The sequence below is a fragment of the Shewanella basaltis genome (assembly GCF_023283885.1).
Lineage (GTDB): Bacteria > Pseudomonadota > Gammaproteobacteria > Enterobacterales > Shewanellaceae > Shewanella > Shewanella basaltis.
Genome location: NZ_JAKILA010000006.1, coordinates 1 through 57,671, shown reverse-complemented (window position 1 = coordinate 57,671; position 57,671 = coordinate 1). Strand labels below are relative to the sequence as shown.

Sequence of the window (57,671 nt, the reverse complement as noted above, 5' to 3'; positions counted from 1 at the left end):
TGAGCTTATCTGAAGCCACAACCATCGCGCGTGAAAAATGTTTTACAGAGCCCGATCCTCGTGATGATCTAAGTGGTATGGATGTCGCGCGTAAAGTATTGATTTTAGCTCGTGAAGTGGGCTTACCTTTAGAGCTAAGCGACATTCATGTGGAATCTGTTTTACCCGCCACATTTGATGATTCTGGTGATGTAAACCAGTTTATGGCTAACTTACCTTCGTTAGATGCTGAAATATCTGCACGTGTAAATGCGGCTAAGGCTCAAGGTAAAGTACTTCGTTATGTCGGTCAAATTGATGATGGCCAATGCCATGTACGAATTATTGAGGTCGATGCAACCGATCCGCTATACAGTGTCAAAGGGGGCGAGAATGCGTTGGCGTTTTATAGTCGCTATTATCAACCCATCCCCTTTGTATTAAGAGGTTACGGTGCTGGTACTGCAGTTACTGCTGCAGGGGCGTTTGCTGATGTGTTGCGAACTTTAAATTGGACTCGTGAGGTTGGGCTATGAGTCAAACGATGAATGTAAGCCAAGAATTACTGACTGTATATGCTCCTGCATCAATGGGAAATGTTGGGGTAGGCTTTGATTTATTAGGGGCAGCATTAGCCCCTATTGATGGCTCACTGCTTGGTGATAGAGTCATGATCAGTAAGGCGAAGTCTGGTATTAATTTTAGCCAAATAGGTCAATGGGCTCATAAATTACCGTCGCAAGGCAAAGACAATATTGTGTACCAATGTGCTGAGTTTTTTTTACAAAAACTACAACGCGAAGATGGCGTCACTATCTGCTTAGAAAAAAACCTTCCAGTTGGCAGTGGGCTGGGGTCAAGTGCAAGCTCTGTGGTTGCCGCCCTCTATGCGTTAAATGAACATTTTGATCAACCATTTGATGAACAGGCGCTACTCGGATTAATGGGCGAGTTTGAAGGTAAAATTTCTGGCAGTGTCCATTATGACAATGTCGCCCCTTGTTATTTAGGTGGAATGCAATTAATGCTCAATGCACGTGATAAAGCATGTGCAGCTATTCCTAGTTTTGATAACTGGTATTGGGTAGTCGCTTACCCTGGCATATCGTTATCGACAGCCAAAATGCGTGAGTTATTACCCGCTCAATATGATAAGTCTGTTGCGATTGATTTTGGTCGCTATTTAAGTGCTTTTGTGCATGCGAGTTATCAACAAGATGCGTCATTAGCAATTGAGATGCTTAAAGATGTTTTAGCCGAACCTTATCGCGCTGCTGCGATTCCGGGTTATACCGAGGCGCGAGATGCATTAGCCGAGTTAGGCATGCTCACAACTGGCATTTCAGGGAGTGGCCCTACATTGTTTAGCGTGACAGACGATTTAGCGCTAGCAGAACAAGCCAAAGACTGGTTGATGAAACATTATATTTCACAACCTGGTGGTTTTGCTCATGTGTGTAAACTCGATCAATTAGGTACCCGCTGCGTGTAACCGTCGGTAGATATTATTTATTTTGAAATTGAAAAGGCAGTCGTAATGGAATTATATAACTTAAAACACCCATCTCAGGTAGTGAATTTCAGTCAGGCGGTACAACTGGGATTAGGCAAAGACAGAGGGTTGTTTTTTCCAAAATCGATCCCTAGGTTGGCTGATGTGGATGCATTGCTCGCTTTACCTTTTGCTCAAAGAAGCAAAAAGGTACTTGGCGCTTGGTTAGCAGATGAATTAGGTCAAGACAGTGTTGATAAGCTCGTTGATAATGCATTTACCTTTGATGTGCCATTAGTTAACGTCGATAAAAAACGTGCCTGTTTAGAGTTGTTTCATGGCCCAACACTGGCGTTTAAAGATTTTGGTGCTCGCTTTATGGCTCAATGCGTTAATTTGCTGGCGGGTGATAAAAAGCTGACAATTCTTACCGCCACCTCCGGTGACACTGGAGCCGCTGTAGCGGATGCATTTTATGGTTTAGATAAAGTCAACGTCATGGTGTTGTATCCGAAAGGCAAAATTAGTGAACTACAAGAAAAGATGTTCACTACATTAGGCAAAAATATTCACACTGTAGCGGTAACATCAGATTTTGATGCATGCCAGCATTTAGTTAAGCAAGCGTTTGATGACAGCGATGTTCGTGACGGTTTAGCTTTAAACTCCGCTAATTCAATCAATATTAGCCGTTTATTAGCGCAGATTTGTTATTATTTTGAGGCTGTCGCTCAAGCAAAAAAAGCCGGTAATGATGACATTGTGATGTCTGTACCCAGTGGTAATTTTGGTAATTTAACCGCAGGGTTGTTCGCCAAAGCAATGGGGCTGCCAATAAAGCGGTTTATCGCCGCCACTAACAGTAATGATACTGTACCTCGCTATTTACAAGATGGCGCATGGCAACCACATAAAACGGTTGCAACCATGTCAAACGCCATGGATGTGTCGGAGCCGAGTAACTGGCCACGTGTCGAGGCGATTTGCGAGCAAATGGGTTGGCCTTTATCGTTAGTGACGGGCATTGCTTTATCTGAGCATGATACAGCTGCTGCTTTAGCTCAACTCTATCAAGTTGGGTATCTTTCAGAGCCCCATGCAGCGATTGCTGCGCAGGCTTTAACCTTAGAGTTAACGGACGATGAAACTGGGATTTTTCTTGGCACAGCTCATCCAGCTAAGTTTAAAGATGTGGTTGATCAGCAATTAGCAATTGAATTGCCTCTACCTGTTGAACTAGCTGCAGTTGCTGAGAAGCCCATTTTATCTGCAGAATTAGAGGCTGATTTTGAGCAGCTAAAAGCGCATATGTTTTCTGTATTAAAATAACCTCTTGGCTCTGTTCTAACACCTAACACGCAACTGGTTTGCGGTTAGGTGTTTTTTTATATTCCAATATTATGATCTTGGTCATACCTCATTGTTAATATCCTAGTGTAGATTAGAAAAAGCGTTAATATTGGCTATTATTTATACATGGTTGTTTGCTAGAGAGATGACGGGAGAAGGTTATGTTGCAACGTTTAATGCGCGATCATAAGCATATTGCCATTTTGTTGAATATACTTTCAAATAAATTGGCTCGACTTGCAGATGGACATGGGGTTAATTTTAATCTTGTAAGGGATATCGTCGAGTATATGCAAAGCTATGCTGAGCATAGTCATCATCCATTAGAAGATATCATTTACGATTACTACAGTAACAAAGCTGGGTTGGCAAACTGCGGTCAATTATACAATGAACATCATCGCTTAGCTGAAGCCTCTGGTTCATTGATTTACAGTCTAAATATGATTTTGTCCGATGTTGTCATTTCCCGTGAGAAATTGATTAAAGATCTAAAAGACTATATTCAATTACAACAATTACATATGGATTATGAAGAAAGAGAAGTGTTTCCGCTATTTGAGAACACGTTAGATGACAATGATTGGGATAGAGTTTCTGTATTATGTCAGCAACGACTTGTTGATGATCCGTTGTTTAATGATAATGATAAATCGATGTTTGAGGATTTACGGGCTTACATTGATAAAGTAGACAAGACTTTTTAAATCTATCGCAATAACAAAAAGAGCGCATTCAGCGCTCTTTTTATGTGATGTTAGCGACAACCAAAGATTGTCTATTATTACCATTAGAGAACTAATGTACTAACATCGAAATCGAATGAATCATCGATATCTTGTAATTCCTTGAGCAAACGCTGTTTATCTTTAATGGCTTCAATCTCACGCCATTTGCGTTTTTTGGACGAGCTTTTTGAGCGGCTTGGTCTTTCAACAACTTCGTCTAGCGCACCACCATAGTCTAATCGATCCATGGTAACCTCCCTTGTTATTATGATGTCTCTCAATGAATAAGTATCATATTTCAACTATAGGGTGCAATACTTGTGTTGCAATTACGTTACTAAAAAATCACAGTTTAGTGAATTTGATCCGAGCCACAAATAAAAATGCCGTTCATAGCATGCTGAACGGCATTTTTCATAAAGCAGTGTTTGCAGTATCAATGATGACTATAACTGACCTTTTCGATACAGGTTAATAAGTGCATTACTTGAACTGTCCAACTCTGTGGCGTTTTTGTCTGCACCTATACGCGCTAAAACATCATTACCCAGTTGCTTACCTAACTCAACACCCCATTGGTCAAATGAATTAATTTGCCATATCGCACCCTGAACAAAAGTTCTGTGTTCATATAACGCAATTAAGGCACCTAAAGTTGTAGGGGTTAATTTATCCATTAATAACGTATTGCTTGGTTTATTACCTGGCATTACTTTATGTTTGGCGATAAGAGATTTCTCTTGTTCATTAAGCTTGCTGTGATTAAGCTCGGCTAATGCTTCGTCATAAGTTCTGCCTTGCATTAATGCTTGGGTTTGCCCAAAACAATTTGATGCAAGTTGATCGTGATGCTCACCTAACGGATTATGGCTTTGTAGTGGCATAATAAAGTCAGCAGGAATTAATGCTGTACCTTGATGTAGCAACTGATGATAAGCATGTTGACCGTTGGTGCCTTCACCACCCCAAATCACTGGGCCAGTGCTGTAATCGACATCTGTGCCATCTAGAGTGACCGATTTACCATTACTTTCCATATCTAGCTGTTGGAAGTAAGCAGGTAGACCGCGAAGGTAATGGTCATAGGTCAAAATGACGTGTGATTGAGCACCATGAAAATTACCATACAGCACAGATAACATCGCCATTATTACGGGCATGTTCTGTTCAAGTGGAGTATGAGCAAAATGCTCATCCATTTGATGAGCGCCATCGAGTAAGGCTTTAAAGTTATCCATGCCAACGAGTAGAGCGATGGGTAAACCTATGGCTGACCATAGTGAATAACGGCCGCCAACCCAGTCCCACATTGGGAAAATGTTGTTAGCATCCATACCAAACTCGGTTGCTTTAGCCACATTTGAGGTTACTGCTACAAAGTGCTTAGCGATATCTTGTTGAGATGCGCCTTGTGCTAAAAACCACTCTTTAGCACTCAATGTATTTGTCAGTGTTTCTTGGGTGCCAAAAGACTTAGACGACATCACAAATAAGGTCGTTTCTGCATTTAAGCCTTTAAGCTTCTCGCAAATCGAGGTTGCGTCAACGTTGGCAACAAAGTGGCAATTAAGCCCTGCTTGCCAATAGGGTCTTAATGCTTGAGAGACTATTTTAGGCCCAAGGAATGAGCCGCCAATACCAATGCTAACAACATCAGTGATGGCTTTACCTGTGTAGCCTTTCCATTGCCCTGATTGAACAGACTCTACAAACCCAGCCATTTTAGCCAGTGTTTGTTGTACTTCAGGCACAATATTGGCGCCTTCAGTAATGATCTGTTGATTTGGCTTGCTTCTCAAGGCTGTGTGTAATACTGAGCGTTGCTCAGTATTGTTTATCACATCACCTTTAAACATCGCTGTGATTTTGTCTGCTAAGTTGGCTTCTTTGGCCAGTGCAAAAAGCAATTCAAGCGTGTCGTTGTTGATACGGTTTTTAGAATAATCTAAAAACAGCCCACAAGCCTTAACACTCATTTGCTCAAAACGTTGTGGGTTTTGAGCAAACAATTCACGCATATGAGGCAATTGGCTTGTGTGAGCCTGTAATGCTTTCCACGTAGTGCTTTGAGTGAGTGTAGTCACGAGTCAAATCTCCTAGTGTTTAGCTTAATTTTGCTTTTAACATAACTTCGAGTTTGCCCTGATCGATGGCGAAGTTACGAATACCTTCTGCTAACTTGTCAACAGCCATTGGATCTTCATTAAAGTCCCAGCGGAATTGCTCTTCTGTGAGGGCGGTTGGTGCAGCAACGGTAGAGGTTGTTGCTACTAATTTACGGCTAATTGTCACATCAGCGTTTGCCAATTCTTCAAGTAATGCAGGCCCAATAGTTAAGCGATCACAACCGGCTAATTCGATAATTTCACCAATGTTTCTGAAGCTTGCACCCATCACAACAGTGTTATAGCCATGCTGCTTGTAGTAGTTATAAATTTCGGTCACTGAAACCACACCAGGATCGGTTTCAGCGGTATAATCTTGACCTGTGTCTTTTTTATACCAGTCTAAAATACGGCCTACAAAAGGCGAAATGAGATATACACCGGCTTCAGCACACGCTCTTGCTTGAGCGAAACTAAATAGTAAGGTGAGGTTACAGTTAATGCCTTCTTGCTCTAATTCTTTTGCTGCGCAAATACCTTCCCAAGTTGAAGCCAACTTAATAAGAATGCGTGACTTATCAATACCTGCTTCTTGATATAGTTTGATTAGCTTATGCGCTTTATCAACAGAGCGTTGTTTATCGAATGACAGGCGAGCATCTACTTCAGTAGAAATACGGCCAGGTACTAATTTTAAAATTTCAACACCGATGTTAACTGCAAGTTTGTCACCCGCATCTTCGATTTGTTGTTCAATACTGTCACTTTGTGTTTTAGCCCATGCAATAGCATTATCAATAAGAGGTGCATATTCTGGGATTTGAGATGCTTTTAAAATTAATGATGGATTCGTTGTTGCATCTTCAGGCTGGTAACGCTTAATTGCCTCTATATCGCCTGTATCAGCAACGATGGTCGTGAATGATTTGAGTTGCGCGAGTGTGTTGGCCATGAAATTTCCTCTCGATAAGCAATTAATATAAAACTATAGCGTTATTAGAAGCGATTTTGAGGATTATTCCAACTTAATTTGTAAAAAAATTACGAAATACCCCATTATTTTCGCTCTATTTCGGCGGATATTGTTGCTAAATAGACAGAATTGGTTAACCAAATTGAAAGGTGCTTGCAACTCTGGCACTGCAACACCAGTGATAATCACTGTTGTATTCATTTTAGGTTGTTCTGAAAACAAAAAAGCCGCTGCAAGCAGCGACTTTTAAGTGTAGCGTATAATTGTGACAATTAACGCATTACTGGGCGTTTCTCTGTGCCGGTAACAATCGCTTCGATACGACGGTTTACGCGGTTAGCTTCTTCAGAGTTACCTTGCATAACTGGTTTAGTCACACCATAACCGATTGAACTGATACGGGTCGTTTTAATACCGTATTTGTTGTTCAATGCATTGGCAACTGCAACAGCACGACGCTCAGAAAGCTTCATGTTGTATGCTGGTTTACCTACGTTAGAAGCATGGCCTTCAATAGATACAGTGTGTTGTGGGTATTTGTTTAAGTGGTCTGCTAATTTTTCTAAATCAGCATATGAACCAGCACGGATTTCAGCTGAATCATTAGCAAATAAAATACCACCTAAGTCATACTTAGTTGTTACGTTTTCATAAACAGTACAACCAGTTGCATCAACTTTATGTGTCATTGGAGTATCTGGACATTTGTCGATGTTGTTCGTTACGCCATCTTTGTCATCATCGCCAGGTGCCGCAGCAACAACAGGGGCAACAACAGGTGCTGCAACAGGAGCCGCTTCAGTACCGAAACGGTAGCTTAATGCTAATCCCCAGTAGTTACTGTCCATGCGTAAGTTATTTAATACACTCGCATCTAGACCTTCGTAACGGCGATATTTAGCTTGAACTTTTAAGTTGCTAGTTACATTGTAATCAACACCAGCACCAACGAATAAAGCGATATCTGATTCACTTAAGTTCTCGCCATTAATTTCTTTTTTGTTTTCTAGCAGGTAGCTATATGCACCAAGCTCAGAAGAAAGAGCCCATTTATCTGCTAGAGGGTAAAAACCTACAACACCAAGACTCACACCAGCTGCGCCAACATCGTACATGTTGTTGTCAGAACCAGTCCAGTCAGCATTGCCTAGATCACGGTATCCTAATTCGATACCCATATATTCGTTAAATAAATAACCACCGAACACATCCCAAGCATATGGGTCATCTTCACCACATGTTAGTGCATCATCGCAGTTGTGCTGGTAATTGTTGACGCCTAATCCACCACCAACATACCAAGGAGTAAGTTGTTCTGCTGCTGTAGCAGCTAAAGGTAACATTGAGGTGAGTAATACTACTTTTAATGTGTTCTTCATCATAATTTTTAGTCCATTGTTATTTTACTCCACCATACATGCATGTAACGGAGTTGTTAGGGTCATGCATTACTGACACTTAGCGTGGTGATTCTTTGTGTTTTAGTCAGCGGCGCAATTATGGGCTGTAATTAGATGTTTTTCCATAGTAAAAAGGATTAATTTTTTGTAATGGTCAATTTAACGGCGCTGTAAAAATAATGGTGATTAAATGAAATGTTAAATAAAAACAATCATTAAGTTTAATGTCAGTGCTTGAGAATGATGAAATATGGGTGGAAAATATCGTCAGTAATTTTAATGAGTTAATTAAATAAATTCGGTTTTATTCGATTTTTTGAGGGGTTAAAACAGAAATACGCCTTAATGGCGTATTTCTGTTAGCTATATAGACGAGAATTAACGTGTCCATACCCAGTTTTCTATTTCTTCTGGATCCACACCATTGGCTTTGATGTAGTTTTTATGGTCGACTAAACGTTGCAACATATCGGTGGTGATGGCCACATGTTGTGTTTCATCAATCACCCCTTGTTGGAATAGCTTATAAGCCATATCAATCACCAAATGGTAACGAGAAGTACCGTTACGCACACCCATATCAAATGGGGTTGTGGTTGAACCTTCTTCCTCATAGCCTTTAATGCGGAAGCGGCGGTTACCCTTATAGTCAAATACGAGCTTTTTGATGGTATTTGGGTAGCCGTGATAGTTGAATACCACGCCCTTATCTTCAGTGAAGACTTCATCCATCATCCAAGGCTTGCTTTGGAACTTAAGGCTTCCTAAGCCGCTGCTGTGAAGTTCCGATACACTCACAAAACGGATGCGTACTCTTGGTAAAATCTCGCGGATTAGCACTAATGATGCCATACACTCTTGAGTCGCATAGTCACCACAACCTGCAAGCACGACATCAGGATTTTCATCAGAGGCGAAATCCCACACCATCACCCCATCTTTTGCTTGCTTGCGAGCTTCGTCCAGTGATAACCACTGTGGTAATGACTTTTTACCGGCAACAATAATATTTAACTTATCTCGGTCGGCGTAAGCACGCTCTGTGTATACCAAGGTGCTGTTTGCATCTGCTGGCAAGTATGCTGAAATAATGTCAGGGTGCTTCTCTAACATAGCGCCTAAGAATGACGGGTTCTGGTGAGAATAACCGTTGTGATCTTGACGCTCTAGTAATGAAGACAATACTACGTTACATGCTGGGATTGGCTTACGGAAATGGATGCCTTGGCTTGCGTGGACATATTTACAATATTGATCCGCCATTGAAGACACGACTTGTGAGAATGCCTCATAAGTTGGGAACATACCATGACGACCCGTGACCGTGTAACCGTGTAGCATACCAAATAATAGGTTTTCAGATAGCAACTCAATTACGCGGCCGTCACGAGACATGTCTTCGTCCCAGCTTTCAATTGGCCACTGCCAAGCGCGGTCTGTTTCTTCAAATACCGCTTGTAGCTGATTTGAGTAAGTTTCGTCTGGACTGAAAATACGTAAATTACGTTGATCGCGATTGAGTTTAAATGCGTCACGCATCCACTGGCCCATTTTTAGCATAGAGTAACCACGTTGGCCGCGCGGCGTTTCTGCACCATAACTCAGTTTTGTTAGATCTGGATTGGCAAGCGCACGAACCACTTCGCCACCATAACTTAAACGCTGGCGGCCACAGCATAGCTCTTTGGGTGGTATTAATGACAAAATGTCTTTATCAAATACCAGTTCACCTGCTTCTGTGGTTTGCACCAATTCTTCAAACTTGTAACTGGCTAACCATGCATCAAGCGCAGCAAGGTGACCTTTATCTTTAGCGCAGTTGTTGACAATAACTTGGTGAGATTCGCAGTTACCTTCGAGTTTTTTACCATCGTATTCAGATGTACCCGTCCAACCTTTTGCAGTGCGCATTAAAATAACTGGCCAACGAGGTTTAACCACATCTTCGCCTGAGCGTGCGCGGCGCTGAATGTCATTAATCATCTCATAGGATAAATCCATTGCTGCTGTCATTTGTTCAAAAATGTCAGTTTCTAACTGGTCATCAACGATAATCGGATGGTAGCCCAAACCACGAAATTCAAGATCTAACTCTTCATGGCTCATACGACCCATACGTGTAGGTCCTGAAATCTTATAACCATTGATATGTACTATCGGCAATACCGCACCGTTATTTGCTGGAGAGACTAAACGATTAGCATACCAAGACGCCGCTAAAGGACCTGTTTCAGCCTCGCCATCGCCAATGAGGCAGGCGGCAATTAAATTTGGATTATCTAGTACAGAGCCCCAAGCAACAGAGAGTGAATAACCTAGTTCACCCCCTTCTAAAATTTGTCCAGGTGCCTCAGGATTAGCATGAGATGGGTACCCATAGGCAGCAGAGAATTTTTTACAAATGTCTTCGATACCGGTTTCAGTATACGGGATGGTGTCTGGATAGAAGTGGCTAAGTGAGCCCTCAACAAATAAATTTGCCTGAACGGCAGGAAAACCGTGTCCTGGGCCAACAAGGTAAATGAATTCACGCTTATGTTTAACGATGAGGCGGTTTACGTTGGCATAGACAAAGTTAATACCAGGGCAGGTGCCCCAATGACCAAGTAAGCGTGGTTTGATATCAGTATGTTGTAAAGGACGCTTGTAAAGTACGTTTTGCTTTAAATAAATCTGTGAAGTGGCAAGGAAGTTAGTGGCTCTTACATATTTCTTTAGCGCTGTGATCTCAGTTGAGTTAGTCATAATGACCTCGATTAAAAGTGAAAATAGTGAATTAACTTTCTTGGAGAACACTGTATCCGTAATTTAGTTACAATAATGTGGCCTTTATCTAACTTTTGAGTAATGAAAGTGATGTGAGATCGCACTTTGGGCTGTTATCGCGCTAATTACTTGAAATTAAGTAACGATTTAACGGCGTTTTATGAATAGAGCATTAATAATAGAAGTGATAAAGTGTGATGGAAGTCACTTGTCAATTTTTGTTTTAATTGTGTTATCTGAACGTGTCATTTACTTCAGAAAAATATCTGGTAGGTAACATCTTCTTTGCATTCAAAGGCCTCACAAAACTATCCCTATGAATATGCACACTTTAGCTTTTATAATGACTAATTCACTTCGGTAATCTTGAAAGCAGTTTGCACAGTGACGTGCTCAGTCTGTTTTGATGCAAATAAAATCGGGTAATGCCTGATATAAAAAAATAACCTTATAACGAGGAAGATAGAACAATATGGCAATGTTAGAAACGATTGTTAATTTCATGAACAGTTTGCTTTGGGGCAAATTGTTGGTTTATGGCCTGGTGGGCGCGGGTCTATTTTTTACTATTCGTCTTGGCTTTATCCAGCTTACTCACTTTGTGCACGGTATTAAGGTGCTAGCAATTAGTCGTCGTCCTGGTAAGCATGGTTTATCATCATTTCAGGTTTTTTGTACCAGTATGGCCGCCCGTGTAGGCGCGGGTAATATGGCTGGTGTGGCAGTAGCCATAGGTACCGCAGGGCCAGGGGCCGTATTTTGGATGTGGGCTATTGCTGTATTAGGTATGGCAACCGCCATGATTGAGTCAACATTAGCACAGGTTTATAAAGTTAAAGACGGCGATGGCCAATACCGTGGTGGCCCAGCTTATTATATGGAAAAAGGCTTAGGGCAACGGTGGATGGGGATATTATTCTCATTTTTCCTCATCTTGGCATTTGGGTTAGTTTTTAATGCTGTGCAAGCCAATACTATTACCGGTGCAATGACACAAGTATTTGGTTTTGAACCTATCTACGTCGGCATTGGTATTGTGATATGCAGTGCATTTGTCATTGTCGGTGGTTTAAAGAAAGTTGCTAAAGCCTCAGAATTAATTGTACCTGTGATGGCGATTGCCTACATTACTATCGCTTTTGTTGTGGTTGCAATGAATCTTGAAAAGTTACCTGACGTATTTATGTTGGTCATTAACAGCGCATTTGGTTGGCAAGAAGCCGCAGCTGGTGGTGTTGCATACAGTGTTGCTCAGGCAATGCAAGCGGGTATTGCGCGAGGCTTATTTTCAAACGAAGCCGGTATGGGTAGTGCGGCAAACGTGGCGGCGAGTGCATCGCCAAATCCTAACCATCCAGCCTCTCAAGGGTTTGTGCAAATGATGGGCGTGTTTGTCGACACGATTGTGATATGTACTGCAACAGCGGCAATTATTTTATTATCTGGTGATGCTGCAGCGGGATCTGACGGAATTGCTAAAACCATTAGTGCATTAACCAGTCATGTCGGTGATTGGGGTGGGGCATTTATTGCGTTTGCGATATTACTATTTTGTTTTACTTCGATTATTGCTAACTACTCCTATGCTGAAACCAATGTGATGTTCTTGTCTGGTAACAGCAAAAAAGCATTACCGATTTTTCGTTTAGTGGTTTTAGGTATGGTGATGTTTGGCTCACTGGCAAAAATCAGTTTAGTGTGGGACTTAGCGGATGTGTCGATGGGGTTAATGGCAATTGTCAACTTAGTTGCACTGGTCTTATTATCTGGCTTGGCGATACGAGTGATTAATGATTATCGAGAGCAAGTTGATGCGGGTATTGATCCTAAGTTTGATACCAGTAAGTTTCCAGAATTGGCCGATCAATTAGAAGAAAAAATTTGGCCTAACTCTACCGAACCTGTCAACAAATAATATTTGTAGGTTAAGGTAATCGAAAAAACCATGCTATTTCAGCATGGTTTTTTTATGTCAGTTCAGTATTATAACGCCATGATTTTATTTGGAGTGCACTTATGCTGGTTTTAATATCACCTGCAAAAACATTGGATTTCGACAATCCTCCAATCACTAATACCTTTACTCAAGCCCCATTACTGAAACAAAGCCAGGCGTTAATTGACGTGTGCCGAGAACTAACGCCAATGGACATTGCCAGCTTGATGAAAGTGAGTGATAACATTGCTGGATTAAACGCGGCACGATTTGCAGACTGGCAGCCTCCATTTACTCTTGATAATGCTAAGCAAGCTATTTTTGCATTTAGAGGCGATGTATACACAGGATTTGATGCAGATAGCTTATCTCAGTCGCAAGTTGACGCTAGCCAAAAGCACTTACGGATATTGTCTGGCTTATACGGTTTACTTAAACCGCTTGATTTAATTCAGCCATATCGTTTAGAGATGGGGACTAAGTTAGCTAACCCTAAAGGCAGCAATCTCTATGCTTTTTGGGGGGAAACCATTACCGAAGAAGTGAATAAAGCGTTAAAAGAGCAGGGCGACGATATTGTTGTCAATCTTGCATCCAATGAATACTTCAAGTCGGTTAAGGTTAATCAATTGGCTGGGCAGTTAATTACACCAGTATTTAAAGACTGCAAGAAGGGCCAGTATAAAGTCATTAGTTTTTATGCCAAAAAAGCGCGTGGATTAATGGCGCGTTATATTGTTGACACCCAACCTAAAAGCATAGAACAACTGACTCAGTTTGATCTTGAGGGTTACTACTACAGCCAAGAGCAGTCGACGCCAACTGAACCGGTATTTTTACGCGACGAACAACACTAGCCAACGTTGGTATTTGATTACCTGAATTCCAGATGATAAATGCCTTGCAAATAGTTTGTGTTTCTCAGTGTTGAATGAACACTGTTTATCATAATCAAGTTATCTTTTATCCAGAGATTAGATAGGCAATAAAAAGCCCCTAGTTAAACGTTAGCTAGGGGCTTTCGTCGTGTTTATTTACTCTTGAGCCTCTTTTTGTTTAATGGGCCTTAAATCAATTTCTGACTGCGCCATCATATAGGCAAATTGCGCATAAGCAGCAGCGCTTTGAGCGAGCTTTTTAGGATCGATTTTATCTAAAGTATCATTTGGTGTGTGATGATAATCAAAGTAGTCAGTGCCATCTTGATTAAGTGACGCTACAGGTACACCAAGAGCTGGCATAATTGACACGTCTGGGCCACCAGAGGCCTCATTGTTACCCAATTCAACCCCAAATAATGTCATAGCCGAATGTTCTTGTTTTACTTGTTCAAAAGTATCTGGGTTAACATTAAAATCGATTCTGTACACAGGACCTGCACCAAAATCAGATTCAGCCGCAATATAGTGTTTATCTAATTCATCAGCATGTTGCTCTGCATAGGCCTTAGCACCCACAATGCCAACTTCTTCGGCTGCAAATAATACCACTCTAATTGTGCGAGCGGGTTTTTGTGGTAAGTCCAAAATCAGCTTAGCTGCAGTGGTAACAATGGCTACGCCTGCGCCATCGTCAATCGCACCCGTACCTTCATCCCAAGAATCTAGATGTGCACCAATTAATACGATTTCATCAGGTTTACTGCTGCCAGTTACCTCTGCAATAACATTATACGACGTCGCAATACCTTGATTTTCAGAGGTCATATTTAATGACAACACAATGTTAGGATCACGCTTAAGCATAGCATTAATCAAATCGGCATCAGGATTAGACATGGCCGCGGCGGGGATCTTAGGGATACCTTCTTCGTAACGCATCATGCCTGTATGGGCCATTCTGTCATGATCGGTGCCAATTGAGCGGATAACAATAGCAAGGGCGCCTTTTTCTGCAGCAGCTACAGCCCCACGAGAGCGGCCACCAACGGTTTCACCGTAACCTTTACCACTAATATGACGTTCAGTTTTGTGATCGATAAAGACGATTTTTCCTTCGATACGTCCTGGTGAGGCGGCTTGAAGCTCTTCTAAACTCTCAAAACGAACGATAGGAGCCTGGATCCCATTAACCGGAGTGCCAATACTGCCACCCAATGCAGTTACTACCAAGGGTTGCTCATAAGGAGATACGATACTGGCATGGGCAGAACCGCGTGACCAAGCTGGCACTTGAACCGATTCTTTATAGACTTTATCAAACCCCATGAGCCAAAGTTTTTCCATGGCCCAATCTACTGCAACGATGTCTTTGTCAGTGCCGGCTAATCTTGGGCCTACTTCGACTGTAAGAGATTCAACAATGTCATAGCTTAATCTTGATGATAACGCTTGCTTAGCTAACTGTTGACTAATTTGGGCATCATCTGAGTCATTGATGACCATTTTAGGTGAGGTTGTTTTTATGGGTGACACAGTTTGACAGCCAACAAGGGCGACAAAAATGGCACCGACGAGGCTGGCCTTTTGATAGTGTTTCATGAGTTTCCTTTGATTATTTTAGCTAAGTCTCATTTTTTACAACAATCTACCAAAAAGTGTGCTTTATGTCCCGACTCTATTTGTAAGGGAACGCTATATTAGAGCGGGGTTAGATTAGGAGAACATACTCGTGATGAATATAGAAAAAATGCAGCAGCAAGCAGATCATGCCGTCGTGTTGCTAAAAGCATTAGCAAATGAACGTAGATTGTTTATTTTGTGCCATCTTCTTAATGAAGGTGAAATGTGTGTCGGAGAAATGAATAAGAAGTTGGGCTTGAGCCAATCGGCGTTATCCCAACATTTAGCATGGCTTCGAAAAGATAATTTAGTGTGTACTAGAAAAGAAGCGCAAACTGTTTTTTATTCATTAAAGAGTGATAAGGTAAAAGAGCTGATCCAAGTACTGAATAATATGTATTGCCATTAATATCATCCCACGAACGTCTTAATGAACAGTTCATTAAGACGTTTCGCGTTTTCTTGCCTGTAAATGTGATAATACCATTGCGCGTTAGCAAGTGATCTCTTTGCGAGAATTTAAAAGGGCTTAAACAAGGCGAATGACTGAATGAATAGTGATTCTCTTTCGAAGTCATGCAACACAGTGTAAGCCCTTTTAAAACTCGCCAAAAAGAAATGCCCCAGCCGCTTTTGCTTTACGTTCTCGCTATTTGAAAGGGAACAACCATGACTACATAGCGACGCCTTAATCAAAAATCGCTGGACGCATTCACAGTGGTCACTTATTAATGCGCAATGGTATAACTTCAATTGGCTTTACTGTAAAGTTTTGGCGCTGTGATGTTATCAAAGGATTAGGATTTACTGAATTTAAGCGATAAAAAAACCGGCCTAAGCCGGTTTTTTAAATCTTAAATCGAAAGGATTAAGCAGCTAGTGCTTTGATTCTTGCGTTTAAGCGTGCCTTTTGACGAGCAGCTTTATTCTTGTGAATAAGGCCTTTAGTCGCCATACGGTCAACAATTGGTTGTGCAGTAGCGAATGCTTCTGTAGCCGCTTTATGGTCACCGCTTTTGATAGCAGCGATAACTTTTTTAACGTATGTACGTAACATTGAGCGACGGCTAGCGTTATGCTGACGACGCTTTTCAGACTGAAGCGCGCGCTTCTTTGCAGACTTGCTATTAGCCAAGGTGCAACTCCTAAAAACTGGATTTGATACTTTTAAAGGCCGAGGAATATGCCTGCTTTTTGTCGTCTTGTCAACGACTACGATCGAATATTCATCATAAAGATAAATTAATCCAACCTAGCATGCCTATCTTCAACCCAACTCGTGTAATATGTGGCGCAATTCTACCAGTTCTTGTGTCTGTGTGACAGGGCTAGAATCGAATATTTGTATAAATCCCATTAATTTTCTTATAAATGACCTAGAGTCTGGGGGCTGTTTGAGCAAAAAATTATTTAAATCAGGTCTTATTGTGAGTGTTATGACGCTGATTTCGCGAGTGTTAGGTTTGGTTCGTGACGTGGTGATTGCCAACTTAATGGGTGCAGGTAGCAGTGCCGATGTATTTTTCTTTGCTAACAAAATTCCGAATTTTTTAAGACGATTATTTGCTGAAGGTGCTTTTGCTCAAGCTTTTGTACCTGTACTTACGGAGTATCAAGAAAAAAAGACCCCAGAGGAAACCCGCGAGTTAATCGGTAAGGTTGCAGGAACATTAGGTGTACTTGTTTCTGTTGTTACCTTATTTGGTGTGATTTGTTCACCTGTATTAGCAGCATTGTTTGGTGGCGGTTGGTTTTTAGATTGGTTAAATGACGGCCCAAACGCAGAAAAGTTTGAGTTAGCCTCGTTAATGCTAAAAATTACCTTTCCTTATCTTTGGTTTATTACTTTTACTGCGCTTGCCGGTTCTATTTTAAATACCCGGGGGCGGTTTGCTGTGTCGGCGTTTACCCCTGTATTTTTGAATGTGGCTATTATTGCAGTGGCAATGTGGTATGCCCACACCCTTGAAAACCCAGAAATCGGTTTAGCATGGGGAGTCTTTGTTGGTGGTTTGGTTCAGTTTTTGTTTCAAATACCATTTTTAATGCGTGAAAAAGCGCTGGTTAAGCCCTCTTGGGGTTGGCATCACCCAGGGGTGGTCAAAATCAGGACGCTGATGATCCCGGCGATGTTTGGTGTGTCGGTTTCTCAAATTAATTTGTTGTTCGATACCTTCATTGCCAGCTTTTTAATGACAGGCTCAATTAGTTGGTTGTATTACGCTGATAGATTGCTCGAGTTTCCACTGGGGCTATTTGGTATTGCTATCGCTACCGTTATTTTGCCAGCATTATCGCAAAAACATGTGAACGCAGAGGGTAGCGGTTTTAATCAAACAATGGATTGGGGCGTTAAAGCCATCATGTTGTTAGGTGTGCCAGCAATGCTTGGGTTGATTGTATTAGCAAAACCCATGTTGATGGTGCTGTTTATGCGCGGCGCATTTTCTATCAATGACGTCGAAATGGCTTCATACAGTTTAGTTGCCTATGGTTGTGGCTTATTAAGCTTTATGATGATCAAAGTGTTAGCGCCAGGCTATTATTCACGTCAAGATACTAAAACACCGGTAAAATTCGGCATTATCGCCATGGTAAGTAATATGGTGTTTAATTTAATTTTTGCGATCCCCTTTGGTTATGTTGGCCTCGCTATTGCCACCTCTATGTCGGCATTATTAAATGCGGGGCTGCTCTATCGTGGTTTACATCTTAGCGGCGTGTATAAAATGTCCCGTCAAACATTGTTTTTTACCGGTAAAGTGATTATCGCAACAGCATTGATGACAACGGCAATCGGGTACTTTATGCCGCAAATAAGTGTATGGCACGAATGGCATTCGTTAGCGCGTATGCTGATGTTAATTGAGCTTATTGTCGGTGGGGCCGTTGTCTATTTACTCAGTTTACTTGCGCTTGGCGTTCGTCCCTGGAAGATTAAGCGCCAGGCCTAGTCGGCTAAATTTAGTTGCGTGAGTAAATTAACATACAAACAATGGTTAATGCGCTTAAACAGCCATAATAAACTGAGGCGGAAACTCGCATCTGACATTGGTTTGGGTATATAATCTGCCGATTTAGAATTGGCAGTTATTGAGCGTAATGGAATTAATCCGCGGTATACACAATATTTTACCTTCTCATCATGGTTGCGTATTAACCATAGGGAATTTTGACGGTGTCCATCGCGGTCATGCGCAGGTGATTAGTAATTTAGTGAGTAAAGCTCATCATTTTCAATTGCCTGCAACAGTCATGACGTTTGAGCCACAACCTCAAGAACGTTTTCGTGGTGCAGATGCGCCAGCCCGTTTAAGCTTGTTACGCGATAAAATCAGATTGCTCGATGAGCTTAAAATCGATCAATTGTTGTGTATTAATTTTACCGCAGCCTTTGCTAACCAACCTGCTGAAGCCTTTATTGAAGACTTACTGGTTAAAAAGCTCGGGGTTAAATACCTCGTAGTGGGCGACGACTTTTGTTTTGGCAAAGGTCGAACCGGTAATTTTAACATGCTGGTTGAGGCGGGCAAAAAGTTTGGTTTTACCGTGGTGAGTACACAGAGTTTTAAAGTGGGTTCGCTTAGAGTCAGTTCAACGGCAATTAGAGAGCAGCTTGCTTTGGGGCACTTAGAGCAAGCCAGGCGTTTGCTAGGGCACCCTTTTATATTAAGTGGCCGTGTGGCTCATGGGCAAAAACTTGGACGTACAATAGGGTTTCCTACTGCCAATATTGCGTTAAAAAGAAATGTGGTACCGGTGCGCGGCGTCTTTGCTGTGCGTTTATATTGGGATGGCAGCGATGTTTACGAAGGTGTCGCAAATGTGGGGTTTAGACCCACAGTGAATGGCCAAACCTGCAGGTTAGAAGTCCATTTGTTTGACTTTTCCGGTGATTTATACGGAAAACGAGTGGAAGTAGAGTTAGTTGCAAAAATTCGTGATGAACAACCTTTTGAATCACTGGATGCACTAAAAAAACAAATTTTAAATGATGCGAATGAAGCACGCGCTTTATTTAGCAACGATGCTAGCTGAAAAAAATCAGCTTTAATAACGGTATGGGATCAATGAGCGACTATAAATTTACTTTGAATTTGCCGGAAACAGAGTTTCCGATGCGCGGTAATTTGGCAAATCGCGAGCCAGAAATGTTAAACCGTTGGACGGAAGACGGTCTGTACCAACAGATCCGTGATAGCCGTACTGGTCGTAAACCTTTCATTTTGCATGATGGCCCTCCATACGCAAATGGCAGCATTCATATTGGTCACTCTGTAAACAAAATTTTAAAAGACATCATTATTAAGTCAAAAACCATGTCTGGTTTTGACGCACCTTATATTCCTGGTTGGGATTGTCACGGTTTACCGATTGAACTCAAAGTAGAGCAAAAAGTGGGTAAACCCGGCATTAAAATCTCTGCGGCAGAATTTCGTGAAGAATGCCGTAAATATGCCGCGACTCAAGTTGAAGGTCAGCGTGACGACTTTATTCGTCTTGGGGTGCTAGGCGACTGGCAAAACCCGTATTTAACGATGGATTTTTCAACCGAAGCGAACATTGTCCGCTCGCTAGCAAAAGTCATCGACAGTGGCCATTTACATAAGGGTGTTAAGCCCGTGCATTGGTGTACCGACTGTGGCTCAGCGTTAGCAGAAGCAGAAGTTGAATACGAAGATAAAACCTCACCAGCCATTGACGTGGCTTTTGTTGCTGTCGACAGTGCTGCCGTTGCCGCCAAGTTTGGTGTCGCTAATTACGCCAATCCGGTTTCAATGGTGATATGGACCACCACACCATGGACTCTGCCTGCTAACCGTGCTTTATCAATTAGCCCTGAGTTAGATTACAGCCTAGTTGAATTTACCCAAGACGGTAAAAGCAAAACAATTATCTTAGCACGCGTTTTAGTTGAGTCTTGCCTAGAGCGTTACGGCATCGAATCACATCGTATATTAGGTGAAGTAAAAGGTGCAGAGCTTGAATTAATGCGCTTTAACCACCCATTTTATGCGTTTGATGTTCCAGCCATTTTAGGTGACCACGTTACTACCGATGCCGGTACTGGCATTGTGCATACCGCACCTGGGCATGGTCAAGACGACTTTGTGGTTGGTCAAAAGTATGGTTTAGAAGTGGCAAACCCTGTTGGTGACAATGGTGTTTACAAGCCTGATACAGAATTCTTTGCCGGTCAGCACGTATTTAAAGCGAATGCGAGTGTGGTTGATTTGCTAAAGGAAAAAGAGGCGCTATTGCTCCATGTTCCTTATCGCCATAGTTATCCACATTGCTGGCGCCACAAAACGCCGATTATTTTCCGTGCAACGCCACAATGGTTTATCTCTATGGATAACCATGGATTACGTTCACAGGCGTTGAGCGAAATTGAACAAACTCAGTGGATCCCAGATTGGGGTCAAAGCCGTATTGAAAAAATGGTAGAAAACCGCCCTGATTGGTGTATTTCACGCCAGCGTACCTGGGGGGTACCAATTACGTTGTTTGTACATCGCGAAACTGAAGAGTTACATCCAGACAGTGTGTCACTGATGGAGCGTGTTGCTCATCGTATTGAGCAGCAAGGCATTCAAGCATGGTGGGATCTTGACGCAAGTGAATTACTCGGCGACGAAGCAGAGCAATATCGTAAAGTCACAGACACATTAGATGTTTGGTATGACTCAGGCTCAACCTTCTCATCAGTTGTTGCTGCGCGCCCAGAGTTTCATGGGCATGGCGTTGACTTATATCTTGAAGGTAGTGATCAGCATCGTGGTTGGTTTATGTCGTCGCTAATGATTTCGACTGCGATGAACGGTAAAGCGCCTTACAAACAAGTATTAACCCACGGTTTTACCGTAGATGGTAAAGGCCGAAAGATGTCAAAGTCTGTCGGTAATGTGATCGCGCCTTTGCAGGTGACTAACAAGCTTGGTGCAGACATTTTACGTTTATGGGTTGCCGCAACCGATTACAGCGGCGAAATGACCGTATCTGATGAAATTTTAAATCGCAGTGCCGATGCTTATCGCCGTATCCGTAATACCGCTCGTTTCTTGTTAGCAAACCTAAATGGTTTTAATCCAGAAACAGACATGATTGCATCTGAAGACATGGTTGCACTAGACCGTTGGGTTGTGCGTCGTGCAGCGGCTTTACAAAAAGAAATTATTGACGCGTATGATCAATATAACTTCCACCAAGTGACTCAAAAACTGATGCAGTTCTGTTCAGTCGAGTTAGGCAGTTTTTATCTTGATATCATTAAGGATCGTCAATATACCGCGAAACAAGAAGGGCATGCTCGTCGTAGTTGTCAGTCTGCATTATTTCACATTGCAGAAGCCATGGTTCGTTGGATGACGCCTATTTTAAGCTTTACTGCAGACGAAGTGTGGCAATTACTTCCGGGTAAGCGCGACAAGTATGTTTTCACCCAAGAATGGTACCAAGGTTTAGAAGCTGTCACGTTAGAGACTGACTTAAGTGATGACTACTGGGCTAAATTGTTAGATGTGCGTAACGAAGTGAATAAAGTACTTGAACAAGCACGTCGTGATAAACGTATTGGTGGTTCATTAGAGGCTGAAGTTACTTTATTTGCTGATGCAGATTTAGCCACGCAATTAGCCAAAATAGGTGACGAACTTCGTTTCGTATTATTGACCTCTAAAGCGGCGGTTGCTGATCTATCGCAAGCGGGTGATGATGCGATTGAAACGGAATTAAGCTCACTTAAATTAGTGGTAAATAAAAGCGAAGCTGAAAAGTGTGAGCGCTGCTGGCATTACCGTGAAGAAGTCGGCACCATCGAGGCTCACCCAACATTATGTCAACGTTGTGTGACCAATATTGAAGGCGACGGCGAGCAACGCGAATTCGCTTAAAGGATAGCAATAATGAGTTCTGTGCCATTAACTTGGAAAGACAGTGGCTTGCGTTGGTATTGGGTAGCTGCATTGGTTTTTTTAGCCGATCAGCTATCTAAGCAATGGGTATTAGCCAATTTTGATTTGTATGAGTCAGTTAAACTACTGCCATTTTTTAATTTCACTTATGTGAGAAATTATGGCGCAGCGTTCAGTTTCTTGAGCGACGCTGGTGGTTGGCAACGTTGGCTGTTTACCGTGATTGCAATTGGTTTTAGTACCTTGTTGACCATATGGCTACGTAAACAGTCATACACTATGTGGCGCAGTAATTTAGCGTTCACACTTGTGATTGGTGGAGCATTAGGTAATTTGGTCGATCGATTAATGCATGGCTTTGTAGTCGATTTTATCGATTTTTACTGGAACACGAGTCATTACCCCGCCTTTAATATCGCAGATGCTGGTATTTTTGTTGGCGCAATTTTGATTATATGGGAATCATTTAAGCCTGATGCTAAGACATCGCAGGAGCAATCTAGCCGTGACTGATTTAACAAAACAAGATGATATTGCTTTACTGTGTCATATGAACATTGTGCTAGAGGATGGCTCAACAGCCGACAGCACTAAAGCATCGGGTAAACCTGCTCGTTTAAATATTGGCGATAACAGTCTAAGCCCAGCATTTGAAGCTCAGCTTAAAGGGTTAAAAGCAGGTGATAAACATAAGTTTACCCTGGCTCCTCAAGATGCGTTTGGTGAATCGAATCCTGATGCCATTCACTATATGGACCGCAGTCGTTTTCCTGCAGATATGAAGCTTGAAGCTGGCGTGATTGTGAGTTTTGCAGGCCCAGGTGGCAGTGAAATACCAGGCATAGTGCGTGACACCGCAGGGGACTCTATCACCGTAGATTTAAACCATCCTCTTGCTGGTCATACGATTACATTTGAACTTGAAGTCGTCAGTGTTATCACCGAATAAAGGTAAAACATGTTGAAAGTTGATCCTACATCTCCAGAGTTAAGCATTTTACTGGCTAATCCTCGCGGTTTTTGTGCTGGGGTTGATCGCGCAATTAGCATTGTTGAGCGGGCTTTAGAATTGTTTGAGCCGCCAATTTACGTGCGTCACGAAGTTGTACACAATCGATATGTGGTTGAAAACTTAAAGCAACGTGGGGCAATATTTGTTGACGAGCTTGAACAAGTGCCAGACAGCAGTATTGTAATTTTTAGTGCTCATGGGGTATCACAAGCGGTAAGAAAACAAGCAAAACTGCGTGGTTTGAAAGTGTTTGATGCCACATGCCCCTTAGTCACTAAAGTGCATTTGCAAGTCACCCGTGCCAGTCGCAAAGGGATTGAGTGTATCTTGATTGGCCATGAAGGCCACCCTGAAGTTGAGGGCACCATGGGGCAATATGATAATCCTAAAGGTGGCGTTTATCTTATTGAGTCGCCAGAGGATGTTGAAAAATTGCAGGTTAACAATCCTGATAATTTATGTTTTGTTACTCAAACAACACTCTCTGTGGATGATACATTAGATATTATTGCAGCATTGCAAAAACGTTTTCCGTCGATTGAAGGGCCACGTAAAGATGATATTTGTTATGCAACTCAAAATCGTCAAGATGCAGTAAGAAGCATGTCTGCTGAAGTTGACTTATTAATTGTAGTCGGTTCAAAAAACAGTTCTAACTCAAATAGACTACGTGAGCTTGCTGAAAAAACGGGTACACAGTCTTATTTAGTTGATACTGCCGCAGACGTCGAAGCTAGTTGGTTTGATGGTGTGAAGAAAGTGGCCGTTACCGCTGGTGCTTCAGCTCCAGAGGTTTTGGTGCAACAAGTTGTTAACGCGATAGCGACTCTGGCGCCGAGTGTGATTACTGAAGTCGAAGGCCGAAAAGAAGATACTGTCTTTGCTGTGCCTGCTGAATTACGTTAATAAATTCAATAGACTACAATAAGAAACCCGCAGCTTAACTTAGGTTGCGGGTTTTTTGTACTTGTGTAATAAACCGAGTATAATACCGAATAAATGTTAACTTAATAAATCAATGTAAATATACATTGTTACCACTTTCTGATTAGCGTTAACTCGGCTATGCTAATAAATTGGCTAATCTAATCAATTTGTGGTTTTTTTAAAGCTAAGTATAAGTATTACTTATCTTTTATGGAGGCGTGACTCTGATGTCATCAAAAAGGAATGGATTTTCCTTAATCGAGGTAATGGTTTCACTAGTGATTCTGGTGATAGGCCTTATTGGCATTTTTAACCTGCATTTAGTCGCCAAAAAAGGCAGTTTTGAATCTTTTCAGCAAACTCAAGCCTCATACTTTGCAAATGACATCATCAATCGCATGCGAATTAACAGCAGCCAACTTGCTAGTTATGCAGGCACCTATACTGGGACATCAATTTCTTCAGCAAAGGCCTGTGATGTTGCTGTTGGAGCCAACACGACCTGTACCAACATAGAAACCCGCGAGTGGGATTTATACCAATGGGAACGAGCCTTTTCTGGCGAGAATGAAAAGTCATCGGACAATAATAATGTCGGGGGGCTCGATTCTGCCACAGCATGTATACGTGTCGTTGGCACTGATGTCACAGTGGTGATGACATGGAAGGGCGTGCGTGCCACCTCAGATGGTACTGAAACTAAATCTACTTTTGTTAAAGGTTGCGGCACTAGCAGCGATAGACGGCGTGTGTTAGATGTAGATACGGCGATTATAAGATGATAATGACACAATCAAAATTAACCAAGCAACAAGGTGTGTCACTGGTGGAGTTAATGGTGGCGATGTTGATCAGTTTGTTTTTAACAGCTGGTCTTTTTACCATGTTTAGTATGTCTTCAAGTAATGTCACAACAACCAGTCAATTTAATCAATTACAAGAAAATGGCCGCATAGCACTAGCGATAATGGAACGTGATTTAAGTCAGCTTGGGTTTATGGGCGACATCACTGGCACGGACTTTATTATTGGCAGCAATACCACTATATCAGCCACCGCTGTCACTGCTGATTGTGTTGGGGCAGGGTTAAATAATGCGAGTTTCCCTAATGCACAGCCCTCTCATTTCAGACGATTATGGGGATATGAGCAAGGGGTAAGCCCAGAGTCATTAGCATGCGTTTCACCTAATAGCGGTACAGATGTCATTCAAATAAAGCGCTTAATGGGGCCGCCAGTAACTGTGCTTACTTCAACGCGCTATTATGCTGCATCCACATCCAATGAAATTGTATTTTTTAATGGCAGTGCCGCAGCACCAGGATTAGCCAATAGCCGGATTTGGGAATATCAGCATCATGTCTATTTTATTCGTAATGACGGAACAACACCGGTGTTAAGGCGCCGTACGCTTTCAATTAATAACGGCATGAATAACGAGGAACAGCTTGTAGAAGGCATTGAAAATATGCGCATTCTATATGGGTTTGACAGTGACGGTGATGGCACCGCAGACAGTTATATGCCAGTGCAAAATGTCACGACCTTAATGTGGGATAATGAATTGTTTCAACGTTTAGTGTCTTTAAAAGTATTTTTATTGGTACGCTCAAGTGAAGAAGATCAAACATATACCAATGATAATACCTATAAACTTGGTGATAAAACGATAGGGCCTCTTAATGATAAGTTCCGTCGTAAAGTGGTATCGAGCACAATTATTTTAGAAAACCCTATTTTAATTAACTTATAATTTAGTGACTTAAACGTAAATAAATTTTGAGTTGATGTACGAAAAGAAGGCAGTTACATGAATACATCAATAAAGAAACAGCAAGGTATCGTGTTATTTTTTTCGTTAATCGTCCTCGTACTCATGACAGTGATCGGGGTCGCATTGGCGGTAAACTCAACACAGTCGTTAAGAATGTCTGGTGCAGGTTCTGAACGAATTGAAGCAATGGCTTCTGCTCAGGGTGGGCAGGATAAAGTGATTTTGGCTAATACAGGTAATAACACTTTCACAAACATCATAGCTATTTCTCAAATAGTTGATAATGACTTAGGTGTTACAAATACCATAACGCCATTGGTTGTAGGAGATGTACGATGCCAACGAAGTACAAAAGGCAATTCAGTTCCTATACTTTGTCGTCGAATTGAAATTTCGAGCGCTGCAATATTTGGCCGCAATAATATGGGGCTAGTGACAGTGGTTGTTGGTATTGAACAAGAAGTTAACTGAAGGAGTTAGTCATGTTTTTTAAACAATTATTTTATACATTGCTATTTGCAATTTTGGCTTACTCATCTATCAGTTTTGCTGATGACACCGAATTGTATGTGCTTGAGTCTACCGCGCGAACGGGATCTAAACCGCAAGTACTGATTATTTTTGATACGTCCGGTAGTATGAGTACCAGTTTTAAAACCGACGAGCCTTATGAACGAGGTGAAGAAAACACCTCAAATGGTACCTTAAAGGGTAATACCAAACTGTATTTTACTCGCAGCAGTTCAAATATTCCTGAAGTAAGCAGCAGTCAGTTTTTTTTACACAGTGTTAATGGTTGCGATGTAGGTGAAAAATACCTTGAAGATTATGGTATGTTCACCGGATATATTCGTGAGCATAAATATGTAGGTGAAAATGGCGTATGGTCCGAATTACCTCTAACTGATGGTAGTTCAATCAAACAAGTTGATTGTTACGAAGATATTGCCGAGCGAAACTACTATAACAATGGTACAAATTTTTATGGGTTTCCTGTTGATGGTTTAGGAACTAGCGCCGAACCGGTTCGTTATGTGGCTGCAAATAACTCATCATCCACCGCTGAAATCGATGCCGCAATTGAAAAAGCTAAGTTAACTAATTTTGGTATCGGACAACCCATTACGCTGTATACAGAGAAATATGTTAGTTGGTATCACAGCACTAAAAAGCAAAAAAATTATTCAAGATTAGAGGTGGCACAACGCGTAATTGAAGACACCATTGTTACCACTCCAGGTGTTGATTTTGGTTTGTCAGTGTTTAACAGAAATGATGCTAATGGTTCAAAAAGTGGTGGGCGTATTGTTTATGGCATCAGGACAAATAACGAATCTAATAAGTCGAGCTTATTGACCACCATTAGCAAGTTTACTGCAGATGGATACACGCCATTATGTGAAAATTTATATGAAGCTTATCGTTACTTTGCTGGTTTAGGTGTGTACTTTGGTGACGATGATCCAAATCGTACTCCAGAGAGAGACGAGTCGATTGAAAAAGAGGGAAAATACATATCTCCATTTGTGGGTAAGCAATGTCAAGATAAAGCCTATGTTATTTATGTGACAGATGGCGAACCAACCCGTGATAATAATGCTGATACTCTGATAAAAAATCTTCCAGGTATTACAAGCGCATATTCAGGAAACTATTTACCAGCGCTTGCTGGTTGGTTAAACACCAATGACGTCAATACCAGCCTAGATGGTACTCAGACCGTTTCGACTTACACGATTGGTTTTGGCTCTGATGCAGCGTCAGTCGCCGGTATTTTGAAAGAAACGGCATCACGTGGTGGTGGAGCAACTTACACCGCAGCGGATGCGCAAAAGTTACAAGAAGCATTGCAGTCGATTTTTTCTAATATTTTAGAAACTAACTCTAGTTTTACTTCTCCATCTGTTGCTAGTAATAATTTTGATAGAACCCAAACATTGGATTCAGTCTACTATGCGATGTTTTTACCTAATGAGGGCCCCCGTTGGGTTGGTAACTTGAAAAAATTCAAAGTAACAGGTTCCGGTGATGTGGTTGATAAAAACGGTAATGATGCCATTGGCGACGATGGTAATTTAGCCTCGTCTGCATGTTCTTATTGGACATCGGATTCTGTCTGTAGCGCAACAAGTGGCGGTGGTGATGGCAATAACGTCGAAATTGGTGGCGCGCTAACTAAGCTACAATCGACTGCTAGCAGAACTTTATATGGTAATTTTGGTACAGGCGGTGCGCTAAAAACATTCAACAAGTCAAATGCTGCGACCAGCCTAGGTAGTGAAGCGGCGTTAGCGACTTTTATGGGTGTTGATAAAACGGAGCTAACTAAATTATTCGATTGGACGATTGGTATCGATGTCGACGATGAAGATAAAGACAACTCAACAACCGATAAACGTTCCGATATTATGGGCGATCCACTGCATTCTAAACCGTTAGCCATAAACTATGGTACCGCCGGTTCACCAGATATCCGTATTTTACTAGGTACCAATGCAGGCTTTTTACATATGTTTAAAGATAGCGGAGCCAATGTTGAAGAGTCGTGGGCATTTATGCCACAAGAGCTATTACCTAACCTTCGTGAGTTAAGGGCAAACGTGCCAACGGGCGTTCATTCTGTTTACGGTATGGACAGCCCGCCTGTTGCATATGTTAAACGTAATGCATCAGGTGCAATTGATAAAGCCTGGCTATTTATGGGTATGCGCCGTGGCGGTAAATCCTACTATGCTTTGAATATCACCAATCCTGATTCACCTCAGTTTATGTGGAAAGTCGACCCTAGCTCTACAGGGATGAGTGATATGGGCCAGTCTTGGGCCGAGCCCGTGGTTACGTTTATCCCTGGCGTGCCCGCAGGTAATACCTCAGCTGACAATGCGTCTCCTGTAGTGATTATTGGCGGTGGATATAACCCTTCAACTAAAGATGGTGCAGGAGTTGGTACAGATGACACTACCGGTCGCAGTGTTTATATTTTAAATGCAGAAACAGGCGCCCTAGTATATCGATTTGGTACAGGCTCTAGTGGAACTCAATTACCTGGTATTGTTGATAGTATCCCAAATAGTATTGCAGTATTAGACAGTAACGGTGATAGATTGACTGACAGATTATATGCAACAGATACGGGCGGTAATATTTGGCGTATGGATTTACCGAGTGCTTCACCGACGAGTTCTACCAGTCCGTGGACTGCATTTAAGTTTGCGAGCTTAGGTGGAACCACACAAGCAACGGATAGACGTTTTTTTGCAGAAGCGGCAGTGGCGCAAACGGTATTTACCAATATTTCTCAAGTGTCAGTGACTGATTCTTCTAATAATACAACCACAAGCCTAACGTATCAAAATATCCCTTATGATGCCGTTACTGTGGGCAGTGGTCATCGACCACATCCTTTAGATACAACACGTTCAGACAAGTTTTTTGTGCTACAAGATCGTAATGTGGTGACTAAATCGTTTACTGGTGGTGCAGGTAAAGAGATCCCAGCACCATTAGAGTTAGCAAATCTTTATGATGTGTCTTCAACACCTCCGACAACTGAGACGCAGAATATCGCGTTTGGAACAAAACGAGGTTGGTATTATAACTTTGCAGCCAAAGGCGAAAAAAGTTTATCGGCCTCTACAATCATTAATGGAAGAGTGTTCTTTACTTCTTATGTTCCAGGAGATAATACCTCTACAAATCAATGTTTAGCCATTGGGCAAGGTCGATTATATGGTTTTGATTTACATAAAGGTACCCGCTCGTATACACAAGAGTATTTAGAAATGGGCGCCCGAGTTCCTGATACGCCTCAGTTAGTCATACCGCCAAATGGCACAGCAGATAGCTATATGTATCTCATTGGTATTGGCTCTGCTGGCGATGATATGGAAAAAGTCGATGATGATGAAAGTGATGGCTGTGCTGCGGGTGATGATAAATGTATCCGTGGTGGTCCAAGCGTAAATAAGATTTATTATCATATTGATGAGTAGGAAAGAGTAAAATCATGAAACAGTTTCAATCCGGATTTACATTAATTGAAGTGATGATCACAGTCGTGATAGTAGGCATTTTAGCTTCAATTGCTTATCCAAGCTATACTCAATTTGTCGCCAAAGGTGCGAGAGGTGACGGCTTAGCGGGGGTCATGCATGTGGCGAATTTGCAGGAGCAGTATTATCTGGACCATCGCACTTTTACAACTGATATGACTAAACTTGGTTTAAATGCAGATCCTTGGATTGTAGAAAATACTTACTATAAAGTTGATACCACAATCAGTGGCGGAGACTATACCGTCACCGCCACTGCTGTGGGTGTTCAAGCAAGTCGTGATTCTGCTTGTGCTACGATATCGCTAACTTCAACAGGCAGTAAAACCCCCACGGAGTGCTGGAAATGAAAACTGTAACCCCGTTATTAATCATATTAGCTATTTTTGTTTCAGCGAATGCTCTCGCAGCAGAAGATGCGTCTGATACATTAACGCCATATAAATGTCATATCGAAACACCTAATGGCGATAACATCGCATTATTTACCTGGGATAAAGCACTTGTTATTGAAGAGCAAAGTGCTTTACTAGCACAATATGTCCCAACCATCTCAAATGAGCGCTTAATCGTTAAAAGAGTGGTTGAATGCATTACCGAAGAAAAGGTGTTTAAAGACCTATTAATTCGTGAGCTTGATGCTCAAAGAACGTATTAGTATTGTTTTTATTAAAGAGTAAAAAGGCTTACTTATTAAATAAGTAAGCCTTTTTGTTGGCTTAACCTAAACTTAGGTTAACTAACCTGAGCTCGGGATAAGGGATGAACTTATACTATTTAAAATCAACATGTTACCCATTCTCACTTTCAAGCTTGTCATTTGTTCTGCTAACAAGGCGAATTGACGCGTCAATAGCTAGCCTATTGTAAGTCGATTCAACGCAGTGAGCAGGGCAAAGGACTGTTTGAAAGGCATTTATTATCCCGAACTCAGGTTAACTACAGGCTACAGTGGTTGTGACTTTTGAAATGCGACCCGATGAATTGATGTTTAATGCTTCAGAGGAGCTGCTGGTCACTTTGCCAGGGCAGTATCTAAACACACCGCTACCACCATTAGTGCCCATACCATCTGGATTAAAACTGTATCTGGACAGATCTGATTTAATAAAATCATTGCTGTTAAATGCATCGACTTTACGCAACACAATATCCGCTATTCCGTTCGTGGTGTCCATTGTGCCTATGGTGCCATTATCAATAAATACGCTAAAACCCTGGGTCCAATCTGTACCGCATGCCGTTGATGTCATCGGGCACACAGATACTCTACTGCCATAGCTTACAGCTTGGCTTCTAGCAAAAACTAACGATGATTCGATAGTGCTAATGGCATTTCTTGCCCTGACTCCTTCATAAAGAGAATTAAATGAAGGTACTGCAACTGTGATCAGAATGGCGGCAATAACCACAGTAACCATGACCTCGACTAAGGTAAACCCTGACTGTATCTTTTTCATGTGTACATCCTCATCATAATAGTGAAGAGTATAACGAAGCACAGCATGAATTACAGTGTTTAATTGGCTATTTTTGTTTGATTATTTTATTTAAAAAGAAGTTGTATATTACTATTACTTAAATAAAAAATGACAAAATTAACCACAGCACAGGTATGAACTTTTTTGTTTGATTGGCGCCCATTTCAATATTCTATGGGGCAAGATCACACTGTATTATTGAGGTTTGCATTTGATGTCTTTCTTTTTTGACATCCTAGCTCGTCCAGCTTGGTTAACGATAACCGCTTTTGAATATTCGCTATCAACGCTGCCTGGGCAATAGGTTAACGTGCCATTTGTTCCAGAAGCTAGGCCATCGGGCTGAAAGCGAACCGCTGCGCGATTATAGCTAACAAAATCGTTTTCATTAAATGCAGACGTTTGTTGGAGTAGTTGATCATTTGCATCCAGTTGATTCTTTTTACCTCGGTCAATAAACACACTTAAACCAATTCCCCAATCATTGGCACATTTATTATTTACAATAGGGCATACAGTAACTCTTGAACCATAACTAATGGCCATGTTGCGGGCATATTGAATCGTTTGCTGTATGACTTTAATACTACTTTGCGCTCTTACTTGTTCGTTTATCGCGCTAAAAGAGGGAATGGCGATGAGAGACAATAATGTTGCCACCATGGTTGTTACTATGACTTCTATAAGGCTAAAACCCTTGTGGAATTGAATATTAGGCATGATAGTTCATCCTTAATCTATGTGTAGCATCCAGCTTGAAAGTCATTAGTATAGAAAATAACCAATATTTTCGCTGTGAAATATCTTTTTCTAAATACGCAAAATACCTGCGACAATTTGCTGCAGTTTCAAGTAAGATATTTACCACAAATTTGGTTACCATAAACGTCAGTGACGACAAACGTTTAACCAAAAATTAGCCGATGACAGGAGTATGTAATGAAAAAGGTCGAAGCCATTATTAAACCATTTAAACTTGATGATGTGCGTGAATCACTCGCTGAGATTGGCATTACTGGAATGACAGTGTCAGAGGTAAAGGGATTTGGGCGCCAAAAAGGCCATACTGAACTGTATCGTGGTGCCGAATACATGGTTGATTTTTTGCCTAAGGTCAAAATTGAACTGGTAATCCAAGATGAGCTGTTAGAGCGTGCTATTGACGTGATTGTTGATACTGCCAGAACCGGTAAGATTGGCGATGGTAAAATTTTTGTAACCGATGTTGAACGTGTTATCCGTATTCGTACCGGTGAAGAAAACGAAGAAGCAGTATAAGGCCCACAGGGGCCTTTTTTTATGTGTGTTTATATAGTCAAAATAGGGTGTCAGAGGTAAGTTATGCAACAAAGAATTGTTATCGTGGGTGGTGGGGCAGCAGGTTTGGCATTGGCTTCAAAATTAGGTCGTAAATTCGGTAACAGTTCTTTGGTCGATATCAGTTTGATTGATAAAAATTCAGTGCATATTTGGAAACCCAAATTGCACGAAGTTGCTGTTGGGGTAATTGACCAATCAATTGAAGGGGTGCAATATCGCGATCATGGGCTTAAAAATGGCTATCGCTATATTCGTGGTGCCATTGAACAATGTGATCCACAAACTAAAACAATTCAACTTGCACCTGTCTATAACGACGATGGTGAACAGATCATTAGCGCTCGCCAAATTGAGTATGACACATTGGTGTTAGCGTTAGGCGGGGTGTCTAATAGTTTCAATACGCCAGGGGCTGAAAAACATTGTATTTTTTTAGACAGCCTCGACAGCGCTAATTTATTTCATCACAAATTGATGGATGCCTTACTACAGCTTAATGAAACCCAAGATCAATTAGGTATTGGTATTGTTGGGGCAGGGGCGACCGGTGTTGAGTTAGCGGCAGAACTTCACCATGTTATCGAGTCAGTAAAAGAATACGGTTATCAAAATATTTCAAAAGATCATTTAGATATTAACCTTATTGAAGCGTCCAACAAAATACTGCCACAACTGCCAGAGCCTGTCAGTGCGAGAGCGCAAACCGTCTTATCAAAACTGGGTGTAAAATTACATTTAGGTGTGCAGGTAAAAGAAGTTACTAAGGAAGGATTTGTTACTGCCAGTGGAGAGGTGATCAAAGCGAATATTAAAGTATGGGCTGCGGGTGTAAAAGGGCCAAAAGTGTTTGAAAACTTTAGCCAGCTTCCTGTTACTGCGCGTAACCAATTAGATGTCGATGAATGTATGCGAGTCAAAGGGCTTGCTGACATATACGCTCTTGGTGATTGCGCTCAGCTCATTTTGCCATCAGGTAAGCCGGTTCCCCCACGCGCTCAAGCAGCTGCACAAATGGCCGATCGTCTTTACGCAAACTTATGCTTAAAAATGAAATCACAACCAGAAAAACCATTTGAGTACAAAGACTATGGCTCATTGGTTTCATTAAGCCGCTTTTCAGCAGTGGGTAACTTAATGGGTAATTTACGTTCAGGCGACTTTTTCGTAGAAGGTCACGTTGCACGCTTAATGTATATTTCTTTATACCAACGTCATCTTGCTAGCTTGTACGGTTGGTTTTCTGCATCTGTATACCGTATTGCTCAAAAGCTACTTCGTTGGCAACGACCCAAACTTAAATTACATTAATACTTAATTTAAGGGCTTTCCTATACGAAAGCCTTTTTTTTGCACAATCAAGCCGCTTTTATAGTCGATAAGCGCAATTTAATCTAAATGTACTTGAATTTAAGATTGATCTTGGTAGTTTCTATATTAACGAGTTGTTAATTTGCTTATTGCACCTATGCAATACGCATCTACAAAAAGATAATCAACCTGAGCTCTGGATATGAGATGTATCGACTTTTTTATTATCAATACATTTCTTGTCCAGAGCTCAGGTTAATCAGTGCCTAATGGAGCCAATATGCAAAACCAAATTACACTATTAGAACAAACAAAACATGGTGATTTAAAGCTTATACCAAGTGATTATTCACATGTAGCAGAGCAACATATTGTGCCTGTAACACTGCATGAAATCAGTCGCGCAGCTACCGAATACCCAATTGTATTTGTTAAAAATAGTGATACAAACGAGTTCCAATCAGTTGCAATGTTAGGCTTAAAACCTGGCCAAAACTTAAGTGTAAAATACGGCAAATGGCAAGGTCTTTATGTTCCTGCGGTCGTTCGTGATTATCCATTAGGCTTAGTGTTAAATCCAGATGTTAAAGATAAGGTATGGATTGGCATCCGCGAACAAGCAAAAGAAGTTAGCAAAACCGACGGACAAGCATTGTTTGAAGATGGTAAAGAGACACCGTTTTTAGATGCACGCAAAAAAGCGTTGATCAGCCATTATGAGCAAGATCAGGCGACTCGTGGCATTTTAGGTTTTTTAAATGAAAAAGGCCTATTAATCAGTCAAACACTAACGGTAGATGTGGCTGGTGAAAAGCGCAATATTAATGGTCTTTACGTTATTGATGAGCAAAAGCTTAATGCATTAACTGATGAAGAGTTTTTAGACCTTAAAAAGCGTGGTTTACTTGGCCCAATTTATGGTCATTTAGGTTCGTTAAACCAAATTAATCGTCTCGCAAGGGTTGAAATGCAAGGCAAATAAATATGTGTTAACTAAACACTAAGACACTCATTGAGTGTCTTTTTTTATATTTTCAATAAGATAACTTGTATAATACCAATTCCAGCAATTATCTGGTCATTCAGCGGGAATTCTGTGTCTTCTAGGCAAGTAATAGGATTGTAGGCATAGTTGCTCTCGAAAACTGCTCCTGCGTTGTTCTACCTCCTGCGTCCATGCAGTCGTCGACAACTGCTCCTGCGTTGTTCTACCTCCTGCGTCCATGCAGTCGTACGTCAAAATGCTATTAAGCAGTATAGAAGGCACTGAAACCCGCCTTGTAGGAGACACTCATACTTTCCATTTCTTTGTTGCATCGCCTTAAAAGGGAATAACCATTCTTTCAACAATGCGCCTCAAACTGAAAAGTCTGAGTGGCTCTGATTGTTCACATAATTAATGGAAATGGTATAAGTATTTGATGAACTTGATCTTTAGATACAAAAAAGCCACTCACTGAGTGGCTTTTTTGTTTTTTTATGGTGCCGGCACCAAGAGTCGAACTCGGGACCTACTGATTACAAGTCAGTTGCTCTACCAACTGAGCTATGCCGGCTAAATTGTGGTGCCCGAACCCGGAATCGAACCAGGGACACGAGGATTTTCAATCCTCTGCTCTACCGACTGAGCTATTCGGGCAACTAAACTAAGCGTTAGTTTACTACTTCAAACTAGGTACTAACTTGGTAATCAGTGCCTGTCTCGTCTGGAGTGCGCACATAATATAGCGATGGATTTTATCGTGCAAGTGCTTTTTAAATCTTTTTACTCGTTCGGCTAGTTAATGTGCAAACTGCTGTAATTTTATCTGCTTTTGTTGGTTTTTAGCACAAAAACACGCTTTTGTTTGTACAAGCGAAAGCAAAGCTTGGTAAATACACTATTTATTAATATTCATAACGGCTAACTTAACGGCAATTATACACAGCAATTACCATGACTATTTAACTCAATCGATAGGTGTACATCATTGGGTCATTAACACAGTACCCATCATGACAATTTAGGTGACAGCAAAGCTGTTAACACAACATAGTATAATGTTGAGTCGCTACAATCTTTCTATTTTTTAGAATAAATCTGGCTAATTTAAGGGATTTTCTTTTTTAAAAGTCGCACTAAAATAGGGCTAACTCTTCAAGGAACCTTGGTATGTTTAGTAATTCATCTGCAGGTTATGGTGTAACGGCTATTTTGTTGCATTGGCTATCGGCAATCGTTGTATTTGGACTCTTTGGTTTGGGCTTTTGGATGGTTGATCTCACGTATTACAGCAGTTTGTATCAAACCGCACCACATATTCATAAAAGTATTGGTCTACTGTTATTGGGATTAATCTTAATCCGACTCGTTTGGAAAGGTTTGTCTGCTTCACCTAATGCACTTGAGCATCACAAAACCTGGGAAAAGCAATTAGCCAAATGGGCCCACAGACTACTTTATATGTTGCTGTTATTCATCATGGTGTCGGGCATTATGATTTCAACCGCAGACGGTCGGGATATTTGGATTTTTGACTGGTTTGCCGTGCCATTTCCTAATGCATTTATAGAGGACCAGGCAGATCTGGCTGGTATCGTACATCAATATCTTGCATACACATTAATCACTTTGGTGGTGTTTCATGCGTTAGGAGCAATCAAACATCACATTATTGATAAAGACAACACGTTAACAAGGATGCTCAAACCTGTGCAAAAACAATAACCCATTGTGATTGGCCCGTAACTCATATTTTATATAATTAAGGACGCTATAATGAAAAAACATCTACTTGCAACAATAATAGGCTCATCTTTACTGTTATCTTTATCTGCAAATGCGGCTGACTATGTCATTGATACACAAGGGGCTCATGCTTCAATTCAATTTAGTGTTAGCCATTTGGGTTACAGTTTTGTTGTGGGGCGTTTTAATGAGTTCTCTGGTAACTTCAGTTTTGACCAAGCTAAAATTGCCGACGCTAAAGTGAATGTCAAAATTAATACAACCAGTGTTGACTCAAACCATGCTGAGCGTGATAAACATTTACGTGGTGCAGACTTTTTAAATAGCGATAAATTCCCAGAAGCCAGTTTTGTGTCTACCTCGATTGTTGACAATGGCAACAACCAATTTGTGATAAATGGAGACTTTACTTTTAATGGGGTGACTAAGCCATTGAGCATAGACGCAAAGGCGATTGGTGAGGGTAAAGACCCATGGGGAGGTTATCGTGCAGGTTTTACCGGTAAAACCACGTTTGCAATGAAAGACTATGGTGTAAAAATGGATTTAGGCCCTGCATCAGCAAATGTTGTACTTGATTTGGTCGTTGAAGGAATTAAGCAATAATTGTTTAAAAACCAAAAAAGCCGCTAATAATGAACTGACCCCCAATAATTGTTGTCCAACGATTGGGGGTCAGTTCATAAAGCGGCTTTATGTTTTTATTTTAAGTTTAGGTCTATTATTCGTCTTCACTTGGTGGAACATAGCCTTCGATTTCGACGTCTTTACCTTCAAATAAAAAACTCAACATTTGCGCTTCTAAAAATTTTCTATCATCTACATTCATCATGTTCAGTTTTTTCTCATTGATGAGCATCGTTTGCTTTTTTTGCCATAAGCCCCAGGCTTCTTTACTAATATTGCCATAAATACGCTTACCTAATTCGCCTGGATAAAGCTGAAAATCCAACCCGTCGGCTGATTTATTAAGGTGAAGACACTGAACTGTGCGAGCCATGATGATTCCTTACTAACTTAATTACAAAAAATACTACTGTGTCGCGAAAAGGACGGCTAAATTAGACAAAATACGTTCTGTGGCTGCCGCTAACCCAACTTTCGCAGGTTGCTCTATGTTATACCAGAGAGCGCCATGTTGTTCCATGATACTCGTTGCAGAGTCTGGTGTAATTTCAACCAGTACTGGCTGTATATCGAGATGAAAATGGCTAAAAGTATGCCTAAAGCCTGCAAGACCTTGTGCAGATGCCACTAACTGATGCCTTGCTAAATAATCGGATAATTCAGCGTGCGTCTCAAACTGCGCAAAACACCAAAGCCCTCCCCAAATGCCAGCAGGCGGACGTTGTATTAACTGTACCTTGGTAGCATTTTGGCTATTATCTACCAACACAAGCATATAAGCTGATTTTTCGGGGGTGATTTTTTTAGGTTTTTTCCCTGGGTATAGGCTTTGATTACCTTGCAATTGAGCAATACAATCCACAGCTACAGGACATAATTCGCATTGTGGTTTAGTGCGTGTACACACACTAGATCCAATATCCATCATCGCCTGATTAAATTTTTCAACACCGCTCTTAGGGGTTAACTTTTCGGTTAATTGCCACAATTGCTGCTCAACCGTTTTAATACCAGGCCAACCTGCAATGGCCCCATGTCTTGCTAATACGCGTTTTACATTACCGTCTAAAATGGGATGATGTTGTCCCAAAGACAAGGACAACACCGCGCCTGCTGTCGATTTCCCAATGCCAGATAGGGCCATCACATCATCAAAACTCGTAGGGAATTCACCATTAAAGTGATCCCTAATATGCTGGGCGGCTTTGTGTAAATTTCGCGCTCTCGCGTAGTACCCTAAACCGGTCCAAAGGTGCAATACTTCATCTTGAGGTGCATTTGCTAACTCAACAACAGTAGGAAACCTTGCCATAAACTTTTCATAGTAAGGGATCACCGTTGCCACTTGCGTTTGTTGCAGCATGATTTCTGACACCCAAACTCGATAAGGTGTTTTGTTGATTTGCCAGGGCAATGTTTTACGACCATTTAGGTCGTACCAAGCGATAATACGCTCAGCAAAAGAGGTCACTTTTTTCATGGGCGCAGTGTATCCATAGCGATTTTATTAAACAAGAGTTGGTTGATGATTGGTTTTTATCGCAAGATGAAAATCTCGATGCTAATTTAGCGTAAACATGTGCTGCGACTTTAGGTATAATACGCGACGAATATTTAAATTGATCTAATACAGACAATCATGACGTAATGTTGATGTTAATAGCGATAGGTTTATTTCTGTCACTACGCATAAACCTTATGTAACGTATGTAAGCAATGAGGCAATAATGAGCGACGTTACCACAGCTGAGTTTAACGAAGACGGTAAGTATATTCGTAAAATCAGAAGTTTTGTTTTACGTGAAGGCCGTTTAACAAAAGGACAATCTCAAGCTATTGAGGCACATTGGCCAGCGATGGGCTTAGATTATACACCACAACCACTTGATTTAACTCAAGTGTTTGGCCGTAATGCTGATACCGTCCTTGAAATTGGCTTTGGTATGGGGGCGTCATTAGTACAAATGGCCAGTGCAGCGCCAGAGCAAAATTTTATCGGTATTGAGGTACATAAGCCTGGTGTTGGTGCTTGTTTAGCCGATGCTGGTGAAGCAAAAGTGACAAACTTACGTGTTTATCATCATGATGCAATGGAAGTGTTAGAGCATAGCATTGCTGATGGCTCATTGGCGCGTTTACAATTATTTTTCCCAGATCCATGGCATAAAAAACGTCACCACAAACGCCGTATTGTTCAACCTGAGTTTGTTCAACTTGTGCGTCGAAAACTTAAAGTTGGTGGTGTATTTCATATGGCGACTGACTGGGAAAACTACAGTGAGCATATGTTAGAAGTAATGAACGCCGCAGAGGGTTATAAAAATCAATCACCTACAGGTACTGTGGTTGAACGTCCTGAGCATCGTCCGTTAACAAAGTTTGAAGCTCGCGGACACCGTTTAGGTCATGGTGTTTGGGATATCATGTTTGAGCGCACCGCTTAATTTTATCAACAGGAGACAACATCATGGCGCAAAATCGCAGTCGTCGTTTACGTAAAAAATTACGAGTAGATGAATTTCAAGAGTTTGGTTTTGACATAAACTGGGTGTTTGACGAGTCAGTTTCTGAAGCGGATATCGATGCCCTTGTTGACCAATTTATTGACGAGGTTATCGAGCCTCGCCAATTGGGATTCCACGGTGGTGGGCATAAAGAGTGGGAAGGTATTATCGCCACTCAAGCAATTGGTCAATGCACCGAAGACGACATCGCAGCGGTCAAAGCATTTTGGCAAGGCAAACCTGTGTCTGGTGTAGAAGTCAGCAGCTTGTACGACATTTGGTGGGGATAAACCAAATTGCCTGAGCAATTATTACTTCAAGAAGCGGTAGACAAGGTCAGGCCGCTACTGGGTAAAGGCAATGTGGCAGGATATATTCCTGCCCTTGCCAATGTTAACCCGAATAAAATAGGTATTGCGATTACGACTATCGATGGCACTACCATAGGCGCAGGCGATTACCTCGAGCCATTTTCAATTCAAAGTATTTCTAAAGTGTTTAGCTTAACACTTGCGTTAAACCTATACACAGAAGATGAAATTTGGCACCGCGTAGGCAAAGAACCCTCTGGGCATTCATTTAACTCTCTGGTTCAGGTTGAGCTAGAGCGTGGTAAACCACGTAATCCGTTTATTAATGCAGGCGCATTAATCATTGCAGACCTATTGCAAGCGCGTCTAGGTGCTCCTAAACATCGTATGTTAGAGGTTGTTAGGCAGTTGAGCCAAAACCCCGCAGTGGCTTACGACAAAGTGGTTGCCGACTCGGAGTATCAATTTAGTGCTCGTAATGCTTCTATTGCATATTTAATGAAATCATTTGGTAATTTTAATGGTGACGTTGATACTGTGCTTAAAAGCTACTTTCATTACTGTTCGTTAAAAATGAACTGCGCTGATTTATCTCGAGCCATGTTTTATTTAGCCAATCGAGGTAAAACATTAGACGGCGAAAGCTTGGTGTCACCTGTACAAACTAGGCAGTTAAATGCATTGTTGGCCACATCGGGCTTATATGATGGTGCAGGAGAATTTGCCTACCGGGTGGGTATGCCTGGCAAAAGTGGCGTTGGTGGTGGGATCATTGCTGTTATACCCGGTGATATGTCTATTTGCGTTTGGTCGCCTGAACTTGACATGAATGGCAACTCGCTTGCTGGTACCGCTATGCTAGAACACATTAGTCAACAATTAGGTCGCTCTATTTTTTAGCAAATACCGCGAAATTAATTATTATTGAGATTCGTAAAATAGACTATTTTTTGGTTTATTTTACGAATACACTCCCTTCATTGATTGCTTATTATCCTTTAATAATCTCACCTAATTAAAATAATCATTATAAATTAATGCTTTATGTTTTTTGGCATAACTTGTGCTTTGTAATGAATATCGTTAATCGTTTTTACATAAAAAAGGTTTTTATCATGACCAAACAAAAGTTGATTTGTGGTTTAGCGTTAAGCAGTGTGTTATTGACTTCATTGGCAACGACACCAGCCATGGCCAAAATGTCGTTAAAAGACGAAAAATGTAACGTAACGCTAAATTACGATGTCACTGTCGAGCCTACAAATTTACAAATAAGTGATAACGGCACAGAGAAATACCGTGTTGAATTAGGTCAACTTTACGTTGATGGTAAAAAAATCACCTTAAACAATTCACAGCAAAAAATGCTTAACCAATATTCAGAAGAACTTTCACGTCAAGTGCCTGATGTTATCGATCTTGTCGGCGATGTTATTGCTATTGCAACTCAAGCCGTCAATATGGCTTTGAGTCCTATTTTAGGCGACGGTGCAGGTATGCATATCGATAAATTAATGAACGGTATTCAGCAGCGTGTTGATACAATGGCCTATCAGCAAGGTGATAAGTTTTACCTTGGCTCAACCGAGGCATCAATTGAAAAAACCTTTAACGAAGAGTTTGAGCAAGAAATTGAGCAAATGGTAACCAGTTCGATGGGAACGTTAATGATGACGCTAGGTGGGCAAATAATGTCATCAGAAGGCGGTACATTTGAAGAAAAAATGAATGCTTTTTCGCAAAAAATGGAAAATGTCGGCACCGATATTGAAAAACAGCTTGAATCACAATCACAAGGTTTAGAGGCTAAAGCAACAAAAGTATGTGACAACTTTGCAGAGTTGTTAGTGCTAGAAAAGCAAGCGAGAACCGCAATCCCTGAACTCAGTCCATTTACTTTAGCAACGCTAGGCGAAACCACTCAGTAGTATTTTGTTAACCCTCTCCTTGGCTTCCCCTGTGTCCTATTTAAGACACAGGGGCTTTTTTTATGTGACTAAAACCCTCATGTACCTGCTATCGCTTAACTTCTTTGTTCTGATAAAAAAATTGTCAATTATAAATATAGAGCTACAGAGTGTTTTTTTGTTATACTCACCTAGGGTCAGTTGATCTTTCAAGGTTGTTTTTGTTCGAGTTAAAAACGTGTGAGTCGAGCCGAATGGATTGATGCTTAGTCATTTAAGCAATTCTTTATTCACAAAGAGTCGTTCAACAAAGAGTAAATCGTTTTTAGCAGGGCCTTTCAGGCTGCGCTTGTTGGCCATTTTTACGGCGTTATCGACTTTTTATGTAGAATCACTACACGTTAAAGTCTCTGCCGCGCAGTTGTATTGATGAGTAATTGACAACAATTCGCTGTAAAAATAACCTGAAAAGCTCAAAAACCTACAATACAACAAAAATATACTCTATTTGGGATACGGTGATATTTGCCGATAATAAATGATAAGGTTTGGTAACCTAGTTTTGTTTGTGTTACCCCTCAATCGACAAATATGACAGCGTTGATGTAAATGCGTTACTTTACTCATCAACTTGTGACGCTAGGGCCTGTTGACCTTTCAAGGTTGTTTTTGCAGCCAATTGTTGGCCATTTGTACAAGGCAGAGACTTTGAGGTGTAGTTATTCTACATAAAAAGTCGATAACGCAGTAAAAATGACCAACAAACGCTGCCCACAGGGTTCGGCTAAAAACGTTTTACTCTTTGTTGAACAGATTTTGCTTAGGTGACTAGGCTACAATCCATTCGCCTCGATTAAAACGTTTTTAACTCGAACAAAATTCAACCAGCAAAGATCAATAGGCCCTAGAGTGAACACCAACACCTGAATTTAATTAATGTCGTAAACCAGTTTAAGGCGACTTTCATGTTAGAACTGTTAGAACCTATCGCAATTTTTACTCACGTTGCACGCGCAGGAAGTTTTAGTGCAGCAGCCAGACGTCTTGGCATTTCTAAATCAAAAGTCAGTACTCAAGTTGCAGATCTAGAACACAAACTAGGTGTACAGCTCATTCAACGTACTACACGCAGTTTAAGCCTCACCGAAGCCGGTAATTTATTGTACCTTCAGGGAGAAGAATTACTGCGTGATGCTGAGCAAGCTGTGGCCAGTGTGCATAACTTAAACGACGCGACCCGTGGTGTATTAAAAGTGGGTATTTCGCAGTCTTTTGGCACCATGCATATCATCCCTGCATTGCCTGATTTTATGGCTCGCCACCCTGAGCTTGAACTGCAAGTCAGCTTACTTGACCATAAAGTGGATGTTGTCAGCGAAGGTTTAGATTTATTACTTACCATGTCTGAGCAATTACCATTGGGTATGGTTGCAAGGCCCCTAATGAAATGTCAGTTTTTGCTCGTTGCGTCACCTGGTTATATTGCACAGCATGGCAATATAAGCCGTCCTGAGCAATTAGTTGAGCACAATTGCTTGGTGTATCAAGGTGAATGGCATGAACACAGTATGTGGCAATTTAAAAAAGGTGAAGATTACTGTGAGATTGGCGTTTCAGGTAATTTCCGTGTAGATAATGCTCCCGCCTTAAAATCTGCAGCAGTAAGCGGCTTAGGCATTGTGTATCTTGCCAGTTATTTAATGGAAGATGAGATTGCGCAGGGCACATTAGTGCCGTTACTTCCTGATTGGCAATTAACGCATAATTTACCATTGCAAGCCGTTTATCCACGTCGTAAGCATCTTGCACCTAAAGTGAGCGCATTTATCGACTTTATTAAAACCCATATTGGTAGCCCACCATATTGGGATGCTAAATTCGATCATTTATACAAACTTCGTAAGTAAAAATGGAAACATTGTTCATTTAATAAAACAAAGCCGCACTTTATCCTGCGGCTTTATTTTTAGTTTATTTATATCAATAACTTAAGTTGTTCATTGTTTAGTATTTTAGTGAGTTGTTAATCAATGACTTACTGAAGTTGTCAATGTTTTGTGTTGCAGTCTGTTCTTATTTTAATACAATAGATGCCAGTTGATTCAGAATGATTTGAACATGTATTTTCTGAGAAATGACCCCTTTTCAGTCAATGCCCAAATCGGCACCTAAGCAAATTTTGGATCAGTGCTGGCAAGCGTTTTTTAAAACTAAAACAATGTCGGCTTTCAAACCATCATCCTAGTTATTTGGTTTACCCCAGGCATTGATCTGGGGTTATTTTTTTGTGCTAAATGCAGGGGGATAAGCGCTGCATTTGCGGTTCGACTGTAGTTTAAACCAATCCTTATTAGATGAGATCTACTTTAGGCCCTAGACCCAGTACAATGAAAATGACTGCAGGTGTAGTGGGCTACATCAACGTCATTTGAAGCCGTAATCGGCAACCCCTAAGGGCGAATTTACCAGTGTGGTATTGTTTGTCAGTCTTTCTTAACCTAGTGCACTATAGCCAAGTGCCTATAACCAAGTGCACTATGCCCTCAAAAACTGCCTCGAATACCTCACCGATAACGTTCGCTAAGAGATCGCTTGCTGATGCGGATTGGTATTACAGTGCTTGTGAGCTATCAAGCCATTTATTTACTTGCTCTGCCAGCACATCTAATGGCAAAGGTCCATTTCTTAACACCACGTTGTGAAAATCCCGAATATCAAACTTATCACCTAACTGTTTTTTGGCCTGTTCTCGTAGCGCCAAAATTTTAAGCATGCCCACTTTATAAGCCGTTGCTTGTGACGGCATGACAATATGTCGTTCGACCATTTTTATCGCGTCAGATTCGGCATTAGGGGTATTTTCGACGTAATAAGCAATGGCTTGCTCTCGTGTCCACTTTTTAGTGTGAATACCTGTGTCAACAACCAGGCGACATGCACGCCATAACTCCATCGATAAGCGGCCAAAGTCTGAGTAGGGATCAGCATATAAGCCCATTTCTTTTGGAAAATACTCAGAATATAAGCCCCAGCCTTCAACATAAGCGGTGTAACTGCCAAACTTTCTGAATTTAGGTATGCCTTGCAATTCTTGTGCTTTAGCAATTTGCATGTGATGACCTGGGCTACCTTCATGATAAGCAAGTGCTTCCATTTGGTACTTAGGCATGGCGTCCATTTTGTATAAATTGGCGTAGTAAATCCCCGGTCTTGAGCCATCTGGTGCTGGCTGATCGTAAAAAGCTTTACCTGCTGATTTTTCTCGGAATGCTTCTACCTGTTTTACCAGTAATGCCGCTTTAGGTTTTACTTTAAACACTTCGTCTAAACGAGACTCCATGTTATCGATAAAGGCTTTTGCTGCTGCTAAATAAGCTTGTTGACCTTCTTTGGTGTCTGGATAATAAAACTGTTTGTCTTCACGCATATAGACAAAGAATTCGCTTAAGGTACCTGAGTAGTTGACCTTTTTCATGATGGTGCGCATTTCTTCATGAATACGCTTAACTTCAGCAAGTCCAAGTGTGTGGATCTCATCTGCACTCATGTTGGTGGTTGTGGTACGTGACAGGGCATTATTATAAAAAGCCTCGCCATCAGGGAGCTTCCATACACCATCACGCGTGTCTGCTCGAGCTGCTAATGTGTTGGTATAACTGATTAATTGCTCGTAAGCAGGTTTAACTTTAGTCAGTAATGCTTGTTTTACTTCTGCTAGCAGTGCCTGTTTTTTATCGTTGCTAATGTCAAGTTTATTGATTTTTCGATTAGCGTCTGCCCAAAGAGGGTTGTCTTTACCTGTGTCGCTAAAAGGCACACCTGAAATAATATTTTTGCTGTCGGCGATGACATAAGAGAACACAAATTTAGGGGCGATGATATTTTTTTCAGCCCTAAGCTCTAATGCGCTCTGGAGTTGTGCTAAAAGTGCCTGCGTACCATTTAAACGGCTAATGTAAGCTTTTGCATCGCTTTCATTGGTTATTTGATGCTGATTAATAAGAATGGCCGCGACCATAGAGTGCACACCATACATTTGGTTTACTGGGTAGGTATGGTAACGCCATTTATCATCGGCAATAGTTTGTGTTAGGCGAGCATGTAATAACTCATAACTGAGTGCGGTTTGCTCATCGAGTTGAGTGACATCTAATGCATTTAGTTGCGCCAATTGTTTTTTGGCACGTTCAAGATCGGCGTCTGCAGCAGCTTCTGATAAATCATTCCATTTGTCGTAATCTTTTTTGATGCCCAAATAGGTTTGGTTCACCGGATTAGACATGACGTTTTCCATGAAGATGTCTTCAAATAGTGCATTGGCTTTTTCTGATTCGGTATTTGTCGCAACGGCCTGACTTTCTTGTTGATTTAATAGGGCAGATGTATGCGAATGAGCAATAGCTGTGGTGCTTAATATACTGGAGAGCGTCAGCGCAATGAAGGTGGCTTTTGTGTTGATTGACATCGATATCTTCCTAAAGTACACAATTTATAGGTTGATATCCTAATCAAGCTTTCACTAAATGTGTTAATTGAAATGTTAGAAAGTGTGTATTTTGTTATTGCTTGTATGGTGAGTGTTCGAAAAGGGTGACGTGATAAGTGCCCTGTGCAATTGCATGGGGGCACGTTCACGCTAGATAAATTGTGACAATAGATCATTAACAAACATGTGGCCTTTGGGGGTCAATTGCCAATGGGTATCGGTTTCAGTGAGCAACCCTCTGTCTATCGACTTTTTCATGCCAGCCTTAACCACATCAGCTGATTGCCCTGTACGTTGCTCAAACTCGGTTTTGGCTATTGGTGTCATTAACCTTAAACGGTTCATTAAATATTCCAATGGGCGATCTTCTTCACTCACATCGGTTGTTTCAAAAGTGTAGTTTTCAGCAGCAAGATACCCCTTGGGGTGTTTAATCTTAACGGTTCTCACAATGCGGTTGTGCTCTGGTAAAGTGATTTTGCCATGAGCGCCACACCCAATCCCCAAATAGTCACCAAATTGCCAGTAATTTAAGTTGTGTCGACATTGATACCCAGGCTTGGCGTAGGCAGAAATTTCGTATTGCTGGTAACCGAGCTCAGCCAGCTTTTTTTGCCCTTGTTCGTATATTTGCCACAAATTGTCGTCATCGGGCAGTTGTGGTGGTTTAGAATGAAACAAGGTATTGGGTTCAATAGTGAGTTGATACCAAGATAAATGCGGCGGTGCTAAGGCTGTGGCGGTGTCAATGTCGTGCATTGCCTCATTAAAGCTTTGGTTTGGTAAACCGTGCATGAGGTCAAGGTTAAAACTGAGGTAGTTAGCTTGTTTAGCTTTTTGAGCTGCAATTTTTGCTTCATCTTCATTATGGATGCGCCCAAGCAGGTTAAGCTTATCTTTAGAAAAACTTTGTACGCCAATCGATAATCGTGTGACCCCAGCGGCACGGTAAGCACTAAAATCATCGTGTTCTAATGTACCTGGGTTGGCTTCCATGGTGATTTCAATATTTTCTTCAAATGGAATTAATGCCTGAGTTTGTTCAAGTAGGCGTTGAATTTGACTCGCATCGAACAACGAGGGCGTGCCACCGCCAATAAATATGGTGTGTATTTTTCGCCCTTGCACATAGTGTAGATCCGCTTTCAAATCGGCGATTAATGCGTCTACATATTCCTGTTGAGGTAATTCACCATGTTGCCCATGGGAATTAAAATCACAATAAGGGCATTTTTGTACGCACCATGGTATGTGCACATATAAGCTCAAAGGCGGTAACTGTAAGCTCATTTATTGTCCGTCGCGGTTAAACTGTTTTCGTTAATCACGCCTTTCGCTTTCATTGCATCAATTAATAACTCAAGGGCTTTACCGCGATGGCTATGGGCGTTTTTTTGTTCGCGAGTTAATTGTGCCGCGGTGCAATCAAACCCCTGTGGAATAAATATTGGATCGTAACCATGGCCTTGTTCACCTTGTGGAGCAAAGTTAATACTGCCTTCCCATGATGCTTGGCAAATAATTGGCGTCGGGTCTTTGGCATGGCGCATATACACTAAAACACATTGAAAACGTGCAGTACGTTGCGGTTCATCTTTTAAGGCGGCCAATAGTGTTAAGTAGTTGCTTGTTTCCGTGGCCCCTTCGCCCGAGTAACGCGCCGAGTAAATCCCTGGTTGACCATTAAGCGCGTCAACTTCAATGCCTGAGTCATCGGCTATTGTGGGTTTTCCCGTTATTTCAGCGGCATGTCGAGCTTTAATTATGGCGTTCTCAACAAAGGTCGTCCCGGTTTCGGCCACATCAGGCACATTAAACTGATTTTGAGGTAACACCTCAATGCCATAAGCTGTAAACATTTGCGCAAATTCGGATAACTTACCTTTATTACCGCTGGCAAGCACTATGTGTTGAGTTGAAGATTGCATTAATTGGTCGACCTAAGGTAAAAATTTGCCACATTATACGCTAATAACACGCAATGGTATTACGCGTTATTCAACGTAAAATTTTTGCTTAAACTTAAGCGAGGTGTTTAGCTGATTTGTATACTTGATAGCGATGTCAAAATTGACCTCTTGATCATCTCTAAATGGTACCTCAGCAATATAGTAAATAGCTGCGCCTTCACGGATTTCTTTAAAATCGAGGGTGGTTCGCGCATCAATTAAATTATTTGCAACCCCAGATATTTCAACAGCAACCGCTGGGCTGCCGGGCTGGCTAGTGTTTAATACCGTAATATTGACTAGACCATTATAGCCGCTACGTTCTATACCATAGGTTTTTGCTATTTCTGGGGTAATAAAAGTGCTGTTAAGTGCCATGTAGTGAATGTCAAAATTACCTATTTGCTGTTTTTGTTCAGCATGTGCAAGGTTGGTGACACTTAAACATGACAGTAACAACGCGCTAATTAAATAACCTGCTTTTACAATGGTTTGTATCATGGCTAAATCCTGTGATCTAGGGGGCTGGGGCTAACAAAAGCAATCGTAGAGCTGCAAGTTGACAAAGTAAATTGCTCTTGAGTCGGTTAGCGCCTTGCTTGTGTTAAATCATTGACCAAAATGGAATGTATTGGGCAAATAGCATGTTTAAAAAGTTCATCGCAATAAAGACCACTAATACCGACAAATCAAGACCGCCAAGTGGTGGCAATATTTTGCGAACAGGTGCTAAAAACGGCTCAGTTAACTGAGTCATTATCATCACTACTGGGTTGTATCCCTGGTTAAACCAACTCAAAATTGCTCGGATAAGCAACATCCAAAATAGCAACACGCCAGCATTTTTTACAACCGAGACAACAGAGAATAATAAAATCGTCAACACATCAAAAGCAGCACCTGCAATCAAAGTAAGTACTAACATTTTTACCATTACAACCATGAGTGCCAATAAAATTGACGAGGTATCAATACTGCCCATAGACGGTAATACACGACGCATTGGTGCAATGATGGGTTGTGTTGCTTTAACAACAAATTGGCTAAACGGATTGTAAAAATCGGCTTTAACTAACTGTAACCAAAAGCGAAGAATGACAACCATTAGGTATAAGTCAAACAGCGTGTTGATCAAAAAAATCATTGCATTCATGAATATAGCCTTACATTTATACCATTAAATTGAATAGGACAGAGTGACCCGTTGTATGATTGAGCCTTAAACCACTCATCATTATATTATCACTGCGTATTTTAGCTTGAGATAAATAATCGTTTATTTACACTCAGATTAATTAAAACATTTTTGCCATTTCTTGCGCGCGGGCAACACAATTATTCATTGCTTTATCAACCAATCCTGCTAAATCACCTTGTTGAAAGGTTTCTACCGCTTTGGCAGTTGTGCCGCCTTTTGACATTACGTTGGTACGTAGCGTTTCTAATGACAGCTGTTGGTTTTGAATAACCATCTGCGCTGCGCCTAACGCTGCTTGCTCAGCCAGAAGTCGGGCTTTATCTTCTGCCATGCCCATTTTTATTCCAGAGGCTATCATCGATTCAATAAACAAGAAGAAATAGGCAGGAGAACTACCAGACAGTGCGATAACCTGATTTAATCCTTCTTCAGTATCAACCCAAACCGTTTTACCGCCACTTTGCATTAACGTTTCGCATATGGCTTTATGCTCTGCAGAAATATTGTCTTCGGCATAAATCCCTGTCATGCCATAACCAATTTGAGTTGGCGTGTTGGGCATAGTGCGGATAAGTGTGATAGGTTGTTTAAAATATTGCTGATAACGTGCAGCAGGAATGCCTGCAGCGATAGTAATGATTAACTTATTGGCTAAATCTAGGTGGCTCAAAGCCCCGCAAACGTCTTCCATTAATTGTGGCTTTACGCTAAGCACAATGACATCAGCAGCTTGGGCTGCAACCGCATTATCATTAGACACTTCAATCGCAAAGTCGTGTTGCAAAGCATCGAGTTTACCTTGGCTTGGGTTAGTCGCGTGGATAAGTGTACTTGGATAACCATGTTTGACTAAGCCACTAATAATACTGCGAGTCATGTTGCCCGCACCGATAAAACATACTTTTGCTTGAGTCATTTCAATTACATCCAATTAAAGAAGTGAATTTATGTCCAGTTGTTATATCCCCAAACAACCTGAAGATGTTCAGAAACACGTATCTTCAAGTTGATTGGATATATATGTTACCTAAAAGGGCGCTTCGCTGCTAGGGCGTGACTTCGTCACTGCTAGGGCGTGACTTCGTCACTGCTAGGGCGTGACTTCGTCACTGCTAGGGCGTGACTTCGTCACTGCTAGGGCGTGACTTCGTCACTGCTAGGTCGCTTCGCTGCTAGGGCGTGACTTCGTCACTGCTAGGGCACTTCGAACCTAGAACCTAGAAGGACGAAGTCCGCTCTCAGGCGAGCCTGCGAGTTCCTAGAACCTAAAGCGCTTTTCTTTCTCCAAATATGGCACTGCCAATGCGCACCATCGTCGAGCCATTGGCAATAGCGATATCCATGTCTGCGCTCATGCCCATTGATAGCGTATCAATGCCTGGGTGGTGTTGTTTGAGTTGTTGAAAGAGGGCACTTAGGTTGGCAAATTCCTGTTGCTGTATTGCAATGTCGTCTGTGGCCGTTGGAATGGCCATTAAACCGCGCAGCGATAAATTGGGCAGTTTACTGATAGTAAGTGCTAACGTGGTTACCTCATTAGCATCTACCCCCGACTTACTGTCTTCTTGGCTTATGTTAACTTGTATACACACATTTAAAGGCGGTTTGTTTGCAGGGCGCTGATCATTTAATCGTTGGGCAATTTTGTCGCGACTTAAGGTGTGCATCCAATCAAAATGTTCTGCGACAATTTTGGTTTTATTAGATTGCAATGGGCCAATAAAGTGCCATTCAATGTCTGGGTAATTTGCTGCAAGTGCAGTAATTTTTTCTTGACCTTCTTGGACGTAATTTTCGCCAAATTGGCGTTGTCCTGCATTGTAGGCGGCAATAATGTCGCTAATAGGCTTAGTTTTACTCACGGCAAGTAAGCTAATGTCACTTGGCAATCGCGAACAATTTTGCGCCGCTTGTTTAATTCTGCTCTGGGCGATTGATATTCTGTCTGCTATTGTTGTCATAATGTTGGTTAAATGGATGTCTCTACAATGGAAATCACTGAATTACTCGCTTTTAGTGTAAAACACAAAGCATCAGATCTACACCTTTCAGCAGGTGTTTCTCCAATGATCCGTGTCGACGGTGAAGTGCGAAAAATTAACTTACCGGCGCTAGATCATCAAGGTGTTCATAGTCTTGTATATGACATCATGAATGATAAACAACGAAAAGACTATGAAGAACACCTCGAAATCGACTTTTCATTTGAGGTTCCCAATCTGGCTCGTTTTCGTGTTAACGCATTTAACCAAGCCCGCGGAGCCGGCGCAGTATTTCGTACCATTCCGTCTGATATTTTGTCATTAGAACAACTTGGCGCGCCTGAGATTTTTAAAAAGATATCAAGCTTTCCACGTGGATTAGTCTTGGTTACAGGCCCAACGGGTTCGGGTAAATCAACCACCCTTGCAGGTATGGTCGACTATATTAACGAAAATCGCCACGAACACATTTTAACCATTGAAGACCCAATCGAATTCGTTCACCAAAATAAACAATGTTTGGTTAACCAACGTGAAGTACATAAGCATACTCACAGCTTTAATGCCGCACTGCGTAGTGCACTGCGTGAAGACCCTGACGTTATTCTAGTTGGTGAGATGCGTGACCTTGAAACCATTCGCCTTGCCATGACCGCAGCCGAAACGGGTCACCTAGTTTTTGGTACCTTGCACACCACCTCAGCGGCAAAAACCATTGACCGTATTGTCGACGTATTCCCCGAAGGTGAAAAGAGTATGGTACGCACTATGTTGTCTGAATCATTGCAGGCCGTTATTTCGCAAACTCTCATTAAAAAAATTGGCGGGGGCCGAGTGGCCGCACACGAAATTATGATGGGTACACCTGCCATTCGTAACCTTATCCGTGAAGATAAAGTGGCTCAAATGTATTCAGCCATTCAAACCGGTATGGCACATGGTATGCAAACGCTCGATCAATGTTTACAAAACTTGGTTAATCGTGGCCTCATTACTCGTGAAGATGCTATGCATAAGAGCTCGAATAAACAAGCTAATTTTTAAGGATTAGAACCATGGATGTTCGACCATTTTTAACCATTATGGTAGAGAAAAAAGCCTCAGATTTATTCATTACAGCAGGTTTTCCACCCAGTGCAAAAATTGATGGTGAGTTACGTCAGCTGTCAGAGACAAAACTCTCACCGCAACAGTCTTTAGCGTTTGTAGAATCACTAATGACTGATGTACAAAAAAAAGAGTTTCATGACACCAGCGAGTGTAACTTTGCATTTGCTGCTACCGGATTAGGCCGTTTCCGGGTTAGTGCTTTTTGGCAACGTGAGTCAGCAGGATGCGTAATGCGTCGTATCGAAACCGATATTCCTGAAGTTGACGACTTAAAGCTGCCCGCCATCCTTAAAGACTTGGTAATGAGTAAGCGCGGCTTAATCATTATGGTTGGTGGTACTGGTACGGGTAAATCAACCTCGCTTGCCGCACTGGTTGGTTATCGTAATGCTCATGCCCGTGGCCACATTTTAACCATTGAAGACCCGGTTGAATTTGTACATAACCACCGCAAAAGTATTATTACTCAGCGCGAAGTCGGGATCGACACAGACTCATTTGACGCGGCACTTAAAAGCTCATTACGCCAAGCTCCAGATGTGATTTTAATTGGTGAAATCCGCACTCAAGAAACCATGGAGTTTGCATTATCGTTTGCCGAAACCGGCCACCTATGTATGGCAACGTTACACGCAAACAACGCTAACCAAGCACTTGATCGTATTATGCATTTAGTGCCTGAAAGTAAGCACAATCAATTGCTTTTCGATTTGTCGTTAAATCTGCGCGGTATTGTTGCCCAACAGCTTATTCCTAAGTCAGATGGTACAGGTCGTCGTGCGGCTATTGAGGTGCTTATTAATACCCCTCGTGTCGCCAGTTTGATTGCCAAAAACGAATTGCATTTACTAAAAGAAACAATGGGTAAATCACGCGAACAAGGCATGCAAACCTTTGACCAAGCCTTATTAGATTTATACCTTGAAGGTGAAATCAGCTACGCAGATGCACTACACCATGCAGATTCCCCCAACGATTTACGTTTAATGATTAAACTGCAAAGTAACGAGTCAACATCAGCAGGCTCAATGGAAGGGATCACTTTAGACATGGATTAATTTATACCATTGCGCGTTAGTAAGTGATCTCTCAGCGAGAATTTAAAAGGGCTTAAACAAGGCGAATGACTGAATGAATAGTTATTCTCTTTCGAAGTCATGCAACGCAGTGTAAGCCCTTTTAAAACTCGCCTGAAAGGAATGCCCCAGCCGCTTTTGCTTTACGTTCTCGCTATTTGAAAGGGAACAACCATTACTACATAGCGACGCCTTAATCAAAAACCGCTGGACGCATTCTGAGTGGTCACTTATTAATGCGCAATGGTATTACATCCATGGCTGGTTAATGTTATCGCCAGATAAATCACAGCCATGCCGTTAATTGTGTGGCTGTGGCGGCTCATTTTGCGATTTTTTTGGTTTGTTTTTTGTGTTTGCGCTGGATCATTGTTTGATCTTAACAATGCAATATCACGTACATACCCAGCCCATTTGAAAATATGTGAAATCGAGCATCTTCAGATTGTTTGGGTATAAACGATGCACTAACTCAAGTGCAAAAACAAAGGTGCAAAAACAAAGGCATGATAAACGTGTTAACTGCAACACTTTATCACACAAGGATAAGCCCTAATGATAAAATACATCTCAGCAATCTTACTATTAACCAGCAGCCTAGGTGTTTCGGCAGCAAGCTGTCCTGATTACTTAAATGTCGAAGCCCGCAAGTTACACTCAAAAGAGAACGTCAATTTGTGTGAGTTAACTCAAGGCAAACCTGTTCTTATTGTTAATACCGCATCAAATTGTGGATTCACACCACAATTTGAAGCACTAGAAGCATTGCACAAACAATATGCCGATAAAGGACTCGTGGTAATTGGCTTTCCGTCCGATGACTTTTTTCAAGAAGAAAAAGACGAAGCCAAAACCGCAGATGTATGCTTTATCAACTATGGTGTTAGCTTTACCATGGTCGCAACATCAGCAGTAAGAGGCGATAATGCCAATTCGGTGTTTAAATACCTTGGTGATAAAAGCGCCGCGCCTAAATGGAACTTTTACAAGTATCTTGTCTCTGGAGATGGTCAGACGGTTCAACAGTTTAATTCGCGAGTAAAACCAGACAGCGAACAATTGAAAACAGCTATTGAAACGCTGTTATATAAGTGACAAAAATTGCAGCGAGCTAGTATTCTACCTTCAACATTGCTAACGAGGTGATAAGGATATTAACCCGTCACCATGATTACATTTTTGTGCACATTGGTATTATATCCCACCTCATATAAAGCGTGTAGATGATACCTAGCGCTCTTTTTGTTTATAAAGAATAAGATACAATCATCACATAATAAACTAAACCTCAGCATCACCAACAAGGCATGTTTAGACAATCATCGAGATTGGTCTTTCGCGTTGAGTTGAGCTTACTTATATTGATTACGGAGACAAGATTTTGGCTAGATTTTCAGGGTTAGACAAAGACACTGGCCACAAAGCACGTGGCAAAACAGGCGTATTGATCATGAATCTTGGCACCCCAGATGCGCCAACAGCCTCAGCAGTACGTACATATTTAGCCGAATTTTTGTCCGACCCAAGGGTCGTTGAAATCCCTAAACTGGTGTGGATGCTTATTCTCCATGGGATCATTTTACGTATTCGTCCTGCCAAGTCTGCAGCATTGTACAAACAAGTCTGGACCGAAGCAGGCTCACCCTTGCTTGATATCAGCGAGCGCCAGCAAACTAAATTAGCTCGCCAATTGCAAGCAGATGGCCATGACGTGAGCGTGCATTTAGCAATGCGTTATGGTTCACCGTCAGTGGCTGATACATTACAGTCAATGCACAAACAGGGGATTGATAACCTCGTGGTATTACCCTTGTACCCTCAATACGCTGCACCTACAACAGGCTCAGCTTTTGATGCTATCGCCAGAGAAATGATGAAATGGCGTTACCTACCATCGTTACATTTTATCAATACTTACCACGACACCCCTGACTTTATCGACGCCATTGCCGCATCAATAAAACAAGATTTTGACGCTCACGGTAAACCGCAAAAATTAGTTATGTCGTATCATGGTATGCCAGAGCGTAATTTACATCTTGGCGATCCTTACTACTGTTTTTGCATGAAAACCACTCGGTTAGTGGCAGAAAAGCTAGGGTTAAATCAAGACGATTATGTTGCCACCTTCCAATCACGTTTTGGTAAAGCCAAATGGCTACAACCTTACACCGACGCCACCATAGGTAGCCTGCCAGAAAAAGGTATTACCGATATCGCTGTCATTTGCCCTGCATTTAGCGCCGATTGTTTAGAAACCCTAGAAGAAATCAAAGGCGAAAATCGCCATGTATTTGAAGACGCAGGTGGAAAAAACTTTCGTTACATTGAGTGTTTAAATGACAACGATGATCACATCAACATGATGGCTAACCTGGTTAAGCCTTATTTATAACGCTGCTAGGGCGCTTCGCTGCTCGATTACGTCGTTCCGGCAACGCTTTTAAAGCCGGAACCCAGGTGTTTCAGTAGATTTTAAAAGCGATTACGCAGTACAGAACGCTTCTCTTACGGTGGCAAGGTCGCTTCGCTGCTAGGTTCTAGGGCGTGACTTCGTCACTGCTAGGGCGCTTAGCTACTAGAATCTAGAAGGACGAAGTCCGCTCTCAGGCGAGCCTGCGAGTTCCTAGGGCCTAGAACCAATTTTATCTCCTCGCCTCCGCTTTTTTGATTTGATAAACTGCTCCAAACGGCAATAAATAAGAAATATGATGAGAATAGACCCTAATATCACCCTAGTTTACAGTACCGACAAAGGGCGCATTGACGAACCCAAAGCCCAGGCAGAAGCGCCTGTAGGTGATGGTATTGTACGTATTCACAAAGACAGTAAAGGCCGAAAAGGTAAGGGCGTAAGTGTCATTAAAGGCCTTGGTTTAGACGAAAAAGCCTTAAAAGATCTGGCACAAAAAATTAAAAAACAATGCGGTTGTGGTGGTACAGTGAAAGACTTCAATATCGAAGTGCAAACTGATAATCGCGAACAAGTAAAATCCATATTAGAGAAATTAAATTTCACCGTGAAATTAGCGGGTGGATAAACGCTAACAGCACGACCTGGGAGAGCATATGGATAGCTTAAAAGATCATTTTTTAATTGCGATGCCGTCATTAGACGACACATTTTTTGAACGTTCAGTGATTTATATTTGTGAACATGATGATAAAGGCGCAATGGGTATAATGATTAATAGACCCATTGGTGTCGATGTTGAAGATTTGCTCGAGCAAATGGAGCTCAATCCTTCACCTGAGCATATGTTCTCAATTAACGAAGAAGTCTTGGTTGGCGGCCCGGTTTCACCCGATCGCGGCTTTGTACTGCACACGCCACAAAAAAATTGGATCAACAGTGTTGAGATAAGCGATTACTCAATGCTCACCTCATCGCGTGATATTTTAACCTCCATCGCCACCGGCACCCCGCCAAAGCAATTTATCATCGCATTAGGCTATGCAGGTTGGGGTAAAAATCAATTAGAACAAGAACTGGCAGACAATACCTGGTTAACCATTAAAGCTTCTCCAGAATTGCTGTTTAATGTCGACTATGAACAGATCTGGCAAAAGGCTACGCAGTCGCTGGGTTTTGACTTTTGGCAAATGTCTAGTCAAGTTGGCCATGCATAATAGTGTCGCTACGCTGCTAGGTTCGAGGACGCTTCGCTGCTAGGACGTGACTTCGTCACTGCTAGGTTCTAGGGCAACCTTTGGTCTGCTAGGACGCTACGCTGCTCGATTACGTCGTTCCGGTAACGCTGTTAAAGCCGGAACC

Annotated in this window: 53 protein-coding genes and 2 tRNA genes (1 of these 55 running past the window's edge); 35 read left to right on the top strand and 20 right to left on the bottom strand. The window is 41.5% G+C overall.

Annotated elements, in window-relative coordinates; translation table 11 throughout:
- From thrA to L2703_RS06395, 4 genes are all read left to right on the top strand, one after another.
- Positions 1 to 515: the 3' portion of a bifunctional aspartate kinase/homoserine dehydrogenase I gene (thrA, locus tag L2703_RS06410; RefSeq protein ID WP_248970293.1), read on the top strand. The gene continues 1,954 nt to the left of window position 1, outside the view; the window shows 515 of its 2,469 coding nt (coding positions 1,955-2,469); its start codon lies off the left edge, out of view; the stop codon is at positions 513 to 515.
- On the top strand, positions 512 to 1,471 hold the full coding sequence (gene thrB, locus L2703_RS06405; protein ID WP_248970292.1) for a homoserine kinase: 960 nt from the start codon (positions 512 to 514) through the stop codon (positions 1,469 to 1,471). The genes thrA and thrB overlap by 4 nt, the downstream gene beginning before the upstream one ends.
- A 45-nt stretch (positions 1,472 to 1,516) precedes the next feature.
- Positions 1,517 to 2,800 (top strand): threonine synthase, encoded by a 1,284-nt coding sequence (thrC, locus tag L2703_RS06400; protein WP_248970291.1) that lies wholly within the window; start codon positions 1,517 to 1,519, stop codon positions 2,798 to 2,800.
- A gap of 182 nt (positions 2,801 to 2,982) precedes the next feature.
- Positions 2,983 to 3,528, top strand: coding sequence for a hemerythrin domain-containing protein (locus L2703_RS06395; RefSeq protein ID WP_248970290.1), 546 nt, complete (start codon positions 2,983 to 2,985; stop codon positions 3,526 to 3,528).
- 83 nt (positions 3,529 to 3,611) lie between these two features.
- Here the strand turns inward: L2703_RS06395 and L2703_RS06390 are convergent, their stop codons facing one another.
- The 5 genes from L2703_RS06390 to L2703_RS06370 form a co-directional block, all read right to left on the bottom strand.
- Positions 3,612 to 3,797 (bottom strand): DUF3545 family protein, encoded by a 186-nt coding sequence (locus L2703_RS06390; RefSeq protein ID WP_160053078.1) that lies wholly within the window; start codon positions 3,795 to 3,797, stop codon positions 3,612 to 3,614.
- 198 nt (positions 3,798 to 3,995) lie between these two features.
- On the bottom strand, positions 3,996 to 5,633 hold the full coding sequence (gene pgi, locus L2703_RS06385; RefSeq protein WP_248970289.1) for a glucose-6-phosphate isomerase: 1,638 nt from the start codon (positions 5,631 to 5,633) through the stop codon (positions 3,996 to 3,998).
- A gap of 19 nt (positions 5,634 to 5,652) precedes the next feature.
- Positions 5,653 to 6,606, bottom strand: coding sequence for a transaldolase (gene tal, locus L2703_RS06380; RefSeq protein WP_248970288.1), 954 nt, complete (start codon positions 6,604 to 6,606; stop codon positions 5,653 to 5,655).
- Positions 6,607 to 6,899: 293 nt separating this feature from the next.
- Complete coding sequence (locus L2703_RS06375) at positions 6,900 to 8,009, bottom strand: OmpA family protein (protein ID WP_248970287.1); 1,110 nt, start codon at positions 8,007 to 8,009, stop codon at positions 6,900 to 6,902.
- 396 nt (positions 8,010 to 8,405) lie between these two features.
- Positions 8,406 to 10,772, bottom strand: coding sequence for a phosphoketolase family protein (locus L2703_RS06370; protein ID WP_248970286.1), 2,367 nt, complete (start codon positions 10,770 to 10,772; stop codon positions 8,406 to 8,408).
- Between the two features lie 499 nt (positions 10,773 to 11,271).
- Here L2703_RS06370 and L2703_RS06365 point away from each other — a divergent pair, with 499 nt between their 5' ends.
- The gene (locus L2703_RS06365) at positions 11,272 to 12,708 is read left to right on the top strand and encodes an alanine/glycine:cation symporter family protein (RefSeq protein ID WP_248970403.1); all 1,437 of its coding nucleotides are present in this window, start codon (positions 11,272 to 11,274) and stop codon (positions 12,706 to 12,708) included.
- 101 nt (positions 12,709 to 12,809) lie between these two features.
- Entirely contained in the window at positions 12,810 to 13,586 is a 777-nt protein-coding gene (yaaA, locus tag L2703_RS06360; protein WP_248970285.1) for a peroxide stress protein YaaA, read from the top strand.
- A gap of 177 nt (positions 13,587 to 13,763) precedes the next feature.
- Here yaaA and L2703_RS06355 read toward each other — a convergent pair whose 3' ends face one another.
- Positions 13,764 to 15,209, bottom strand: a complete 1,446-nt coding sequence (locus L2703_RS06355) for a M20/M25/M40 family metallo-hydrolase (RefSeq protein ID WP_248970284.1) — start codon at positions 15,207 to 15,209, stop codon at positions 13,764 to 13,766.
- 133 nt (positions 15,210 to 15,342) lie between these two features.
- On the opposite strand from L2703_RS06355, the gene L2703_RS06350 reads away from it, so the two are divergent.
- Positions 15,343 to 15,639, top strand: a complete 297-nt coding sequence (locus tag L2703_RS06350) for an ArsR/SmtB family transcription factor (protein ID WP_248970402.1) — start codon at positions 15,343 to 15,345, stop codon at positions 15,637 to 15,639.
- Positions 15,640 to 16,098: 459 nt separating this feature from the next.
- On the opposite strand, the gene rpsT is transcribed toward L2703_RS06350, so the two are convergent.
- Positions 16,099 to 16,365: a 30S ribosomal protein S20 gene (rpsT, locus tag L2703_RS06345; RefSeq protein WP_248970283.1), complete on the bottom strand. Its 267-nt coding sequence runs from the start codon at positions 16,363 to 16,365 to the stop codon at positions 16,099 to 16,101.
- A 259-nt stretch (positions 16,366 to 16,624) separates the two neighbouring features.
- Between rpsT and murJ the strand changes: the two genes are divergently transcribed.
- The 12 genes from murJ to L2703_RS06285 all read left to right on the top strand — a co-directional run bounded on the left by murJ (position 16,625) and on the right by L2703_RS06285 (position 30,567).
- A complete protein-coding gene (gene murJ / locus L2703_RS06340) occupies positions 16,625 to 18,184 on the top strand; it encodes a murein biosynthesis integral membrane protein MurJ (protein WP_248970282.1) in 1,560 nt (519 codons plus the stop codon).
- A 148-nt stretch (positions 18,185 to 18,332) separates the two neighbouring features.
- Positions 18,333 to 19,268 (top strand): bifunctional riboflavin kinase/FAD synthetase, encoded by a 936-nt coding sequence (gene ribF, locus L2703_RS06335; RefSeq protein ID WP_248970281.1) that lies wholly within the window; start codon positions 18,333 to 18,335, stop codon positions 19,266 to 19,268.
- 32 nt (positions 19,269 to 19,300) lie between these two features.
- Positions 19,301 to 22,123 (top strand): isoleucine--tRNA ligase, encoded by a 2,823-nt coding sequence (gene ileS, locus L2703_RS06330; protein WP_248970280.1) that lies wholly within the window; start codon positions 19,301 to 19,303, stop codon positions 22,121 to 22,123.
- Between the two features lie 21 nt (positions 22,124 to 22,144).
- Positions 22,145 to 22,657: a signal peptidase II gene (gene lspA, locus L2703_RS06325; RefSeq protein WP_248970401.1), complete on the top strand. Its 513-nt coding sequence runs from the start codon at positions 22,145 to 22,147 to the stop codon at positions 22,655 to 22,657.
- Positions 22,650 to 23,093, top strand: a complete 444-nt coding sequence (gene fkpB / locus L2703_RS06320; RefSeq protein ID WP_346347543.1) for an FKBP-type peptidyl-prolyl cis-trans isomerase — start codon at positions 22,650 to 22,652, stop codon at positions 23,091 to 23,093. The genes lspA and fkpB overlap by 8 nt, the downstream gene beginning before the upstream one ends.
- Before the next feature lie 9 nt (positions 23,094 to 23,102).
- Positions 23,103 to 24,062, top strand: coding sequence for a 4-hydroxy-3-methylbut-2-enyl diphosphate reductase (gene ispH / locus L2703_RS06315; RefSeq protein ID WP_248970279.1), 960 nt, complete (start codon positions 23,103 to 23,105; stop codon positions 24,060 to 24,062).
- Positions 24,063 to 24,310: 248 nt separating this feature from the next.
- Positions 24,311 to 24,865, top strand: coding sequence for a type IV pilus modification protein PilV (gene pilV, locus L2703_RS06310; RefSeq protein WP_248970278.1), 555 nt, complete (start codon positions 24,311 to 24,313; stop codon positions 24,863 to 24,865).
- The gene (locus L2703_RS06305; RefSeq protein WP_418357328.1) at positions 24,862 to 25,836 is read left to right on the top strand and encodes a PilW family protein; all 975 of its coding nucleotides are present in this window, start codon (positions 24,862 to 24,864) and stop codon (positions 25,834 to 25,836) included. Before pilV ends, L2703_RS06305 begins: the two co-directional genes overlap by 4 nt.
- A gap of 69 nt (positions 25,837 to 25,905) precedes the next feature.
- Positions 25,906 to 26,328, top strand: coding sequence for a pilus assembly PilX family protein (locus tag L2703_RS06300; RefSeq protein ID WP_248970399.1), 423 nt, complete (start codon positions 25,906 to 25,908; stop codon positions 26,326 to 26,328).
- 11 nt (positions 26,329 to 26,339) lie between these two features.
- Positions 26,340 to 29,849, top strand: a complete 3,510-nt coding sequence (locus L2703_RS06295; protein ID WP_248970276.1) for a pilus assembly protein — start codon at positions 26,340 to 26,342, stop codon at positions 29,847 to 29,849.
- Positions 29,850 to 29,863: 14 nt separating this feature from the next.
- Positions 29,864 to 30,259: a type IV pilin protein gene (locus L2703_RS06290; RefSeq protein WP_283107825.1), complete on the top strand. Its 396-nt coding sequence runs from the start codon at positions 29,864 to 29,866 to the stop codon at positions 30,257 to 30,259.
- Positions 30,256 to 30,567 carry a TapY2 family type IVa secretion system protein gene (locus tag L2703_RS06285; protein WP_248970275.1) on the top strand — a complete coding sequence of 104 codons (312 nt, stop codon included), beginning with the start codon at positions 30,256 to 30,258 and terminating at the stop codon, positions 30,565 to 30,567. The genes L2703_RS06290 and L2703_RS06285 overlap by 4 nt, the downstream gene beginning before the upstream one ends.
- Positions 30,568 to 30,844: 277 nt before the next feature.
- Here the strand turns inward: L2703_RS06285 and L2703_RS06280 are convergent, their stop codons facing one another.
- Both L2703_RS06280 and L2703_RS06275 read right to left on the bottom strand, forming a co-directional pair.
- Positions 30,845 to 31,369 (bottom strand): GspH/FimT family pseudopilin, encoded by a 525-nt coding sequence (locus L2703_RS06280; RefSeq protein WP_248970274.1) that lies wholly within the window; start codon positions 31,367 to 31,369, stop codon positions 30,845 to 30,847.
- Between the two features lie 216 nt (positions 31,370 to 31,585).
- Positions 31,586 to 32,110, bottom strand: coding sequence for a GspH/FimT family pseudopilin (locus tag L2703_RS06275; RefSeq protein WP_248970273.1), 525 nt, complete (start codon positions 32,108 to 32,110; stop codon positions 31,586 to 31,588).
- Positions 32,111 to 32,329: 219 nt separating this feature from the next.
- Here L2703_RS06275 and glnB point away from each other — a divergent pair, with 219 nt between their 5' ends.
- From glnB to L2703_RS06260, 3 genes are all read left to right on the top strand, one after another.
- Positions 32,330 to 32,668: a nitrogen regulatory protein P-II gene (gene glnB / locus L2703_RS06270; protein WP_124017158.1), complete on the top strand. Its 339-nt coding sequence runs from the start codon at positions 32,330 to 32,332 to the stop codon at positions 32,666 to 32,668.
- Positions 32,669 to 32,731: 63 nt separating this feature from the next.
- Positions 32,732 to 34,018, top strand: coding sequence for an NAD(P)/FAD-dependent oxidoreductase (locus L2703_RS06265; RefSeq protein ID WP_248970272.1), 1,287 nt, complete (start codon positions 32,732 to 32,734; stop codon positions 34,016 to 34,018).
- 280 nt (positions 34,019 to 34,298) lie between these two features.
- Positions 34,299 to 35,000 (top strand): SapC family protein, encoded by a 702-nt coding sequence (locus tag L2703_RS06260; RefSeq protein ID WP_248970271.1) that lies wholly within the window; start codon positions 34,299 to 34,301, stop codon positions 34,998 to 35,000.
- A 498-nt stretch (positions 35,001 to 35,498) separates the two neighbouring features.
- On the opposite strand, the gene L2703_RS06255 is transcribed toward L2703_RS06260, so the two are convergent.
- Together L2703_RS06255 and L2703_RS06250 are read right to left on the bottom strand one after the other, a co-directional pair.
- Positions 35,499 to 35,574, bottom strand: a tRNA-Thr gene (locus L2703_RS06255).
- A gap of 7 nt (positions 35,575 to 35,581) precedes the next feature.
- Positions 35,582 to 35,657, bottom strand: a tRNA-Phe gene (locus L2703_RS06250).
- Between the two features lie 513 nt (positions 35,658 to 36,170).
- Here L2703_RS06250 and L2703_RS06245 point away from each other — a divergent pair.
- Positions 36,171 to 36,725 carry a cytochrome b gene (locus L2703_RS06245; protein ID WP_248970270.1) on the top strand — a complete coding sequence of 185 codons (555 nt, stop codon included), beginning with the start codon at positions 36,171 to 36,173 and terminating at the stop codon, positions 36,723 to 36,725.
- Between the two features lie 51 nt (positions 36,726 to 36,776).
- Positions 36,777 to 37,352, top strand: coding sequence for a YceI family protein (locus L2703_RS06240; protein WP_248970269.1), 576 nt, complete (start codon positions 36,777 to 36,779; stop codon positions 37,350 to 37,352).
- 115 nt (positions 37,353 to 37,467) lie between these two features.
- Here the strand turns inward: L2703_RS06240 and L2703_RS06235 are convergent, their stop codons facing one another.
- Together L2703_RS06235 and mutY are read right to left on the bottom strand one after the other, a co-directional pair.
- Positions 37,468 to 37,746, bottom strand: coding sequence for an oxidative damage protection protein (locus tag L2703_RS06235; RefSeq protein WP_248970268.1), 279 nt, complete (start codon positions 37,744 to 37,746; stop codon positions 37,468 to 37,470).
- A gap of 33 nt (positions 37,747 to 37,779) precedes the next feature.
- Complete coding sequence (mutY, locus tag L2703_RS06230) at positions 37,780 to 38,853, bottom strand: A/G-specific adenine glycosylase (RefSeq protein ID WP_248970267.1); 1,074 nt, start codon at positions 38,851 to 38,853, stop codon at positions 37,780 to 37,782.
- A gap of 247 nt (positions 38,854 to 39,100) precedes the next feature.
- Here mutY and trmB point away from each other — a divergent pair, with 247 nt between their 5' ends.
- From trmB to L2703_RS06200, 5 genes are all read left to right on the top strand, one after another.
- A complete protein-coding gene (trmB, locus tag L2703_RS06225) occupies positions 39,101 to 39,817 on the top strand; it encodes a tRNA (guanosine(46)-N7)-methyltransferase TrmB (protein WP_248970266.1) in 717 nt (238 codons plus the stop codon).
- A 23-nt stretch (positions 39,818 to 39,840) separates the two neighbouring features.
- A complete protein-coding gene (locus L2703_RS06220) occupies positions 39,841 to 40,167 on the top strand; it encodes a 50S ribosome-binding protein YggL (protein WP_248970265.1) in 327 nt (108 codons plus the stop codon).
- Positions 40,168 to 40,173: 6 nt separating this feature from the next.
- Positions 40,174 to 41,088, top strand: a complete 915-nt coding sequence (gene glsB, locus L2703_RS06215) for a glutaminase B (protein WP_248970264.1) — start codon at positions 40,174 to 40,176, stop codon at positions 41,086 to 41,088.
- 215 nt (positions 41,089 to 41,303) lie between these two features.
- On the top strand, positions 41,304 to 42,116 hold the full coding sequence (locus L2703_RS06210; protein WP_248970263.1) for a YggN family protein: 813 nt from the start codon (positions 41,304 to 41,306) through the stop codon (positions 42,114 to 42,116).
- Between the two features lie 944 nt (positions 42,117 to 43,060).
- Positions 43,061 to 44,002, top strand: a complete 942-nt coding sequence (locus L2703_RS06200) for a LysR family transcriptional regulator (protein WP_188916701.1) — start codon at positions 43,061 to 43,063, stop codon at positions 44,000 to 44,002.
- Between the two features lie 704 nt (positions 44,003 to 44,706).
- Here the strand turns inward: L2703_RS06200 and L2703_RS06195 are convergent.
- The 7 genes from L2703_RS06195 to L2703_RS06165 all read right to left on the bottom strand — a co-directional run bounded on the left by L2703_RS06195 (position 44,707) and on the right by L2703_RS06165 (position 51,689).
- A complete protein-coding gene (locus L2703_RS06195) occupies positions 44,707 to 46,560 on the bottom strand; it encodes a DUF885 domain-containing protein (RefSeq protein WP_248970262.1) in 1,854 nt (617 codons plus the stop codon).
- A gap of 171 nt (positions 46,561 to 46,731) precedes the next feature.
- A complete protein-coding gene (gene hemW / locus L2703_RS06190; RefSeq protein WP_248970261.1) occupies positions 46,732 to 47,871 on the bottom strand; it encodes a radical SAM family heme chaperone HemW in 1,140 nt (379 codons plus the stop codon).
- A complete protein-coding gene (gene rdgB, locus L2703_RS06185) occupies positions 47,868 to 48,509 on the bottom strand; it encodes an RdgB/HAM1 family non-canonical purine NTP pyrophosphatase (RefSeq protein ID WP_248970260.1) in 642 nt (213 codons plus the stop codon). The genes hemW and rdgB overlap by 4 nt, the downstream gene beginning before the upstream one ends.
- 66 nt (positions 48,510 to 48,575) lie before the next feature.
- The gene (locus tag L2703_RS06180; protein WP_248970259.1) at positions 48,576 to 49,031 is read right to left on the bottom strand and encodes a DUF4426 domain-containing protein; all 456 of its coding nucleotides are present in this window, start codon (positions 49,029 to 49,031) and stop codon (positions 48,576 to 48,578) included.
- A gap of 103 nt (positions 49,032 to 49,134) precedes the next feature.
- On the bottom strand, positions 49,135 to 49,683 hold the full coding sequence (locus L2703_RS06175; RefSeq protein WP_248970258.1) for a YggT family protein: 549 nt from the start codon (positions 49,681 to 49,683) through the stop codon (positions 49,135 to 49,137).
- A 142-nt stretch (positions 49,684 to 49,825) separates the two neighbouring features.
- Entirely contained in the window at positions 49,826 to 50,644 is an 819-nt protein-coding gene (proC, locus tag L2703_RS06170; protein WP_248970257.1) for a pyrroline-5-carboxylate reductase, read from the bottom strand.
- A 349-nt stretch (positions 50,645 to 50,993) separates the two neighbouring features.
- Positions 50,994 to 51,689, bottom strand: a complete 696-nt coding sequence (locus L2703_RS06165; protein ID WP_248970256.1) for a YggS family pyridoxal phosphate-dependent enzyme — start codon at positions 51,687 to 51,689, stop codon at positions 50,994 to 50,996.
- 27 nt (positions 51,690 to 51,716) lie between these two features.
- Here L2703_RS06165 and L2703_RS06160 point away from each other — a divergent pair, with 27 nt between their 5' ends.
- The 6 genes from L2703_RS06160 to L2703_RS06135 all read left to right on the top strand — a co-directional run bounded on the left by L2703_RS06160 (position 51,717) and on the right by L2703_RS06135 (position 57,526).
- Positions 51,717 to 52,754 (top strand): type IV pilus twitching motility protein PilT, encoded by a 1,038-nt coding sequence (locus tag L2703_RS06160; protein ID WP_248970255.1) that lies wholly within the window; start codon positions 51,717 to 51,719, stop codon positions 52,752 to 52,754.
- Between the two features lie 11 nt (positions 52,755 to 52,765).
- Entirely contained in the window at positions 52,766 to 53,878 is a 1,113-nt protein-coding gene (locus tag L2703_RS06155) for a PilT/PilU family type 4a pilus ATPase (RefSeq protein WP_248970254.1), read from the top strand.
- A gap of 573 nt (positions 53,879 to 54,451) precedes the next feature.
- Complete coding sequence (locus tag L2703_RS06150; protein WP_248970253.1) at positions 54,452 to 54,991, top strand: glutathione peroxidase; 540 nt, start codon at positions 54,452 to 54,454, stop codon at positions 54,989 to 54,991.
- Between the two features lie 286 nt (positions 54,992 to 55,277).
- Complete coding sequence (gene hemH, locus L2703_RS06145; RefSeq protein ID WP_248970252.1) at positions 55,278 to 56,291, top strand: ferrochelatase; 1,014 nt, start codon at positions 55,278 to 55,280, stop codon at positions 56,289 to 56,291.
- 316 nt (positions 56,292 to 56,607) lie between these two features.
- Entirely contained in the window at positions 56,608 to 56,937 is a 330-nt protein-coding gene (yciH, locus tag L2703_RS06140) for a stress response translation initiation inhibitor YciH (RefSeq protein ID WP_248970251.1), read from the top strand.
- 28 nt (positions 56,938 to 56,965) lie between these two features.
- A complete protein-coding gene (locus tag L2703_RS06135) occupies positions 56,966 to 57,526 on the top strand; it encodes a YqgE/AlgH family protein (protein WP_248970250.1) in 561 nt (186 codons plus the stop codon).
- Positions 57,527 to 57,671 lie beyond the last annotated feature (145 nt).

Excerpts from the sequence above, each read along its gene's own strand:
- thrB (WP_248970292.1), top strand. The coding sequence starts at position 512 with ATGAGTCAAACGATGAATGTAAGCCAAGAATTACTGACTGTATATGCT.
- thrC (WP_248970291.1), top strand. The coding sequence starts at position 1,517 with ATGGAATTATATAACTTAAAACACCCATCTCAGGTAGTGAATTTCAGT.
- L2703_RS06395 (WP_248970290.1), top strand. The coding sequence starts at position 2,983 with ATGTTGCAACGTTTAATGCGCGATCATAAGCATATTGCCATTTTGTTG.
- L2703_RS06390 (WP_160053078.1), bottom strand. The coding sequence starts at position 3,797 with ATGGATCGATTAGACTATGGTGGTGCGCTAGACGAAGTTGTTGAAAGA.
- tal (WP_248970288.1), bottom strand. The coding sequence starts at position 6,606 with ATGGCCAACACACTCGCGCAACTCAAATCATTCACGACCATCGTTGCT.
- L2703_RS06375 (WP_248970287.1), bottom strand. The coding sequence starts at position 8,009 with ATGATGAAGAACACATTAAAAGTAGTATTACTCACCTCAATGTTACCT.
- L2703_RS06370 (WP_248970286.1), bottom strand. The coding sequence starts at position 10,772 with ATGACTAACTCAACTGAGATCACAGCGCTAAAGAAATATGTAAGAGCC.
- L2703_RS06365 (WP_248970403.1), top strand. The coding sequence starts at position 11,272 with ATGTTAGAAACGATTGTTAATTTCATGAACAGTTTGCTTTGGGGCAAA.
- yaaA (WP_248970285.1), top strand. The coding sequence starts at position 12,810 with ATGCTGGTTTTAATATCACCTGCAAAAACATTGGATTTCGACAATCCT.
- L2703_RS06355 (WP_248970284.1), bottom strand. The coding sequence starts at position 15,209 with ATGAAACACTATCAAAAGGCCAGCCTCGTCGGTGCCATTTTTGTCGCC.
- L2703_RS06350 (WP_248970402.1), top strand. The coding sequence starts at position 15,343 with ATGAATATAGAAAAAATGCAGCAGCAAGCAGATCATGCCGTCGTGTTG.
- ribF (WP_248970281.1), top strand. The coding sequence starts at position 18,333 with ATGGAATTAATCCGCGGTATACACAATATTTTACCTTCTCATCATGGT.
- ileS (WP_248970280.1), top strand. The coding sequence starts at position 19,301 with ATGAGCGACTATAAATTTACTTTGAATTTGCCGGAAACAGAGTTTCCG.
- ispH (WP_248970279.1), top strand. The coding sequence starts at position 23,103 with ATGTTGAAAGTTGATCCTACATCTCCAGAGTTAAGCATTTTACTGGCT.
- pilV (WP_248970278.1), top strand. The coding sequence starts at position 24,311 with ATGTCATCAAAAAGGAATGGATTTTCCTTAATCGAGGTAATGGTTTCA.
- L2703_RS06305 (WP_418357328.1), top strand. The coding sequence starts at position 24,862 with ATGATAATGACACAATCAAAATTAACCAAGCAACAAGGTGTGTCACTG.
- L2703_RS06295 (WP_248970276.1), top strand. The coding sequence starts at position 26,340 with ATGTTTTTTAAACAATTATTTTATACATTGCTATTTGCAATTTTGGCT.
- L2703_RS06290 (WP_283107825.1), top strand. The coding sequence starts at position 29,864 with ATGAAACAGTTTCAATCCGGATTTACATTAATTGAAGTGATGATCACA.
- L2703_RS06285 (WP_248970275.1), top strand. The coding sequence starts at position 30,256 with ATGAAAACTGTAACCCCGTTATTAATCATATTAGCTATTTTTGTTTCA.
- L2703_RS06280 (WP_248970274.1), bottom strand. The coding sequence starts at position 31,369 with ATGAAAAAGATACAGTCAGGGTTTACCTTAGTCGAGGTCATGGTTACT.
- L2703_RS06275 (WP_248970273.1), bottom strand. The coding sequence starts at position 32,110 with ATGCCTAATATTCAATTCCACAAGGGTTTTAGCCTTATAGAAGTCATA.
- glnB (WP_124017158.1), top strand. The coding sequence starts at position 32,330 with ATGAAAAAGGTCGAAGCCATTATTAAACCATTTAAACTTGATGATGTG.
- L2703_RS06265 (WP_248970272.1), top strand. The coding sequence starts at position 32,732 with ATGCAACAAAGAATTGTTATCGTGGGTGGTGGGGCAGCAGGTTTGGCA.
- L2703_RS06260 (WP_248970271.1), top strand. The coding sequence starts at position 34,299 with ATGCAAAACCAAATTACACTATTAGAACAAACAAAACATGGTGATTTA.
- L2703_RS06245 (WP_248970270.1), top strand. The coding sequence starts at position 36,171 with ATGTTTAGTAATTCATCTGCAGGTTATGGTGTAACGGCTATTTTGTTG.
- L2703_RS06240 (WP_248970269.1), top strand. The coding sequence starts at position 36,777 with ATGAAAAAACATCTACTTGCAACAATAATAGGCTCATCTTTACTGTTA.
- L2703_RS06235 (WP_248970268.1), bottom strand. The coding sequence starts at position 37,746 with ATGGCTCGCACAGTTCAGTGTCTTCACCTTAATAAATCAGCCGACGGG.
- mutY (WP_248970267.1), bottom strand. The coding sequence starts at position 38,853 with ATGAAAAAAGTGACCTCTTTTGCTGAGCGTATTATCGCTTGGTACGAC.
- trmB (WP_248970266.1), top strand. The coding sequence starts at position 39,101 with ATGAGCGACGTTACCACAGCTGAGTTTAACGAAGACGGTAAGTATATT.
- L2703_RS06220 (WP_248970265.1), top strand. The coding sequence starts at position 39,841 with ATGGCGCAAAATCGCAGTCGTCGTTTACGTAAAAAATTACGAGTAGAT.
- L2703_RS06210 (WP_248970263.1), top strand. The coding sequence starts at position 41,304 with ATGACCAAACAAAAGTTGATTTGTGGTTTAGCGTTAAGCAGTGTGTTA.
- L2703_RS06200 (WP_188916701.1), top strand. The coding sequence starts at position 43,061 with ATGTTAGAACTGTTAGAACCTATCGCAATTTTTACTCACGTTGCACGC.
- L2703_RS06195 (WP_248970262.1), bottom strand. The coding sequence starts at position 46,560 with ATGTCAATCAACACAAAAGCCACCTTCATTGCGCTGACGCTCTCCAGT.
- hemW (WP_248970261.1), bottom strand. The coding sequence starts at position 47,871 with ATGAGCTTACAGTTACCGCCTTTGAGCTTATATGTGCACATACCATGG.
- rdgB (WP_248970260.1), bottom strand. The coding sequence starts at position 48,509 with ATGCAATCTTCAACTCAACACATAGTGCTTGCCAGCGGTAATAAAGGT.
- L2703_RS06180 (WP_248970259.1), bottom strand. The coding sequence starts at position 49,031 with ATGATACAAACCATTGTAAAAGCAGGTTATTTAATTAGCGCGTTGTTA.
- L2703_RS06175 (WP_248970258.1), bottom strand. The coding sequence starts at position 49,683 with ATGAATGCAATGATTTTTTTGATCAACACGCTGTTTGACTTATACCTA.
- proC (WP_248970257.1), bottom strand. The coding sequence starts at position 50,644 with ATGACTCAAGCAAAAGTATGTTTTATCGGTGCGGGCAACATGACTCGC.
- L2703_RS06165 (WP_248970256.1), bottom strand. The coding sequence starts at position 51,689 with ATGACAACAATAGCAGACAGAATATCAATCGCCCAGAGCAGAATTAAA.
- L2703_RS06160 (WP_248970255.1), top strand. The coding sequence starts at position 51,717 with ATGGAAATCACTGAATTACTCGCTTTTAGTGTAAAACACAAAGCATCA.
- L2703_RS06155 (WP_248970254.1), top strand. The coding sequence starts at position 52,766 with ATGGATGTTCGACCATTTTTAACCATTATGGTAGAGAAAAAAGCCTCA.
- L2703_RS06150 (WP_248970253.1), top strand. The coding sequence starts at position 54,452 with ATGATAAAATACATCTCAGCAATCTTACTATTAACCAGCAGCCTAGGT.
- yciH (WP_248970251.1), top strand. The coding sequence starts at position 56,608 with ATGAGAATAGACCCTAATATCACCCTAGTTTACAGTACCGACAAAGGG.
- L2703_RS06135 (WP_248970250.1), top strand. The coding sequence starts at position 56,966 with ATGGATAGCTTAAAAGATCATTTTTTAATTGCGATGCCGTCATTAGAC.